Source organism: Sphingorhabdus sp., from assembly GCF_050921905.1.
Classification (GTDB): domain Bacteria; phylum Pseudomonadota; class Alphaproteobacteria; order Sphingomonadales; family Sphingomonadaceae; genus Sphingorhabdus_B.
Genome location: NZ_CP050888.1, coordinates 1,685,001 through 1,739,304 on the forward strand (window position 1 = coordinate 1,685,001; position 54,304 = coordinate 1,739,304).

General features: G+C 56.3%; 64 protein-coding genes and 3 pseudogenes (2 of these 67 only partly in view). 41 read left to right on the forward strand and 26 right to left on the reverse strand.

Features of this window, described 5'->3' with window-relative positions; all coding sequences use genetic code 11:
• Positions 1-356: the 5' portion of a PaaI family thioesterase gene (locus tag HEQ18_RS08150; protein WP_432814315.1), read on the reverse strand. Its footprint begins 67 nt before the window's first position; 356 of the gene's 423 nt are visible here — the first part of the coding sequence; its start codon is at positions 354-356; its stop codon lies off the left edge, out of view.
• Positions 357-430: 74 nt separating this feature from the next.
• Between HEQ18_RS08150 and HEQ18_RS08155 the strand changes: the two genes are divergently transcribed.
• Entirely contained in the window at positions 431-1,123 is a 693-nt protein-coding gene (locus HEQ18_RS08155) for a helix-turn-helix transcriptional regulator (RefSeq protein WP_432814316.1), read from the forward strand.
• Positions 1,124-1,279: 156 nt separating this feature from the next.
• The gene (locus tag HEQ18_RS08160; RefSeq protein ID WP_432814317.1) at positions 1,280-1,777 is read left to right on the forward strand and encodes a hypothetical protein; all 498 of its coding nucleotides are present in this window, start codon (positions 1,280-1,282) and stop codon (positions 1,775-1,777) included.
• Between the two features lie 452 nt (positions 1,778-2,229).
• On the opposite strand, the gene HEQ18_RS08165 is transcribed toward HEQ18_RS08160, so the two are convergent.
• A complete protein-coding gene (locus HEQ18_RS08165) occupies positions 2,230-3,165 on the reverse strand; it encodes an isopenicillin N synthase family dioxygenase (RefSeq protein ID WP_432815975.1) in 936 nt (311 codons plus the stop codon).
• A 47-nt stretch (positions 3,166-3,212) separates the two neighbouring features.
• On the opposite strand from HEQ18_RS08165, the gene HEQ18_RS08170 reads away from it, so the two are divergent.
• The 3 genes from HEQ18_RS08170 to HEQ18_RS08180 all read left to right on the forward strand — a co-directional run bounded on the left by HEQ18_RS08170 (position 3,213) and on the right by HEQ18_RS08180 (position 4,765).
• The gene (locus HEQ18_RS08170) at positions 3,213-3,626 is read left to right on the forward strand and encodes an EVE domain-containing protein (RefSeq protein ID WP_432814318.1); all 414 of its coding nucleotides are present in this window, start codon (positions 3,213-3,215) and stop codon (positions 3,624-3,626) included.
• Positions 3,623-4,483: an ATP-grasp domain-containing protein gene (locus tag HEQ18_RS08175; protein WP_432814319.1), complete on the forward strand. Its 861-nt coding sequence runs from the start codon at positions 3,623-3,625 to the stop codon at positions 4,481-4,483. Before HEQ18_RS08170 ends, HEQ18_RS08175 begins: the two co-directional genes overlap by 4 nt.
• A 99-nt stretch (positions 4,484-4,582) precedes the next feature.
• Entirely contained in the window at positions 4,583-4,765 is a 183-nt protein-coding gene (locus HEQ18_RS08180) for a CsbD family protein (RefSeq protein ID WP_432814320.1), read from the forward strand.
• 66 nt (positions 4,766-4,831) lie between these two features.
• Here the strand turns inward: HEQ18_RS08180 and HEQ18_RS08185 are convergent, their stop codons facing one another.
• The 9 genes from HEQ18_RS08185 to HEQ18_RS08225 are packed head-to-tail and all read right to left on the reverse strand — an operon-like array spanning position 4,832 to position 11,423.
• On the reverse strand, positions 4,832-5,518 hold the full coding sequence (locus HEQ18_RS08185) for a glutathione S-transferase family protein (RefSeq protein ID WP_432814321.1): 687 nt from the start codon (positions 5,516-5,518) through the stop codon (positions 4,832-4,834).
• Between the two features lie 39 nt (positions 5,519-5,557).
• Positions 5,558-6,790: a serine hydrolase domain-containing protein gene (locus HEQ18_RS08190; RefSeq protein ID WP_432814322.1), complete on the reverse strand. Its 1,233-nt coding sequence runs from the start codon at positions 6,788-6,790 to the stop codon at positions 5,558-5,560.
• An 8-nt stretch (positions 6,791-6,798) separates the two neighbouring features.
• Positions 6,799-7,440: a CoA transferase subunit B gene (locus HEQ18_RS08195; RefSeq protein ID WP_397605977.1), complete on the reverse strand. Its 642-nt coding sequence runs from the start codon at positions 7,438-7,440 to the stop codon at positions 6,799-6,801.
• Positions 7,437-7,763 (reverse strand): DUF5076 domain-containing protein, encoded by a 327-nt coding sequence (locus HEQ18_RS08200; RefSeq protein WP_432814323.1) that lies wholly within the window; start codon positions 7,761-7,763, stop codon positions 7,437-7,439. The genes HEQ18_RS08195 and HEQ18_RS08200 overlap by 4 nt, the downstream gene beginning before the upstream one ends.
• Positions 7,763-8,473 (reverse strand): CoA transferase subunit A, encoded by a 711-nt coding sequence (locus HEQ18_RS08205; protein WP_397605974.1) that lies wholly within the window; start codon positions 8,471-8,473, stop codon positions 7,763-7,765. Before HEQ18_RS08205 ends, HEQ18_RS08200 begins: the two co-directional genes overlap by 1 nt.
• 41 nt (positions 8,474-8,514) lie before the next feature.
• Complete coding sequence (locus HEQ18_RS08210; RefSeq protein ID WP_432814324.1) at positions 8,515-9,174, reverse strand: HAD-IA family hydrolase; 660 nt, start codon at positions 9,172-9,174, stop codon at positions 8,515-8,517.
• A gap of 8 nt (positions 9,175-9,182) precedes the next feature.
• Positions 9,183-9,878, reverse strand: a complete 696-nt coding sequence (locus tag HEQ18_RS08215; RefSeq protein WP_432814325.1) for a VIT1/CCC1 transporter family protein — start codon at positions 9,876-9,878, stop codon at positions 9,183-9,185.
• Between the two features lie 16 nt (positions 9,879-9,894).
• Positions 9,895-10,815, reverse strand: coding sequence for an SMP-30/gluconolactonase/LRE family protein (locus HEQ18_RS08220; RefSeq protein ID WP_432814326.1), 921 nt, complete (start codon positions 10,813-10,815; stop codon positions 9,895-9,897).
• A gap of 50 nt (positions 10,816-10,865) precedes the next feature.
• A complete protein-coding gene (locus tag HEQ18_RS08225) occupies positions 10,866-11,423 on the reverse strand; it encodes an N-acetyltransferase family protein (RefSeq protein WP_432814327.1) in 558 nt (185 codons plus the stop codon).
• Positions 11,424-11,565: 142 nt separating this feature from the next.
• Between HEQ18_RS08225 and HEQ18_RS08230 the strand changes: the two genes are divergently transcribed.
• The 7 genes and pseudogenes from HEQ18_RS08230 to HEQ18_RS08260 all read left to right on the forward strand — a co-directional run bounded on the left by HEQ18_RS08230 (position 11,566) and on the right by HEQ18_RS08260 (position 15,811).
• On the forward strand, positions 11,566-11,835 hold the full coding sequence (locus HEQ18_RS08230; RefSeq protein ID WP_432814328.1) for a hypothetical protein: 270 nt from the start codon (positions 11,566-11,568) through the stop codon (positions 11,833-11,835).
• Complete coding sequence (locus HEQ18_RS08235) at positions 11,828-12,370, forward strand: universal stress protein (protein ID WP_432814329.1); 543 nt, start codon at positions 11,828-11,830, stop codon at positions 12,368-12,370. Before HEQ18_RS08230 ends, HEQ18_RS08235 begins: the two co-directional genes overlap by 8 nt.
• Before the next feature lie 290 nt (positions 12,371-12,660).
• Positions 12,661-13,293 (forward strand): amino acid permease, encoded by a 633-nt coding sequence (locus HEQ18_RS08240; RefSeq protein WP_432814330.1) that lies wholly within the window; start codon positions 12,661-12,663, stop codon positions 13,291-13,293.
• Positions 13,265-13,675, forward strand: coding sequence for an amino acid permease (locus HEQ18_RS08245; RefSeq protein WP_432814331.1), 411 nt, complete (start codon positions 13,265-13,267; stop codon positions 13,673-13,675). The genes HEQ18_RS08240 and HEQ18_RS08245 overlap by 29 nt, the downstream gene beginning before the upstream one ends.
• Positions 13,676-13,717: 42 nt before the next feature.
• On the forward strand, positions 13,718-13,987 hold the full coding sequence (locus HEQ18_RS08250) for a hypothetical protein (RefSeq protein WP_432814332.1): 270 nt from the start codon (positions 13,718-13,720) through the stop codon (positions 13,985-13,987).
• A gap of 39 nt (positions 13,988-14,026) precedes the next feature.
• Positions 14,027-15,458 (forward strand): annotated as a pseudogene (locus HEQ18_RS08255) (NAD-dependent succinate-semialdehyde dehydrogenase).
• Positions 15,458-15,811, forward strand: a complete 354-nt coding sequence (locus HEQ18_RS08260; RefSeq protein WP_397605986.1) for a YbaN family protein — start codon at positions 15,458-15,460, stop codon at positions 15,809-15,811. Before HEQ18_RS08255 ends, HEQ18_RS08260 begins: the two are co-directional and overlap by 1 nt.
• 9 nt (positions 15,812-15,820) lie before the next feature.
• On the opposite strand, the gene HEQ18_RS08265 is transcribed toward HEQ18_RS08260, so the two are convergent.
• Positions 15,821-16,336, reverse strand: a complete 516-nt coding sequence (locus HEQ18_RS08265; protein WP_397605966.1) for a sterol desaturase family protein — start codon at positions 16,334-16,336, stop codon at positions 15,821-15,823.
• A 94-nt stretch (positions 16,337-16,430) separates the two neighbouring features.
• On the opposite strand from HEQ18_RS08265, the gene leuC reads away from it, so the two are divergent.
• From leuC to grxD, 7 genes are all read left to right on the forward strand, one after another.
• On the forward strand, positions 16,431-17,861 hold the full coding sequence (gene leuC, locus HEQ18_RS08270; RefSeq protein ID WP_432815976.1) for a 3-isopropylmalate dehydratase large subunit: 1,431 nt from the start codon (positions 16,431-16,433) through the stop codon (positions 17,859-17,861).
• A 112-nt stretch (positions 17,862-17,973) separates the two neighbouring features.
• A complete protein-coding gene (locus tag HEQ18_RS08275) occupies positions 17,974-18,180 on the forward strand; it encodes an isopropylmalate isomerase (protein ID WP_296195880.1) in 207 nt (68 codons plus the stop codon).
• Between the two features lie 4 nt (positions 18,181-18,184).
• Positions 18,185-18,778: a 3-isopropylmalate dehydratase small subunit gene (leuD, locus tag HEQ18_RS08280; protein ID WP_432814333.1), complete on the forward strand. Its 594-nt coding sequence runs from the start codon at positions 18,185-18,187 to the stop codon at positions 18,776-18,778.
• Between the two features lie 9 nt (positions 18,779-18,787).
• Positions 18,788-19,783 (forward strand): NADPH:quinone oxidoreductase family protein, encoded by a 996-nt coding sequence (locus tag HEQ18_RS08285; RefSeq protein WP_432814334.1) that lies wholly within the window; start codon positions 18,788-18,790, stop codon positions 19,781-19,783.
• A gap of 68 nt (positions 19,784-19,851) precedes the next feature.
• Positions 19,852-20,175, forward strand: coding sequence for a DUF1476 domain-containing protein (locus tag HEQ18_RS08290; RefSeq protein WP_296195885.1), 324 nt, complete (start codon positions 19,852-19,854; stop codon positions 20,173-20,175).
• Positions 20,175-20,411: a BolA/IbaG family iron-sulfur metabolism protein gene (locus HEQ18_RS08295; RefSeq protein WP_397603248.1), complete on the forward strand. Its 237-nt coding sequence runs from the start codon at positions 20,175-20,177 to the stop codon at positions 20,409-20,411. The genes HEQ18_RS08290 and HEQ18_RS08295 overlap by 1 nt, the downstream gene beginning before the upstream one ends.
• Positions 20,412-20,431: 20 nt before the next feature.
• Positions 20,432-20,758: a Grx4 family monothiol glutaredoxin gene (gene grxD, locus HEQ18_RS08300; protein WP_397605962.1), complete on the forward strand. Its 327-nt coding sequence runs from the start codon at positions 20,432-20,434 to the stop codon at positions 20,756-20,758.
• Between the two features lie 30 nt (positions 20,759-20,788).
• Here the strand turns inward: grxD and HEQ18_RS08305 are convergent, their stop codons facing one another.
• A complete protein-coding gene (locus HEQ18_RS08305; RefSeq protein ID WP_432814335.1) occupies positions 20,789-22,057 on the reverse strand; it encodes an MFS transporter in 1,269 nt (422 codons plus the stop codon).
• 95 nt (positions 22,058-22,152) lie between these two features.
• Between HEQ18_RS08305 and HEQ18_RS08310 the strand changes: the two genes are divergently transcribed.
• From HEQ18_RS08310 to HEQ18_RS08360, 11 genes and pseudogenes are all read left to right on the forward strand, one after another.
• Entirely contained in the window at positions 22,153-23,226 is a 1,074-nt protein-coding gene (locus HEQ18_RS08310; protein WP_432814336.1) for a YeiH family protein, read from the forward strand.
• Complete coding sequence (glpD, locus tag HEQ18_RS08315; RefSeq protein WP_432814337.1) at positions 23,223-24,725, forward strand: glycerol-3-phosphate dehydrogenase; 1,503 nt, start codon at positions 23,223-23,225, stop codon at positions 24,723-24,725. The genes HEQ18_RS08310 and glpD overlap by 4 nt, the downstream gene beginning before the upstream one ends.
• A gap of 136 nt (positions 24,726-24,861) precedes the next feature.
• A complete protein-coding gene (locus HEQ18_RS08320) occupies positions 24,862-25,275 on the forward strand; it encodes an SUF system Fe-S cluster assembly regulator (RefSeq protein ID WP_432814338.1) in 414 nt (137 codons plus the stop codon).
• A gap of 8 nt (positions 25,276-25,283) precedes the next feature.
• A complete protein-coding gene (sufB, locus tag HEQ18_RS08325; RefSeq protein ID WP_432815977.1) occupies positions 25,284-26,753 on the forward strand; it encodes a Fe-S cluster assembly protein SufB in 1,470 nt (489 codons plus the stop codon).
• Entirely contained in the window at positions 26,750-27,265 is a 516-nt protein-coding gene (locus HEQ18_RS08330) for an endonuclease domain-containing protein (protein WP_432814339.1), read from the forward strand. The genes sufB and HEQ18_RS08330 overlap by 4 nt, the downstream gene beginning before the upstream one ends.
• Positions 27,265-27,621, forward strand: a complete 357-nt coding sequence (locus HEQ18_RS08335; protein ID WP_432814340.1) for a hypothetical protein — start codon at positions 27,265-27,267, stop codon at positions 27,619-27,621. Before HEQ18_RS08330 ends, HEQ18_RS08335 begins: the two co-directional genes overlap by 1 nt.
• A gap of 87 nt (positions 27,622-27,708) precedes the next feature.
• Positions 27,709-28,569, forward strand: a pseudogene (sufC, locus tag HEQ18_RS08340) (Fe-S cluster assembly ATPase SufC).
• A gap of 103 nt (positions 28,570-28,672) precedes the next feature.
• Positions 28,673-29,401, forward strand: coding sequence for a SufD family Fe-S cluster assembly protein (locus HEQ18_RS08345; protein ID WP_432814341.1), 729 nt, complete (start codon positions 28,673-28,675; stop codon positions 29,399-29,401).
• Positions 29,398-30,711, forward strand: coding sequence for an aminotransferase class V-fold PLP-dependent enzyme (locus tag HEQ18_RS08350; RefSeq protein ID WP_432814342.1), 1,314 nt, complete (start codon positions 29,398-29,400; stop codon positions 30,709-30,711). The genes HEQ18_RS08345 and HEQ18_RS08350 overlap by 4 nt, the downstream gene beginning before the upstream one ends.
• Positions 30,708-31,163 carry an SUF system Fe-S cluster assembly protein gene (locus HEQ18_RS08355; RefSeq protein ID WP_432814343.1) on the forward strand — a complete coding sequence of 152 codons (456 nt, stop codon included), beginning with the start codon at positions 30,708-30,710 and terminating at the stop codon, positions 31,161-31,163. The genes HEQ18_RS08350 and HEQ18_RS08355 overlap by 4 nt, the downstream gene beginning before the upstream one ends.
• A complete protein-coding gene (locus HEQ18_RS08360) occupies positions 31,160-31,516 on the forward strand; it encodes a HesB/IscA family protein (protein ID WP_432814344.1) in 357 nt (118 codons plus the stop codon). Before HEQ18_RS08355 ends, HEQ18_RS08360 begins: the two co-directional genes overlap by 4 nt.
• On the opposite strand, the gene HEQ18_RS08365 is transcribed toward HEQ18_RS08360, so the two are convergent.
• Positions 31,513-33,894, reverse strand: a complete 2,382-nt coding sequence (locus HEQ18_RS08365) for a S8 family peptidase (RefSeq protein WP_432814345.1) — start codon at positions 33,892-33,894, stop codon at positions 31,513-31,515. The genes HEQ18_RS08360 and HEQ18_RS08365 overlap by 4 nt on opposite strands.
• A gap of 447 nt (positions 33,895-34,341) precedes the next feature.
• Between HEQ18_RS08365 and HEQ18_RS08370 the strand changes: the two genes are divergently transcribed.
• The 5 genes from HEQ18_RS08370 (at position 34,342) to HEQ18_RS08390 (ending at position 38,060) form a co-directional block, all read left to right on the forward strand.
• Entirely contained in the window at positions 34,342-34,938 is a 597-nt protein-coding gene (locus HEQ18_RS08370; protein WP_432814346.1) for a pyrimidine 5'-nucleotidase, read from the forward strand.
• Entirely contained in the window at positions 34,935-35,774 is an 840-nt protein-coding gene (dapD, locus tag HEQ18_RS08375) for a 2,3,4,5-tetrahydropyridine-2,6-dicarboxylate N-succinyltransferase (protein ID WP_432814347.1), read from the forward strand. Before HEQ18_RS08370 ends, dapD begins: the two co-directional genes overlap by 4 nt.
• A gap of 235 nt (positions 35,775-36,009) precedes the next feature.
• A complete protein-coding gene (locus HEQ18_RS08380) occupies positions 36,010-36,204 on the forward strand; it encodes a DUF465 domain-containing protein (RefSeq protein WP_397606374.1) in 195 nt (64 codons plus the stop codon).
• A 72-nt stretch (positions 36,205-36,276) separates the two neighbouring features.
• Positions 36,277-37,266 (forward strand): TerC family protein, encoded by a 990-nt coding sequence (locus tag HEQ18_RS08385; protein WP_432814348.1) that lies wholly within the window; start codon positions 36,277-36,279, stop codon positions 37,264-37,266.
• 11 nt (positions 37,267-37,277) lie between these two features.
• The gene (locus tag HEQ18_RS08390) at positions 37,278-38,060 is read left to right on the forward strand and encodes a universal stress protein (RefSeq protein ID WP_432814349.1); all 783 of its coding nucleotides are present in this window, start codon (positions 37,278-37,280) and stop codon (positions 38,058-38,060) included.
• Positions 38,061-38,087: 27 nt separating this feature from the next.
• Here HEQ18_RS08390 and HEQ18_RS08395 read toward each other — a convergent pair whose 3' ends face one another.
• The 5 genes from HEQ18_RS08395 to HEQ18_RS08415 are packed head-to-tail and all read right to left on the reverse strand — an operon-like array spanning position 38,088 to position 42,076.
• Positions 38,088-38,408: an HNH endonuclease gene (locus tag HEQ18_RS08395; RefSeq protein ID WP_432814350.1), complete on the reverse strand. Its 321-nt coding sequence runs from the start codon at positions 38,406-38,408 to the stop codon at positions 38,088-38,090.
• 33 nt (positions 38,409-38,441) lie between these two features.
• Entirely contained in the window at positions 38,442-39,776 is a 1,335-nt protein-coding gene (locus HEQ18_RS08400; RefSeq protein WP_432814351.1) for an amidohydrolase, read from the reverse strand.
• Positions 39,777-39,825: 49 nt separating this feature from the next.
• Complete coding sequence (locus tag HEQ18_RS08405) at positions 39,826-40,983, reverse strand: serine hydrolase (RefSeq protein ID WP_432814352.1); 1,158 nt, start codon at positions 40,981-40,983, stop codon at positions 39,826-39,828.
• Positions 40,980-41,537 (reverse strand): DUF3617 domain-containing protein, encoded by a 558-nt coding sequence (locus HEQ18_RS08410; RefSeq protein WP_432814353.1) that lies wholly within the window; start codon positions 41,535-41,537, stop codon positions 40,980-40,982. The genes HEQ18_RS08405 and HEQ18_RS08410 overlap by 4 nt, the downstream gene beginning before the upstream one ends.
• Positions 41,534-42,076, reverse strand: coding sequence for a DUF3617 domain-containing protein (locus HEQ18_RS08415; protein ID WP_432814354.1), 543 nt, complete (start codon positions 42,074-42,076; stop codon positions 41,534-41,536). Before HEQ18_RS08415 ends, HEQ18_RS08410 begins: the two co-directional genes overlap by 4 nt.
• A gap of 97 nt (positions 42,077-42,173) precedes the next feature.
• Between HEQ18_RS08415 and HEQ18_RS08420 the strand changes: the two are divergent.
• Positions 42,174-42,760 (forward strand): annotated as a pseudogene (locus HEQ18_RS08420) (IS5 family transposase); the annotation flags it as partial.
• A 208-nt stretch (positions 42,761-42,968) separates the two neighbouring features.
• On the forward strand, positions 42,969-45,155 hold the full coding sequence (gene uvrB, locus HEQ18_RS08425; RefSeq protein WP_432815978.1) for an excinuclease ABC subunit UvrB: 2,187 nt from the start codon (positions 42,969-42,971) through the stop codon (positions 45,153-45,155).
• Between the two features lie 21 nt (positions 45,156-45,176).
• Here uvrB and HEQ18_RS08430 read toward each other — a convergent pair whose 3' ends face one another.
• Genes HEQ18_RS08430 through thrS form a run of 3 tightly spaced genes read right to left on the reverse strand, consistent with a single transcriptional unit; the run spans position 45,177 to position 48,372 of the window.
• Positions 45,177-45,932 carry a sulfite exporter TauE/SafE family protein gene (locus tag HEQ18_RS08430; protein WP_432814355.1) on the reverse strand — a complete coding sequence of 252 codons (756 nt, stop codon included), beginning with the start codon at positions 45,930-45,932 and terminating at the stop codon, positions 45,177-45,179.
• Complete coding sequence (gene copM / locus HEQ18_RS08435) at positions 45,929-46,345, reverse strand: CopM family metallochaperone (RefSeq protein ID WP_432814356.1); 417 nt, start codon at positions 46,343-46,345, stop codon at positions 45,929-45,931. The genes HEQ18_RS08430 and copM overlap by 4 nt, the downstream gene beginning before the upstream one ends.
• Positions 46,346-46,374: 29 nt before the next feature.
• On the reverse strand, positions 46,375-48,372 hold the full coding sequence (gene thrS, locus HEQ18_RS08440; RefSeq protein ID WP_432814357.1) for a threonine--tRNA ligase: 1,998 nt from the start codon (positions 48,370-48,372) through the stop codon (positions 46,375-46,377).
• Between the two features lie 249 nt (positions 48,373-48,621).
• Between thrS and HEQ18_RS08445 the strand changes: the two genes are divergently transcribed.
• From HEQ18_RS08445 to HEQ18_RS08455, 3 genes are read left to right on the forward strand one after another with little or no spacing between them, the layout of a single operon-like run.
• A complete protein-coding gene (locus tag HEQ18_RS08445) occupies positions 48,622-48,963 on the forward strand; it encodes a hypothetical protein (RefSeq protein ID WP_432814358.1) in 342 nt (113 codons plus the stop codon).
• Positions 48,960-49,151: a helix-turn-helix transcriptional regulator gene (locus tag HEQ18_RS08450; protein WP_397602280.1), complete on the forward strand. Its 192-nt coding sequence runs from the start codon at positions 48,960-48,962 to the stop codon at positions 49,149-49,151. Before HEQ18_RS08445 ends, HEQ18_RS08450 begins: the two co-directional genes overlap by 4 nt.
• A 26-nt stretch (positions 49,152-49,177) precedes the next feature.
• A complete protein-coding gene (locus HEQ18_RS08455) occupies positions 49,178-50,125 on the forward strand; it encodes an alpha/beta fold hydrolase (protein ID WP_432814359.1) in 948 nt (315 codons plus the stop codon).
• Here HEQ18_RS08455 and HEQ18_RS08460 read toward each other — a convergent pair.
• Positions 50,122-50,547, reverse strand: coding sequence for a hypothetical protein (locus HEQ18_RS08460; protein WP_432814360.1), 426 nt, complete (start codon positions 50,545-50,547; stop codon positions 50,122-50,124). The two genes, HEQ18_RS08455 and HEQ18_RS08460, sit on opposite strands and share 4 nt — an antisense overlap.
• A gap of 61 nt (positions 50,548-50,608) precedes the next feature.
• Positions 50,609-52,099, reverse strand: coding sequence for a hypothetical protein (locus HEQ18_RS08465; protein ID WP_432814361.1), 1,491 nt, complete (start codon positions 52,097-52,099; stop codon positions 50,609-50,611).
• A 76-nt stretch (positions 52,100-52,175) separates the two neighbouring features.
• On the opposite strand from HEQ18_RS08465, the gene HEQ18_RS08470 reads away from it, so the two are divergent.
• Positions 52,176-53,369, forward strand: a complete 1,194-nt coding sequence (locus HEQ18_RS08470) for a CaiB/BaiF CoA transferase family protein (protein ID WP_432814362.1) — start codon at positions 52,176-52,178, stop codon at positions 53,367-53,369.
• A 28-nt stretch (positions 53,370-53,397) separates the two neighbouring features.
• On the opposite strand, the gene HEQ18_RS08475 is transcribed toward HEQ18_RS08470, so the two are convergent.
• Complete coding sequence (locus HEQ18_RS08475) at positions 53,398-54,015, reverse strand: TetR family transcriptional regulator (protein ID WP_397606158.1); 618 nt, start codon at positions 54,013-54,015, stop codon at positions 53,398-53,400.
• 48 nt (positions 54,016-54,063) lie between these two features.
• Positions 54,064-54,304 carry the end of a crotonase/enoyl-CoA hydratase family protein gene (locus tag HEQ18_RS08480; protein ID WP_432814363.1) on the reverse strand. 632 nt of this gene lie beyond the right edge of the window, so the window shows 241 of its 873 coding nt (coding positions 633-873); its start codon lies off the right edge, out of view; its stop codon occupies positions 54,064-54,066.

The window sequence follows — 54,304 nt, forward strand, 5'->3', positions numbered from 1 at the left end:
TTCGCATCTTCCAATTCCGCTTCAACAAAGCCGATGGTTTTGCCGATCTTCACAACCCGTCCTTTCCCGATGATCTGCCCGGGCTTGGCCGGGGTGAGAAACTGCGCATTGAGGTTTATGGTCGATGGAAAGGACTGTGCATTGGTCGCAACCAAAATTGCAGGCCCCATGCAATCATCGAGCATCGCTGTCAGAAAGCCGCCCTGTACATTGCCAAGAGCGTTACAGAATTCAGGCTTGGCCGTGAAAGCGATTTTGACACGACCATTTTCATGGTCGGCTTCCAATATGTCGAGGTTTAATAAAGTCGCGCATGGCGGCGTGGGAAAGCGGTCGAGCACGGTTGGAATAGACATTAAATTCTCCTGTCTAGGTTATCGGCCTTATTATGGAATGGCGCTCCTGACAGCGTTGTGTCAGTAGTGCGACAATGCGCCGCGCCGAACGCCTGTTCCGATTGGTCAATGAGCTTCGCTCGCGTGGTGTCTGCCGCGCTGAAGACCTTGCAACATATTTCGAGATCAGCGTGCGAACGGTCTATCGGGACACCGCACATTTACAGGGATCAGGATTACCGATCGAGGGCGAGGCGGGTGTCGGCTATTTGCTGAGACCGGGGTTTGACCTTCCAGCGATGACCTTCACATTCGAACAGCTTGATGCGCTGGCGCTCGGATTGTCTTTTGTTGAAGCAGCAGGAGACACTTCGCTTGCTGACGCAGCCGTCGAGGTTCGAGCGAAGATCCAGGCAGCGCTGCCCGAGCCAGACAAGCGTAATCTCGAAAATGCCCCATTGTTTGCAAGCAGACGTGATGGTTCAGCAGCGCCATCAGCGAAAATGATCCGCCGTGCTATCCGCAATCGTAACGTTCTGCGGCTGGTTTACGAAGACGCCGCCGGACGCCCTACCGACCGTCGGGTTTGGCCGCTTGCCATTTGGGCGTTCACGGATGGTTGGCTATTTGTTGGCTGGTGCGAAATGCGCAAAGGGTTCCGAGCGTTTCGTCTTGATCGCATAACTTCAATTGAAGAAACGGCTGGCCAATTCCCGGATGACCCAAGCCGAAATTTGCAGGCTTACCTCAAAACCAAGATGTTTACGGTTGAAACCCGCAATCAGTGAGCGTGATGTGGATTCCCGACCTTGCGGAATGGCTGCTTTCTCCTTCAGCCAACAAATATCCGACATTCCGCTCCCACAACAAAGCTACCGTTCGGCAATAGCACCGACATCATCACCCCCCTTTCCTACATGTTCTATTTATGTTCCAATACATAAATGACCGACTCATCCTCCCCAACTCCGCCCGCCCTGCTCCTCGCTGACGAGGGCCTGCTCGCCTTCACCCCTGTTCCGCTTGACCGGCGGCGTGCCAATGGCTGGACGGCGGCGCAGCAGGAACGGTTCATTCTCGCGCTGCATGTCATGGGCTCTGTGGGGCAGGCGGCGAAGGCGGTGGGGATGAGTCGGCAGTCCGCCTATAATTTACGCGAGCGCGCGGGCGCGGAGAGCTTTGCCAAAAGCTGGGACGCGGCAATCGACATGGGGCGGGCGCGGCAGTTCGACCTTGCAATGGAGCGCGCGATCCACGGCGTCACCACCGTCCGCGTGCTGCGCGGTGGGTCGGTGACGGTGAATGGCGGGCCGGATATGCGGATATTGCGCAGTGCGCTGCGGAGCGAGGATGAACGCTGGTCCCGTGATGCGCGTGAATCCTCCCCATCGACTTGCGATGGGGAGGTGGCGGGCGTTGCGTCTAGGGTCAGGACCACTTAAATCCACCTTCGCGGCGTCAAAATGGCAAAGATATCGAAGGAAAATGGCCGCCGCAGGCAATCATTCTGCCTGCAAGGGCATTTTGCTTTGAGATCGAAGCCATTTTGGCGTCCTTCGGATTTGACCCATACTGTCCATTGCTACGTTGGCAAAGCTAGACTTAGAACCACTAAGCCTGCGCTTTGCCGCCTTGCACTGAACAGTATGGCCTCAAACCGCGAAGGTGGATTTAAGTGGTCCTGACCCTAGCAACGACTGACGGAGGGGCATGAAACGTTGATGGCCCCTCCGTCTCGCCCGTGCTATCGCCCGGCCGATCCACCTCCCCATCGCAAGTCGATGGGGAGGATTGATGCGGGACTGCTAAATTGACAAACTGGACAGATACACCCCTGCTTTTGCGTCAATCTTGTCAATGTAACGCAGGGCGGTGGCAAGCTTCGGCACCGCCCTTATGCCTTCAGCAAACCAATCTCTATCAACCGCTCACGCAGATAGTCATCGGCCAGAATCGGCTCGGGGTAAAGATTGGGGTTTTGCGCGCTCACACATTGCGGCAGTGTCGCAATTGGAAAGTCCGACCGCAAATGTAAGAAGAAGGGCATGGAGTAGCGACTAAACCGCGACCGCGTTCCCGTCGGGTTCACCACACGATGCGTGGTCGATGGCAGCCTATGGTTGGTCAACCGCTGCAACATATCGCCGACATTGACCGCCAAGCCCCCCGGCGGCGGAGAGACGTCCATCCAGCTACCATCGGGGCGCAAAATCTGCAGACCCGCCTCCTCTGCCCCCAGCAGCAGCGTGATGAGGTTGATGTCCTCATGCGCGCCTGCCCGGATGCAGCCTTCGGCATCGCCAGCTATGGGGGGATAATGCAAAAGGCGTAGAATCGAGTTCCCGTCCGCAATCGCCGGATCAAACCAGTTCGCGGGCAGATCAAGATAGCGGGCGATCGAGGACAATATCCGTGCGCCGACCTTATCCATCTCTGCAAAGAGCAGTTGAAACGTCTCCTTAAACTCAGGAACGTCCGGCCAGATGTTGGGCAGCATGGATCCTGCAAGTGGGCTGTCCGGTGCGACGTCGCGACCGACATGCCAGAATTCCTTCAGGTCATGAAAGTCCGCGCCCTTGGCAATTTCGGTTTTAAACGGCGTGTACCCACGCTGACCAGCAATGGCGGCGTCAAAACCCGCCCGCTTTTGCGATTCAGCTTGTTCGAACAGCTCCTTGGTCAGCGCCCATGCCTTCGCAACCAAAGCGGGATCAAGGCCATGATCCACAACAGTTGCGAAACCATAAGTTTGGAACGAGCTACCAAGCTGTTGTCCAAGGGCATCGGCATCGCCGATGAGTGAAATTACGGGCATAACTGTCATAGACAGGGCATTACTGCCTGCCTTAAAGGCTTGCCAGCGAAAAGGAGTGACAGGTGGCAAAACAATTTTGGCTGATGAAGTCGGAACCGGACGTTTACAGCTATGACGATCTGGTGGCGGAGGGCGAAGGCACATGGGACGGCGTGCGCAATTACAGCGCCGCGAATAACTTACGTGCGATGAAGATCGGCGATGAAGCCTTTTTCTACCACAGCAATATCGGGCTTGAGATTGTTGCCATCATCACGATCAGCCAAGAGCATTTCATTGACCCCAGCGATGAAAAGGCACGCTTTGTTGCGGTGAAGGTCAAACCATCGCGCAAATTGAAGCAGCCCGTGACGTTGAAAGCGATTAAAGCGAACCCCAGCCTAGCCGAGATGGAAATGCTGCGGCAGTCACGGCTATCGGTTGCGCCGGTTCGTGCGACCGAGTGGAAAGAAATATTGCAGATGGCCGGCGAATGAGCGGTCTTCGAATCGCAATATTAAGCCCAACGCCAGAATATGAAGAAGATTGGTCGCATATACAGGCGGACTATACCCGGCTGCTCGGCGACAGTGCGACATTCATCGATTGGACCAAGGCGCACGACTTGAGCGCGTTTGACCTCGTCACGCCCTTGCTCGCCTGGGGCTATCCGCGCGACTGCCCGCGTTGGTTTGCTTTGCTGGACCGGTTGGAAACGGAAAAGATCCGGGTAAGCAATCCGGTCAGCATATTGAGATGGAACAGCGACAAGGCCTATCTGGCCGAATTGGACGCGGCTGGTATTGCTTCTGTCCCCACTATATTAAGTCCCCTACTCGACAGGGTCGCACTTGAAGACGCCCGGAAAACCTTCAATGTCGAAACGCTAGTCGTCAAGCCACCGATATCGGGCGGAGCAGACGGAACTTTCCGATTGGAACGCGACGATATTGTGCCTGCGTCGGTTGCTGGCCAGCGGATGATGATCCAACCTTATCTTTCCAATATTGCCGAAGAGGGCGAATATTCGCTCTTCTATTTCGCAGGGGTCTTCAGCCATTCCATCCTCAAGCGTCCCGCCAAAGGCGACTTTCGCGTTCAGGAACAATATGGCGGTCAGGAAGAGGCCGTCACTGCGCCTGAAGACGCGCTGACACTTGCCCAGCGCGCACTTACGGCCACGTCCGAGATTACCAAGACCAGAACGCTGGCTTATGCGCGTGTCGATATATTGCGCGATGGGGACGGGGTTTTCCGTCTGATGGAACTGGAACTTATAGAGCCGTCTTTGTTCCTGCGCTTTGCGCCCGATGCGGGCACGGCCTTTGCCAAAGCGTTAGCTACAGGCGTTTAACCGCTGCATCAGCCGGAACCAACGGCCACCCGCGTGGTTCACTTGTCGTACCAGCCCGCAGTTCACGCGAGGCCGGATGACACAGAAAGGACGTGCTATATGGGCGAACTAAATGACAAGGCAAAAGGCCTGGGCAACGAAATCGTAGGAAACATCAAGCAAGCTGCGGGCAAGGTATCGGGCAATGAACGTCTGCAAGCTGAAGGCATTGTGCAAGAACGCAAAGGCGAGGGTCAGAATCTTAAAGGCAAAATGAAGGGCATGATCGGCGACAAGGTCTAGGTCAGAACCTGTTCATTCCCAAGAAAAGGCCGCCCATGAGGCGGCCTTTTTCATGTCTGGCCTGCTTCAGACCTGGCGATAATCGGCGGTTATCAGGCCACAGTGGAGCAGCTCGGCCTCATGGCCGACTTCACGCCAGCTTTCCGTCAAGGCGTCTTTTTCCCACGCCAGCATCGGTGCAAGCCCAAGCATGTGGTGTACCCATTCTTTGCCCGCATGCCCCACATCCAATCCATATGTGCGCACCCGAAACGCCACAGGAGCGAAAAAGGCATCCACCGCGGTAAAGTGAGGCCCGGCTAGAAATGGTCCGCCGAAACTGTCGAGCCCTTGCGCCCATAATTCGGTCAGACGCGCCACGTCGCGCTTCAGCGCAGCAGACATGGGCTTGGGCTGAACACGAACCCCGACATTCATCGTGCAGTCGTTTCGCAAGGCGGAAAAACTGCCATGCATTTCCGTAACTGCGCATTGCGCCCACGCCCGTGCAGCCGGATCCGACGGCCAGACACCTTCGTGCCGGTCGGCCAGATATAATGTGATGCCAAGCGAATCCCACACCGTCCATGCGTCGTCCAGAAGCACGGGCACTTGGCCAGTCGGTGAAAATGCCCGGAATGCATCATAATTGCTTGCCGCAGCAAAGGGCTCCAAGCGGTCCTCAAACGGGATGCCAAGCATTGTCATCAGCACCCAAGGCCGCAAGCTCCAGCTCGAATAATTGCGATTCGCGGTAATCAGCGTGTAGCCCATGACAGTCTTCCTTTCGGATTCCGAATTAAAACCAAACGCTTACCGGTTTTGTGAGTCCATTTCCAACCAGCGCGAGTCTGTCCGTTGATGGTAACTGTCAAACACGGCAAATGGAATGCGAAAGGGCGTACCCCAGTTGCTGTTCCACATGGCGACAACACCAACATGCGTGGCTGGATCAAAAATCATGGTTGCACGATAGCCGTCAACCGCGCCGGAGTGCCCCAATAATAAATGGCCGTCATATTTGAAGCTGCGCCAGCCAAGGCCATAACGCGCCTCCGAATTCGCCTGCCGCAATGCGCCGCCATAAATCGGCGCTGTATTCACGCGCGGCGATTGCGCAATCCGCAGCGTCGATTCGGGCAGCACATCGGGGCGATCGCCCATTGTCGCCTGCATCCAACGGGCAAAATCGACGATATTACTTTCCACACCCGCAGCCGCCGGGACTCGCCAATAGGTTTCTTTCACGGTACGGACCATGCGGCCATTATGTGGGCGCGCCCAATCTTTCGCTTTGGTGAGGCCAGCCATGCCGAAATTGGCGCTGTTCATGCCCAAGGGCAGAAAGAAGCGCTCGCTCACCGCAGCGGGGTAAGATCGCTTAGCTGCCTGCTCCAATATCTCGGTCACAGCGTCAAAGGCAACATTCTGATAGGTGTGACACGAACCCGGCTGACACTGCAACGGCGCGCTGGCCAGACTGGCACGCAGCGCGCGCGGATCCTGCCCATCCTCCAACCGTTCGTCATAGGCGTTTTTGGTGAGGCCGGTTTGCTGGGCAAGCAATTGTTCGACGCTCAAACGCGATTCGGCACCATCGGGTAAGCGCAACGTCGTATGATAACGCGATACTGGCCGCTCTAAGTCAAGGAGCCCTTCGTTCGAAAGCGTCGCGGCCATGGTACCCGCGACGGTCTTGGACACCGAAGCCCATCGGAAAACCGTTCCCAGCGTCACCGGCACGTTCGTATCCCGGTCAATCACGCCATATGTGCGGACAAAACGCAGTTCGCCATCTTCGACAATAGCAATGGCAAGCCCCGCCATTTCCGATCTTTGCGCCATGGCCGCAAATTGTTGATCCAGTTGGGCATAATGGATTCGTCCGCGCCATTCGCCCGGCTGGTCCGGCAAATTCGTCCGGGGTTTGATAAATTTACGCAATACGGCCGCGACCTGATTATCATCAGGTGCGGATCGCATGGCGAATAAGCCAGCCAGTCCCAACACTAAAACCGCAATCAAGGCTGCTAAAGTCCGCCGCATGTTACTGGTCAGATCGCAACCTCAAAATACGCCGTTGTCTTTGCCCGCACATCGTCAACGCTGACGCCGGGCGCGACCTCAATCAGCTTGAACGCCGATGCTTTGTCCGCCCGCTGAAACACGGCAAGGTCGGTTATGATCATGTCGACGACGTTTTTGCCCGTTAGCGGTAACGTGCAAGCCGGAATGAATTTTGGCGATCCGTCCTTGGCGTTATGCTCCATCACCACGATGATCTTCTTGACGCCAGCAACTAGGTCCATCGCCCCGCCCATGCCCTTGATCATCTTGCCAGGGATCATCCAATTGGCGATGTCACCATTTTCCGCCACTTCCATCGCGCCCAAGACGGTCAGATCAATATGCCCGCCACGGATCATGGCAAAGCTGGCCGCGCTGTCGAAATAAGCGGTCTGCGGAAGCTCGCTAATCGTCTGCTTACCCGCGTTGATTAGGTCGGCGTCTTCTTCGCCAGCAAAAGGAAACGGCCCGATACCCAACATGCCATTTTCCGATTGTAGCGTCACTTCGACCCCCGGAGGGATATGGTTGGCGACCAAAGTCGGAATGCCGATGCCAAGGTTCACATAATATCCGTCGCGCAGTTCCTGTGCCGCGCGGGCGGCCATATCATCACGGGTCCAGCTCAATGTATCAATCCATCTTCATCGGTGGTTGGGTGCTCGGTTGGCAAATCGGTCGGGTTGGCACGCTCGGCATCCACCCCTTCCCAAATGCGCGATAGGGCCTCGGCCTCGGATATACCCGTCGCACGCGCCCATGTTTTTGCGCCGTGGCGAATGCAGTCGACAAGGGCAATGCCAAACCCCATGGGGTCGCCGCCCACGGGCACAGGATTGATAAAGCAAGTTACAGGCCCGCCCTCCTTTGCCCAGACGCGCAGAAATTCCCGGCTGTCGCCGAGCATTTCGGAATAAGGCACAAGGTCGATAGGAACGGGTTTGTTAGCCATCACGCATCCTCCCTTTCGCGTACGGTGCGGAACTCAATCTTTTTGTCATAAGGCGCGCCGATAATCATGCGCTGCACATAGACGCCGGGCAAATGGATGCAGTCGGGGTCGAGGCTGCCGACTGGCACCAATTCTTCGACCTCAACCACACAAATCTTGCCGCACGTCGCGGCAGGCAGGTTAAAATTGCGGGCCGTCTTGCGGAAAACCAGGTTGCCGCTTTCATCGGCCTTCCACGCTTTGATAATCGAAAGGTCGGCGAATATCCCATGTTCAAGGATATATTCCGCACCACCAAACTCCTTCACTTCCTTCCCCTCGGCAACCAAAGTGCCAACGCCGGTTTTGGTGTAAAAGCCGGGAATGCCCGCACCGCCAGCGCGCATGCGTTCGGCCAAAGTGCCTTGAGGGCAGAATTCGACCTCAAGCTCTCCGGCAAGATATTGGCGTTCGAATTCCTTGTTTTCGCCGACATAGGACGAGATCATTTTTTTGACTTGCTTCGTCCGCAGCAACTTGCCGATGCCTTCATTATCAATGCCGGCATTGTTCGACACGAAGGTCAAGCCAGTGACCCCGCTGTCGCGCACAGCATCCAACAAGCGTTCGGGAAGCCCGCAAAGGCCAAAGCCGCCGCTTGCAATTAACATGTCGTTTTTCAATACGCCTTGAAGCGCCGATTTTGCGTCGGGGAAAAGTTTTTTCGCCATGAAATGCTCCAAATAATGGGAGAGACGGAACAGACCTTTGCCTAGACCCCAAGTGGCGTAAAGGTCAACGCCAATAGCGCGCCTAAATCCTGCAAAGCTTGATCACCGGTTGTGACTTTAATTGCCGCCATCCCCATTTCGGCAGCCGGTTTGCAGTTGATGCCAAGGTCATCCAGATAGATGCATTGCGATGGCTGGGCCGCAAGGGCCGCACACATCATCGCATAAATGCGCGGGTCTGGTTTACGCACCCCTGCTTTGCTCGATTCAATGATATGGTCGAACCGTTCCATGACCGCACAGATCGCCGCGGCTTTCTCATCACTCCCGGCCTTGCCAGCGCCTTTGCCAGACGGCACATTGTTGGTGATGCACCCAAGCGCAAAGCCCTTGGACTTTAACACATCCAGCGCGGCCACCATATCGGGGCGGATGTCACCGGATAGGCAGGCAATCACCGACGCGCCATCAAGCTTTTGCCCCAATGCTAACGCTTCGGCGGCGAATAACACGTCAAACTCCGCTGCATTGCACTCTGCCCGTTCAAACTTCGCCCATGCATTATCATTGGGGTTGCGCGCATTCACGCTGCGGACGAAATCCTTAGGCAGACCGCGCTTTGCCTCCATGCGGTTGAATGCCTCAAATGGCGATGTCGTAATGACGCCGCCAAAATCGAAAAGAACAGTATTGAACGTCATGTTTTTCCTTAGGCGACCGTGGTGCCGAACAACGCGCCAATAGCAGCGGTAGCCGCCATCGCAATCGCACCCCAGAAGGTAACGCGCATCACAGCCCTGCCAATGGCTGCTCCCCCCGCCTTTGCGCCGACGGCGCCAAGGACAGCCAGGAACAACAAGGCGGCAATGGACACAGTCCACGTGAGATACGGCGCTGGAGACAGCGGAACCATCGCCAAGGGCAAGGATGCGCCGATGGCAAAGGCCGCAGCCGACGCCAAAGCCGCCTGCACTGGTCGTGCGGCGGTGTGTGCGGCCATACCCAATTCGTCGCGCAAATGCGTCGTCAGCGCATCGTGCGCCGTGAGCTTGTCCGCCACCTGCTCTGCGAGCGCGCGATCAAGACCCCGCGCTTCATAAATGCCCACTAGCTCCTCGCGTTCCTTTTCAGGAATCGTCGCCAGCTCATTCTCCTCCCGCACTCGGTCCGCACTTTCGGTATCCGCTTGCGAGCTGACCGACACATATTCGCCGGCCGCCATCGACATTGCACCGGCAACCAGTCCCGCAATCCCCGTCAGCAATATTGTTGCTGGCGTCGCTTGCGCGGCGGCCACGCCGACAATCAGGCTTGCCGTCGACACAATGCCGTCATTCGCCCCAAGGACCGATGCCCGCAACCAGCCGATGCGGTCAATGAGGTGCGCTTCCTTGTGTCGTGGCATATACCGGTTCCCAGTTCTAATATTGAAGCTTCAGTCCAGGCCGCGCCCATCGTGTTTTCACGAGGCGTCCGCTGCCCGACAGACAGATGTAGGCGTCCATCATATCATCGCCGCCAAAGGCAATGTTGGTTGTAAAAATATCATCGGTGCCTACAAATTCGACCAGATCGCCTGTCGGTGAAATGACGCTGATCCCGCATTCGCCAATGGTCGCGACGCAGATATTGCCATTGGCCTCCATGCCAAGGCTGTCAAAGAATTTATATCCCGCAGGGCGGTAAACCGGAATGCCTGGGCCACCGGGGCCGGCGTCGCCAGCGACCTTACCGGGCGCGGTGATGTTGAACTTCATCAATCGGCAGGTGTAGGTTTCGGCGGCGTAGAGCGTGCCGCCATCAGGGGACAAGCCAACGCCATTGGGGTTGTTTGACGGGAAGATGACTTCTTCCAAATGGCTGCCATCGGCCTTGGCATAGAAAATGCCGACGACATCATGACTGCGTTTTGCATAATCAATCTTGCCATGATCGGTGAACCAGAACCCGCCATGTGCGTCGAACACGATGTCGTTCGGCCCACGCAGGCTGCATCCGAAGTCGCCCGATTTATACAATATTTCGACCTTGCCGGTTTCGATATCGATGCGTTCAATCCGGCCTCCTGAATAATCCTTCGCGATGCCGTGCGGCGCAAGAAAGCCATTGGCTTCGATATATTCGAACCCACCATTGTTGCAGCAATAGAGCTTACCATCCGGCCCCATCGCCAGGCCATTTGGTCCACCGCCGGGCTTGGCGATGACGGATTTGCTGCCATCGGGGCGCACGCGCGTGATTTGTCCTTGCGCGATCTCCACCAATATGACGCTGCCGTCGGGCATGACCACGGGTCCTTCGGGGAAACGAAGCCCATCGGCGACCAATGCAAACTCAGCCATATTTTCTCTCTCCTTTAGGCACGACACGCGCGCACACATCGTTTAATCGATTAGGCAGGCTCTCGCGCTGGCGCTGATCGGTCTCCCTCACCCAATTCCGCTTGCATGTAGACTGTGTCAAGCCAGCGACCGAATTTGCGCCCCACGTTACGCATACGTCCGGCATCGGTGAACCCCATCTTACGGTGCAAAGCAACCGAGGCGGGTTCGCCGCCGCCAATGACAGCGATCATCTGCCGAAAGCCGCAATCGCTTGCTCGCGCCATTAAAGCGCGCATCAATTGTACGCCCACGCCCTGCCCCACACAATCAGGATCGACATAGATCGAATCTTCGCAGGTGTAGCCATACGCCGGCCGGTCCCGAAACGCGGTCACATAGGCATAGCCCATGATCGTTTGAGCACGCTCCGCCACGATGAACGGCCATCGCTTGGACAATATGTCGCGGATCTTCTCTTCGGTTTGCAATGGTGTGCGCGCAATAGCATCAAAGCTGGCGGTGCCATGCTGCACATGATGCGCATAGATGCGGGCAATAGCTTCTGCATCCGCAGCGCGCGCAGACCGCACCGCCAAATTCGTTAAAGCCGGTCTTCCATCATTCATAGTTCATGGCTGACATAATATCCCATGCTTTGAAAGTTTTTTGCTATATTTGATGTCCATCAATTACTTTTCAGCGTTTAGGTTCAGAATAACTCCTGTGAGACCGGCGCAGCAATACCGGCCGTGAGATAAGGAAATGACGATGAAATCTATCATGGTACATGCAGGTGGGGACGACGCCTTTGAAAGCAGATTACAGGCGGGACTTGACCTTGCACGGCGTTCCCATGGGCATATGTCGCTCATATTGCCGCGGCCGACGCAGGATTATGTCGCGTTCGACATGTTCGGCGGCGCGCATTTCGTCGCCGAGGCCTTTGAAGCAGCAGAAAACGAACGCGAAAAGTTGTGCACGCGGATCGAATGCGCGGTTGAAGGCAGAGGATGTGCCTTGGGACTGGCAAATGTTTGATGGCACGACGTCAGACGCGCTAATCAACGCTGGGCGATTGGCGGATGTCTTGGTCATGTCGCTGGATGCGGCTGGCGCGGCAAGCGCTACCCGCGCTTTGATTAGCGATGTGGTGACGGCATCGCGCACCCCGGTTCTGGCAATCCCTACAAAAGCCGCGCCTCTTTCCTTCGACCGTGTTATGGTCGCCTATGATGGCGGTTTTGAAGCCGCCAACGCATTGCGTGCAGCATTGCCATTGCTGCAAGCTGCATCGGTTGTCCGCATATCGGAGATCGAAATGGTGCCGGAGCAATTCCCAGTCACCGACGCGGCGACATATTTGTCGCGCCACGGCATCAATGCCGAAATCGCAGTTGCCGCAAAAGGCGATAAGAGCGTCGAGGAAAGGCTTTTGGCAGAGACGAAGGCATGGGCACCCGACCTCCTCGTCATGGGCGCTTATGGACATGGACGGTGGCGTGAGACCTTGTTTGGCGGCGTGACGCGGTTCATGCTTGGCGAGCTTGGCATCCCGGTACTGCTCGCCCATTAGGTCGCGGCCAAGGGTCCTGACCTAGGGTCAGGACCACTTAAATCCACCTTCGCGGCGTCAAAATGGCAAAGATATCGAAGCCATTTTGACGTCCTTCGGATTTGACCCATACTGTCCATTGCTGCGTTGGCAAAGCTTGACTTAGAACCACTAAGCCTGCGCTTTGCCGCCTGGCACTGAACAGTATGGCCTCAAACCGCGAAGGTGGATTTAAGTGGTCCTGACCCTAAAACAAAGCGTGGCTTTTGCCCCCGTTCCATGCCAGCGTGCATGAAACAAGGGGGACTTAAGTGACGCAAGACACAGCCGCAACGACACGACCCATGGGGTTCTGGATGGCGCTCGCTTTGGTCATGGGCAGCATGATCGGGTCGGGCGTATTCCTGCTTCCGACAAGCCTTGCACCCTTGGGGTGGAATTCCGTTATTGGTTGGACGATTACCGTTTCGGGCGCATTATGCGTCGCATCGGTCTTTGGCGCGCTGAGCAAGGCATTGCCCAAGGCTGGCGGGCCTTATGTTTATACAAAGGCCGCTTTCGGTGATGGGGCGGGCTTTGCGATTGCATGGGCCTATTGGATTTCGATGTGGGTCGGCAATGCCGCCATAGCCACAGCGGCGGTCAGCTATCTTGGCCAGTTGTTCCCCGTCGTCGGCACCCACGGCGTGTCCGCCGCCGTTACCATAGCCATCGTATGGGCTTTCACGCTGATCAACATTCGCGGCACCAAATTGGCAGGACAAGTTCAGGTCGTCTGGACGATTGCGAAGCTGCTCCCGCTCATCGCGGTTATTGGCCTTGCGGCTTACATATTGACGATTCAGGGCACCGGCCGTTGTCCGCAGCTTCGAAGTGGCAGACATTTCGACGGCAAGCATTTCGTCGGCCACCATTTTGACCCTATGGGCAATGCTTGGCCTTGAACTGGCCACGGTACCCGCAGACAAGGTGCAAGACCCTGAACGCACCATCAACCGTGCCACTTTATTCGGAACCGCTGGTGCCGGTGGCATTTACATATTGGTCTGCTCAGCCGTCGTCCTGATGTTGCCTGTGGCGATCACCAGCGCCTCTGCTGCGCCATTTGCCGATTTTGTGAGCGTCTATGCGGGTACCAACGCTGGCACCGCTATCGCTGCCATTGGCGCAATCAGCGCGCTTGGCGCATTGAACGGATGGATCATGTGTCAAGGCAGAATTACCCGCCGCTTTAGCGCGCGATGGCTTGTTTCCAGCAGTTCATGGGCAAGGCGACCGCCAATGGCACGCCGCGCAACGCGCATCTGTTCTCCACCAGCCTGTTGACGCTCGTCATCCTGATGAACAGCAGCCGGACGATGGCATCCGATGTTTGAATTTCTCATATTGCTGACCACGGCCATTGTGCTGGTCATGTATTTCGGTTGTGCAGCGGCTGCGGTCCGACTCATCCAGACGGGTGTGTTGAAGGTTAGCGCCGCATTTAAGCTTATCCTCGCACTTGCCGCTATATATTCCTGCTGGACGATATATGGCGCAGGCTCCGAAGCATTGCTCTGGGGCATTGCCTTATTGCTCGCAGGTTTTCCGGTTTTCTGGCTATTGCGGCTTGCAAGGGGTTCCAAAGCCGTCACCTGACGCCTACAAGCAAAGCAGAATAAATTTGCAGGAAGACCGATGAGCTATTCGACTGATTTGGGTATATATATTGACGGTAGCTGGCGCGCAGGCGAAGGCCGCGATACGCATTCGGTCATCAATCCGGCCACGGGTGAGGACGCTGGCAGAATTACCGTTGGCGACGGCTGCGGACCTTGATGAGGCACTTGCCGCCACGGCAAAGGGCTTTGCGCATTGGCGAAGGCGTGGACGTGAATAGCCCGCGCGGCGATCTTGCATAAGGTCGCTGACCATATTCGCGAACGTGCAGAACCCATCGCGGTCATGCTAACGACCGAACAGGGCAAGCCGCTGGCCGAAGCGCGCACTGAGGTGCTGTCTTGTGCCGCGCAATTCGACTATTTCGCCGAGGAAGCCAAACGCAGCTATGGACGCATACTTGTGCGACCAACGGGGCAGCGGGCGCTAGTTTTGAAACAACCCGTCGGGCCAGTGGCCGCATTTTCACCATGGAACTTCCCGGTGAACCTGATGTGCAAGAAAATGGCGGCTGCGTTGGCCGCAGGATGCTCGATCATCGCCAAGCCGCCCGAAGAAACACCCGCAAGCACCAGCGCGATCATGCAATGCGTCATCGATGGCGGCGTGCCCGGTAATGTCGCGCAATTGGTCTATGGCGTACCCGACATGGTCAGTCCGCCATTTGATTGCTTCCCCTATCATCCGCAAGTTCAGCTTCACGGGATCAGTCCCCGTCGGCAAACATCTGCTGAAGCTTGCGGCAGATGGCGTGAAGCGCAGCACGATGGAGTTAGGCGGCCATGCGCCAGTGCTCATTTTCGACGATTGCGACCTTGAAAAAGCCATCACCTTGTCCGCCACCACCAAGTTTCGGAACGCGGGCCAAGTGTGCATTTCGCCCACACGTTTTTATGTGCAAGAGGGCGTCTATGATCGCTTCGTAGCTGGCTTTGCCGCGCATACAAAAAAGGTTCAGGTCGGCAATGGCCTCGATGCTGGAACGGTCATGGGACCATTGGCCAACGAGCGGCGGCCATCGGCAATCGCGGCGTTGGTTGAGGATGCGACGTCAAAGGGTGCAAAGCTGCTGACCGGCGGATCACGAGGCAACCAAGGCTTTTTCTTCGCGCCAACGGTGTTGTCCGACGTGCCAATGTCGGCAAAGGTCATGGACGATGAACCCTTCGGCCCCGTTGCATTAATGCGGCCATTCAAGACCTTTGACGAAGCGGTAGAGCAGGCAAACCGCCTGCCCTTTGGCCTTGCCGCTTATGCTTTCACCGAAAATGCACGCCAAGCGAACCTCGTCGCCGACGCGCTGGATACAGGGATGGTTGGCCTCAACAGCTTTATGATCTCGATGCCCGACGCGCCCTTTGGCGGCGTGAAAGAATCGGGCTTTGGCAGCGAGGGCGGTCCCGAAGGGCTTGATAGCTATTATGTGACCAAAGCAGTTCACCAATATTGATAAAGCAGCAGCTTTATCTGTACGCTGGCTTGCTAGCCGTGGCCCTTGGCACGGTCGGCATTGTCCTGCCGTTGCTACCGACGGTGCCATTCATGATCTTGGCGGCATTTTGTTTCGCGCGCAGTAGCCCGGCGCTGGAGGCGCGGCTGTTGAACCACCCGAAATTTGGACCTCATCTTGTGGCGTGGCGGGAAAAGGGCGCCATTAGCCGACGCGGAAAATGGTCGGCGACCATCGCATTTGGTGTCAGTATCGCCATCGGCTTTGCGGCTTTGGCGTTGCCATGGTCGCTTGTGCCTATTGGAACAGCCTTGCTTTGCCTTGGTTGGATTTGGCTTAAGCCAGAGGCTTAAGGTCAGAACCTAAATGGCGGCGTCGCGGACAATCGCGGTCCCGGCCGCGCGCTGTTTTTTCAGATCAGCCTTCAGCTTGGCGGGGTCGCGCGCGAAGACGAAGCCAAAGCTCACCCCGCCTTCCTTACCAATGGTGGCATGGTGCAGCTTATGCGCCTGCACCAAGCGTTTCGCATAGCCGCTGCGCGGGACATATCTGAAATAGCGTTGATGCACGAGGCCATCGTGGACGACCGTATAAATGATGCCATAAAACATGACGCCAAGGCCGATCCATGTCGCCGGTTCCCATGCGTCGTTGCCAAGCACCAAAGGGCTGCCGATTGCAAACAGCGACACGCTGGTGACCGCGCCCACGATGCCATACAAATCATTCTTCTCCAGCGCATGATCGTGCGGCTCATGATGGTCACGGTGCCAGCCCCAACCCCAGCCATGCATGATATATTTATGGCTGGACCAAGCCACCCATTCCATGACGAAGACGGTCGTAAGCACGATAAGGATGATGCTAAAAATGCTCATAGCGTCCTTAGTAGACGCAAAGTTTTCAATTTTGAAGTGCAAGCAGCGCTGCCTCACTTGATTTCGCTGCAATCGCTTCTATTGCATTTTTATGATGTCCACACCGCAAACCCTGTACGAAAAAATCTGGAATGCCCATGTCGTGGAGCAACGCGACGACGGGACCTGTCTTATCTTTATCGACCGTCACCTTGTCCACGAAGTCACTAGCCCGCAGGCCTTTGAAGGCCTTCGCGTTGCCGGTCGCCGTGTGCGGCGGCCAGACCTGACTTTGGCAGTGCCGGATCACAATCTGCCGACTACGGCGCGCTTGGACGCCAACGGAAACAATATCCCGATTGCTGACCCCGAAAGCGCGCAGCAATTGGAAGCACTGGAACGTAACGCGCCGGAGTTCGGCATCGCTTATATTGACGCCACCGATGTTAAGCAGGGTATCGTCCACGTCGTCGGTCCGGAACAAGGTTTTTCCTTGCCCGGAACGACAATTGTCTGCGGCGATAGCCATACCGCGTGCCATGGCGGGCTGGGGGCTTTGGCCTTTGGCATTGGCACGTCAGAGGTTGAGCATGTATTGGCCACCCAAACACTTCAGCTCAGCCAGTCCAAGTCGATGGAAGTCCGCGTTGAGGGCGAACTTGGCCCTGGCGTCTCGGCAAAGGACGTTGTCTTGCATATCACAGGCGTGCTGGGCGCGTCGGGCGGGACGGGCCATGTCATTGAATATACAGGATCCGTCATTCGCGCGCTGAGCATTGAGGGCCGCTTGACCATTTCGAATATGGCAATCGAACATGGCGCGCGCGCTGGCTTGGTCGCGCCTGACGATGTAACTTTTGCTTATCTCAAGGGTCGCCCGATGGCCCCCAAGGGCGCCAATTGGGTTGCAGCTGTGGCCTATTGGCGCTCACTCGCCACCGATGCAGGCGCAACCTATGACAAGGTCGTAACCATCAACGCCGCCGACATCGCGCCCAGCGTCACTTGGGGCACGAGCCCAGAGGACGTGTTGCCAATCACGGGCATCGTGCCCGATCCGTCGACCTTTGCCGATCCATCCAAGCAAGAGGCTGCCAAAAAGTCGCTGGAATATATGGGCCTGACACCCGGCACGCCGATGACCCACATATCGGTGGAAAATATCTTCATCGGCAGTTGCACCAACAGCCGCATTGAAGATCTGCGCGCTGCTGCCGCCGTGCTTAAAGGCCGCAAAAAGGCGGATAACATCAAATGGGCAATTGTCGTGCCCGGCAGCGGCCTTGTGAAGCAAATGGCAGAAGCCGAAGGGCTTGACCGAATCTTTACAGATGCGGGCCTCGAATGGCGTGAGCCGGGTTGTTCGGCCTGCTTGGGCATGAACCCGGACAAGGTACCTGCCGGAGAGCGTTGTGCATCCACCAGCAACCGCAATTTTGTCGGACGGCAGGGTCCGGGTGCCCGCACGCATTTGGTCAGCCCCGCTATGGCTGCTGCGGCTGCGGTCACAGGAAAGCTTTCCGATGTGCGCACGTTGATGGACTGACATATAACGCCGCCATGTGCAGTTGCAGGTTCAACCTTGCGCAAAGATAAGCTATTCTCTTTACTTGCCACAGAAGCCAAAGCTAAGGTTTGGCCCATCCAGGAAGAGACATATGACTGATAAAAAATCCGATGGCGACGACAAATGGTCGACCACAGCAAAAGTTGGCGCAGCCGTAGGATCAGCTGCGTTGATGGCCGCATTATTATATGCCGGACGACGCAGCCTGACCCAGAAAAAGGGGAAGCTTGAACCTATGTCCCCGGAACCCGAAGTCGAACCAATCAGTCAAAATCAACCAAAAACGGAAACGGATTAAACGCATGCAGCCTGTCAGCAGCGTTAAGGGCAAGGCCTATCCGCTTGGACTGAAAAATGTCGACACCGACATTATCATTCCGGCCATATGGCTCAAAACCATAAGCCGGTCTGGGCTTGGTGAAGGCGCGTTTCAAACTTTGCGCGGCGTGGCCGGCAATGTGTTTGATGATCCGGCGTATGCAGGCGCGCCAATATTGATTGCCGGTGACAATTTCGGTTGCGGGTCAAGCCGCGAACATGCCGCTTGGGCTATGGCTGATCTCGGCATCTCGGCGGTCATTGCGCCCAGCTTCTCCGACATATTTTCCGGAAATGCGTTTAAAAACGGCCTGCTGGCCATCGTCCTGCCGCAGGACGCCATTGATCGCCTCATGGAAGTGGCAAAAACCGATGATATCCACATTGATCTCGAAACCCAGACCGTAACGACGCCGTTTCAAGACCGATTTGCATTTGAAATTGACCCCTTCCGCAAACATTGCCTGATAAACGGCGTCGATGAAATCGGCCTTACGCTCAAAAGCAGCGACGCCATCTCGGCTTATGAAAACAAGATATCGGCAAGCCAGCCCTGGCTATCGCCCAGCCAAGCCTAGGAGACAGAAATGCGCGCTTTATTATCAACCGCCAGCGGCGGCCCCGACACGCTCGTTATGGGCGAATTGCCTGAGCCGGTTGCTGGCCCCGGCCAAGTCGTCGTTGCGGTAAAGGCGTGTTCGATCAACTTCCCCGACACGTTGATGATTGTCGACCTGTATCAGTTCAAACCAGAACGCCCCTTTGCGCCCGGCGGCGAAATCGCCGGTGTCGTCGAAGCGATTGGCGATGGCGTCAGCGGATTTGCCATTGGCGACCGCGTGATAGGCCTTTGCGGCAATGGCGGGCTGACCGAAAAGGTCGCAGTCGCAGCGTTCAACTGCTTCAAAATGCCGGACGCCATGTCCTTTGACGATGGTGCGTCGTTGCTGATGACATATGGCACATCGATTCATGCGCTCAAGGATCGCGGTCATATGAAGGCTGGCGATAATGTCTTAGTCCTTGGCGGGGCTGGCGGTATCGGCATTTCGGCAATTGAGTTGGCCAAGGCTTATGGCGGCCGGGTGGTTGCAGGTGTTTCCAGCGAAGCGAAGGCGGACATCGCGCGTGAGGCTGGTGCCGATGAAGTTGTGGTTTACCCGCATCAGCCGTTCGATAAGGCCCAATCCAAGGCCGTGGCCGAAATGTTCAAGGCCGCAGCCGGCCGCGATGGCTTCAACATCATCTATGACACTGTCGGCGGAGATTATAGCGAGCCTGCGGTGCGCGCCATTGCATGGGAAGGCAAGTTTCTGGTCGTTGGCTTCCCCGCCGGCATCGCCAAGCTACCGTTGAACCTGACATTGCTGAAAAGCTGCGACGTTTGCGGCGTCTTTTGGGGTGCCTTTGCCGCACGCACGCCACAAAAGAACCACGCCAACATTTCGGAATTGTTCGATCTCTATGCCGCGGGCAAAATCAAGCCACGTATTTCGGAGACGTTCGCACTGGCCGATGCCGGGACCGCGATCGCCCGACTTGGTGACCGCGCAGCAGTGGGGAAGCTGGTAGTGCACATTTGACGTGCATCAGCCTTGTTGATTGAACGCAAAGCCATTATCTTAGGCAGGCAACAGATAGGAACTGCAACATGACAAGTTTCGACAACCGCGAGACCGCTTTTGAAAACAAGTTTGCGCATGACGCAGAGACGCAATTCAAAATAGCCGCCCGCCGGAACAAGCTGCTTGGGCAGTGGGCCGCCGAAAAAATGGGTCTTACGCCAGAAGAAACAACGGCTTACGCCACTTCCGTGGTGCAAGCGGACTTTGAAGAAGCTGGCGACGAAGATGTGGTGCGCAAACTGCTGGGTGATTTGACGTCGGCAGGCGTTGAAATTGACGATGCCATGATTCGCACCGCGCTTGAAGACAAGATGGTCGAAGCGCGCCGCCAGTTTATCGAGTCCGCATAATGGCAATGCAGGCAGACGAAATTGAAGGCATGATTAAGGCCGCTTTGCCTGATGCATTGGTGGAAATTACTGACCTTGCAGGTGACGGCAACCATTATGCTGCGCGCGTAGTGAGCGAGAGCTTTCGTGGGCTACCCCGCGTAAAACAGCATAAGGCGGTTTATGACGCGCTGGACGGACGGATGGGCGGCGTTTTGCATGCCTTGCAGCTCACGACAGCCATTCCTCAGAATTGAAAATTTTTGGAGTATTTTAGATGAGCGTTCACGAGCGGATCGAAGAGATCGTCAAAGGCAATAATGTTGTTCTGTTTATGAAGGGCAGCCCGCTGTTTCCGCAATGCGGCTTTTCGAGCAAGGCGATAGCCATTCTAGACCATCTCAACGTCGCTTATGAAAGCGTAGATGTGCTGCAAGACATGGAAATTCGTGCTGCTATTAAGGACTATAGCGATTGGCCAACAATCCCGCAGCTTTACGTTAAGGGCGAGTTTCTGGGCGGTTCCGACATCATGATGGAAATGTACGACGCTGGCGAACTGCAGGAATTGGTTGAGACCGAAGGTTTGGCAAAGCCGGTATAAGCTATAGACTTCTTGTGGCGCGCCAGTGCGTCACAAGAAGGGTGTTGCTCTATTTGGCAGATACGGCGCGCCTGCCTCGGCACGCTGAATGGTCGGCAGCAACCAATGCAACCAAGCCAGAGCGAGCATGTAGGACACCGCAGCAAAGATAAACACGGGCGTGAAACCCAACCCCGCCGCCAAGACTGCGCCTGTCACTAGCTGGATCAAGGCGCCGCCCATATTGCCCATAAATGCGCCAAAAGCGGTAACGCGCCCAACATTGCCGCGCGGCACGACGTCGGTGATGATCGAGAATATCGACAACGAAAAACCCTGATGCCCCGCCATGACCAAGCCCATCATGATCGCCACGGGCCAGAATGAGTCCAACGTGAGAACGAAGGGCAAGGGTACCACAATCGCAGCCGACCCGAACATGATCGTCTTGCGCACGCGGTTGACGCTCCATCCCGCCTCCAAAAGCCGTGTTGATAACCAGCCTGCGAACAATGCGCCTGCCCCCGACCCAAAAAAGGCAATCGCCAGCGGAATTGCCAACTCGCTTGTCGTCAGGCCAAATTCCTTTCGATAGAAATCCGGCAGCCAGAAATTGATAAGCCACCAAGTCGCGTCGGACAACATTTTGGCAATCACGATTGCCCAGGTACGCCGTTCCATCAATATCGGGCCATAAGGCGCACCATCATCGGCAAAGTCACGATTGGCGTCTTCGGCCTTATCGTCAAACTTCACCCCGCGCGCAAACCACAACCACAGCGCCAGCGTTATAAAACCGCCGACCCCGCCAAAAATGAGCGCGCCGCGCCATCCCCAGATGGCCGCGATCACGGGAATGAAAAACGGCATGGTGATCGTGCCAAGCCCCGCAATCGCGGTACCTACACCAAACGCGAACGAGCGCTTGTCGGGTGAGAAAAGCGTGACGACAGTTTTTATCGTCAGCGGCGTCTGCACCGCTTCTGTCGCACCAAGGCCAATGCGCGCAGCCACTACTTGCCAGCCAGCAATTGCCCAGCCATGCGCCATCGCCGCAAGGCTCCACGTCGTTACGCCAGCTATCATTGAACGCAGCACGCCAATTCTATCAACCAGCCATCCAGTGAACAGGAAAGACAGCGCTGCTGCGACCTGCGTTACAAAGGCGAGATTGGCAAAATCGGTATCAGTCCAACCAAGGTCAACCGAAATGTCGGGCTTCAGGATCGCGATGACTGGCCGGTCCATGGCATTGAAAATGCCGGCGACACACAGCAGCCCAAACAATGTCCAGCGTAGCGTCGGCGTGATTGGCTTCATGTCGCTTCACCAAACTGCATCATTGTCTCCGCTCGGTCGATAGCGCATCCCGCTTTATGCTGGAACTCCTCGCCGACTTGCCTATAGAAGGCGATATGACACCGCAAGACATAAACGCGAATTACATCGCTGACCTCTATGGCGAAACCTACCTCGCAGAGGATAATCCAGCGCGCGCCAAACGTTTGTTGATCAGCGCCCTGTTTCCGGGACTTGCGGTCGTCGGCGTTGCCTCAGTCGCCGCAACTTGGTTTTCCGAACATTACGGCATGCCCGTCATCCTGGCGGGCTTGTTGCTTGGCCTTGCGCTCAATTTTGTGTCGGCAGAACAAAAGGTGCATCCCGGGCTTGATTTCTGCGGCACGTCCTGCCTGCGCTGGGGCATCGTATTGTTGGGCACACAAGTCACCGCAATGCAAATTGGCGGACTTGGTGTGCTCGCATTTTTGGGACTGATTGGCATCATGTCTTTGGTCATGGGAGCTGGACTTTTAGGCGCGCGGATTGGCGGGCAAAGCCGCTACGCAGGCTGGTTAGCTGGCGGCGCGACCGCCATTTGCGGCGCGTCCGCAGCCTTGGCGATTTACGCGGTAATTGGACGCGAGCGCCTGAACCAGTCGCAGTTTACGCTTATGCTCGTTGGCGTAGCCTTGGCAAGCGCGGTCGCCATGTCATTCTACCCACTCATTGCCGCGCAGCTCGATTTCACGGATAAGCAAGCTGGCTTCTTGATGGGTGCTGCGGTGCATGACGTCGCGCAATCCTTGGGTGGCGGCTATAGCTTCTCCCAATCGGCAGGTGAGACAGCAACTATCGTGAAATTGTCCCGCGTCGCGCTTCTCGCGCCCGCCGTGGCGCTTGTCGGGCTTGCCATCGGATCAAGCGATGGACGCTCCAAAAGCCTGGCTTCCAAACTCAAATTGCCGTGGTTCATCATCGCCTTCTTTGTCGCCGTTGCCGTAAATTCCGTCGTTGACGCGCCCGACTGGGTGGCGGAATATGGCTTGATTGCGTCAAAGGCGATGCTGTTGTTTGCGGTAACGGCCACCGCTATGCGGTCTCGGCTTGATCTGTTGCTTACCCAAGGATGGAGGGCGCTGCTGCCGGTGATGCTGGCGACCTTTACCGCCTTTGTGGCCGCGGCTGCATTTGCATGGGCGTTTTTATGAACCAGACAATCTATGACTTGGCCGTCATAGGCGGCGGCATCAATGGTGCAGGCATCGCACGGGACGCCGCTGGTAGGGGCGCAAAAGTCATCCTGCTTGAACGCGGGGATTTGGCGCGGGGCACATCGTCAGCCTCGACAAAGCTCATCCATGGCGGGCTGCGCTATCTGGAACATTATGAATTTGCGTTGGTGCGCGAATCCTTAATTGAGCGAGAGCGGTTGTGGGCGATTGCGCCCCATATCATATGGCCGCTGCGCTTCATTTTGCCGCATCAAAAAGGGATTCGCCCTGCATGGCTCGTGCGGCTTGGCTTGTTTTTGTACGACCATATTGGTGGCCGGAAATTGCTGCCCGCAACCCGGACAGTCAATTTGAAAACCGAGCCTGCGGGCAAACCGCTTAGGCCCGAATTTGTGAAGGCGTTTGAATATTCGGACTGCTGGGTCGATGACGCACGCTTGGTCGTGCTAAACGCGATGGACGCGGCTGAACATAAGGCAGATATTCGCACCCGTTCCGAAGTTACGCATCTCGAGCGTCACGACGGATTGTGGCATATACAAATTGCGGGGCAAGAACGCGTCCTTGCCCGTGCGGTTGCCAACGCCGCGGGGCCAGCGGTGCTGGACTTGCTGGCACGCACGACAGGGCATGACCGGCCATCAGGTGGTACGATCCGCTTGGTCAGAGGATCGCATATCGTGGTCCGCAAGATGTTCGACACACCGCAAGCCTATTTCTGTCAAAACCCCGATGGCCGCATATTTTTCGCTATCCCCTATGAGGATGACTTCACCCTCATAGGGACAACGGATGCAGATCATCAGGGTTCGCTGGATGACATTCACGCGACGGCAGAAGAGATTGCGTATATCTGCGCGTCTGCTGGCGCTTATTTTAAGCAAGCCATCACGGCTGCGGACGTGCTGTACAGCTTTGCAGGTGTCCGGCCCTTGGTCGATGATGGCTCAGGCAAACCTGAAACAGCATCGCGCGGATATCATTTCGAACTGGATGTCGATGCGTATGAAACGGCGCCTATTCTCTCAGTCTTCGGTGGCAAGATAACCACCTATCGACATCTGGCCGAGAGCGCGGTCGATCGGCTTTCAAGCTACTTGGCTGTACTTAAAGGCGAAAGCTGGACATTGCGCCAGCCCTTGCCAGGCGGGGACTTTCCAATTGATGGCGCCCATCACCTCGCTTTGGATATTCAGCGGGAGCACGCCTATTTGCCCGCCGCACTCGTTCACCGTTGGGTGCGGAGCTATGGAACAAAGACCCGTTCTTTCTTATCAAACGTCAGCGCTTTTGCCGATTTGGGCACGGATTTTGGACATGGCCTTTATGCGGTTGAGGCGGACTATCTCGTCGAGCACGAATGGGCACAATCCGCCGAGGATATATTGTGGCGGCGCAGTAAGCTGGGTTTGCGTTTCAATACCGAAGAGGCCCAGACGTTAGAGGATTATGTCGTCAGCCGCCGATGCAATTAGGGTCAGGACCACTTAAATCCACCTTCGCGGTTTGAGGCCATTTTCGCAATATTGAATCCTTTCTGGCTTGATTTCCACCTATAAAGCGACCATCTGCCCCTAATCGGAGTAAATTTATCTGATTAGGGGACGCAACATGCGTTTGTCGAATATGGCCGATTATGCAGTGGTGATCATGAGCGCAGCTTCGCGCCATTGCGGCTCTGTGCGCGTGTCGGCGACCGACCTTGCTGCTGAGACCGGGTTAGCCTTGCCGACAGCACAAAAGCTGGTGAGCATATTGACAAAGGCAGGCCTGTTGCGGTCGGCCCGTGGCACGGGCGGCGGCATCACGCTTGCCCGTCCCGCAGCCGCGATCACCCTTGCCGACATCATTGAAGCTGTCGAAGGCCCGATTGCGCTGACCATATGTTGCGATTCGCACAAACATGCGATGGGCCAGCATTGTGCCAAGGAAGGCAGTTGCAACGTCCAGGCGCACTGGCCAGTGGTCAATAATGCGGTGCGCGGTGCCTTAGCACAAATCAATTTGGCGGGATTAACGCGATGAGCGATGACATGGACTTCAAGGATAAGGCCGCTTGGGATGCCGCAGATCGCGTCGCGGATTATGAGCATGGCTGGTCATCGGACATCGAAACCGACTTTGCGCCCAAGGGCCTGACCGAGGATACCGTCCGCTTTATCTCCGCCAAAAAGAATGAGCCCGAATGGATGCTCGAATGGCGGTTGAAGGCGTTTGCCAACTGGAAAACCATGACGCCGCCCGATTGGGCCAAGCTCAACGTGCCACCCATCGATTATCAGGATGCATATTATTACGCCGAACCAAAGGCCAAGCCAAAGCTTGGTTCGCTGGATGAGGTCGACCCTGAAATTCTGCGCATATATGAAAAGCTGGGCATTCCGATTGCAGAGCAAGAAGTGCTGGCGGGCGTCGAAGGTGCGCGCCGCGTCGCGGTAGACGCCGTTTTCGACAGCGTCTCGGTCGCCACCACTTTCCGCGCCGAACTGGAACGCGCTGGCGTCATCTTCCGCAGCATATCGGAGGCGATTAAGGAATATCCGGAGCTGGTGAAGAAATGGCTCGGCAAGATTGTGCCGATGCACGACAATTATTTCGCAACATTGAACTGCGCGGTCTTTTCCGATGGGACATTTGTCTACATCCCCGAAGGCGTGCGTTGCCCGATGGAGCTGAGCACCTATTTCCGGATTAATGCGGAGAATACCGGCCAGTTTGAACGCACGTTGATTATCGCCGACAAGGGTAGCTATGTCAGCTATCTCGAAGGCTGCACCGCGCCGATGCGCGACGAAAACCAATTGCACGCCGCTGTTGTCGAACTCGTCGCGCTCGACGATGCCGAGATTAAATATTCGACGGTGCAAAACTGGTACCCCGGCGACGCCAAGGGCAAGGGCGGCATCTATAATTTCGTCACCAAGCGGGCGTTGTGCCAAGGCCGCAACAGCAAGGTGAGCTGGACTCAGGTCGAAACCGGAAGCGCGGTGACGTGGAAATATCCAAGCTGCGTTTTGAATGGCGAGAATTCAGTGGGCGAATTTTACTCGGTCGCGGTGACGAACAATTATCAGCAAGCCGACACCGGCACAAAGATGATCCACAATGGCAAGGGCAGCCGCTCGACGATTGTCAGCAAGGGCATCAGCGCCGGACATAGCAACAACACCTATCGCGGCTTGGTCCGCGTCGCACCCAATGCCGAAGGCGTGCGCAACTTCACGCAATGCGATTCACTGCTGTTGGGGTCTTTGAGCGGCGCACACACCGTGCCCTATATCGAAGTGCGCAACCCAAGCGCACAGATCGAGCATGAGGCGACGACGAGCAAAATTTCGGACGACCAAATGTTCTACGCGATGGCCCGCGGCCTGAACGCCGAGGAAGCGGTGGCGCTGATCGTCAACGGCTTTGCCAAGGAAGTGCTGCAGCAACTGCCGATGGAATTTGCGGTGGAGGCGCAGAAGTTGTTGGGGATTAGCCTTGAGGGATCAGTTGGATGACGCAACTGACACTCAACGATTATGCAAAACAGAACCAAGCCCCTCCCCTTCAGGGGAGGGGTAAGGGGTGGGGCCTGTCAGCCGATCGCCTCGCCGAATTGCATAAACATGCGCTAAGCATGCGCCGCAACCCCACCGAACCGGAAAAGCGGTTGTGGCGTTATCTATCGAACTGCCAGTTGGAAGGGTTCAAATTCCGGCGTCAAGATGTCGTTGGGCATTATATCGCCGACTTTGCCTGTCCGTCGGCGAAGCTGATCGTTGAAATTGATGGCGACACGCATGACGCGGCCAAAGACCGCATCCGTGATGACACGTTGGCCGAATTTGGATTCCGCGTTGTTCGCGTGACCAACGCCGACGTCTTGCACAATATGGAAGGCGTTTTGACATGTATCTCCGAAGCATTGCGTCAGGCGTCAAAGCCCCACCCCAACCCCTCCCCTGAAGGGGAGGGGCTTGAGGAAGTGCAGGAGTTGATTGGGATTAGTTTGGAAGGGAGTGCGGGGTGATGAAGGACTGCATGCAATGCGGCGCTGCGGCGTCGGACGAAATCAAATTTTGCGGTGAGTGCGGCCTTCAGTTTTCGTTCGTAGGACCGCCAGAGCTTGCTCAAACCTTAGAAAACTCTCAGGAAGCGCCTCTAAATACTAGCTGGTGGATAAAGCTTGGAACGGTTTCTGTCGCTATCTTAGCTACCTTTTTCGCTTACAATCAACTTTACAGCTTTATGGTTTCTGGTTGCCAAGCGACTGCGCTTTCCGGTCGGACGACAGTTTACATTGTTGAAAATGTAAAATGGACACCACTCGGCTGTAGATATTTGACGCGCTGGAAATCGCTTCCCTGGTGGTGGCTCGATAAATGATGATGCTGAATGGCGGACAGAAGACGACGTCTTCATCTCAGATGAGATTATGTCCAAGGTTCTAAATGAAAATGAGAACTGAAACCAATGCTCCAAATAACTAACCTCCACGCCAATGTTGGCGACAAGCCTATTCTTAAGGGCCTCACACTGTCGATTAACGCGGGCGAAATCCATGCGATTCATGGGGCCGAACTGGCGCTGGCAAATCGACGCTGGGTTATGTGCTGTCGGGGAAGGCCCGGTTATGAGGTGACTGCGGGTAGTGTGATTTTTACGCCCCCACCTCGTCATTCCCGCGAAGGCGGGAACCCAACTCCTGACGGTGACGTTTCGACAGCGCCGGAGTTGGCCCCCCGCCTTCGCGGGGGTGACGAAGAAGGGGGCAGCGAGCCAATCAACCTCCTCGACCTCGAACCGCATGAGCGCGCCGCCGCTGGCTTGTTTTTGGGTTTCCAATATCCCGTCGAAATCCCCGGCGTGTCGAACGTCCAATTCTTACGTGAGGCATTGAACGCGCAGCGTAAGAACCGTGGTGAAGCACCTTTATCCGGCGCAGAATTCCTGAAAGTTGCGCGCGAGCAAGCGGGCGCGCTCGGCATGGATATGGACATGCTCAAACGCCCCGTAAATGTTGGCTTTTCGGGCGGCGAGAAGAAGCGCAACGAGATGGTACAGATGGGCATCATCGACCCGGCGCTCGCGATCCTCGATGAAACCGACAGCGGCCTCGACATCGACGCATTGCGCATCGTCGGCGACGGCATCAACCGCATCATGCGCAAGCCCGACAAAGCCGTGTTGCTGATTACGCATTATCAGCGGCTGCTTGATTATGTGAAGCCGGACTTCGTCCACGTCCTCGCCGATGGGCGTATCACGCGGAGCGGCGGACCTGAACTCGCGCTGGAACTGGAGCGCGACGGGTATAAGGAACTGGCGGCATGAGCGCCGCAGGCATTACTCTTTTTCTTCTTCGTGCCTTCGTGTCTTCGTGCGAGTCTAATTTTGTTCGCACGAAGGCACAAAGGCACCAAGAGGTTTTGCGCCGATGACCGTTGCGCTCCCAACGCGCGGCGATGAGGCTTGGCGCTACAGCGACATTGCCGCTGTTGAGGCGGCATGGCCATTGCCTGCGCCTGAAAGCATCATTGTTCCAGCGAACGGCCATTTTGCAAGGACGATTGTTCAGGATAGCGGCACTATTCACCAACTGGACATCGCCATCGGTAAAGGCGCAACAGCGGCTATCCATGTCCTCAATATCGGCGGCGATTATGGCCGCGTCGAGTTGAATGTGACGTTGCATGAAAAAGCGGATTTCAAGCTTGGCGCAGTGCAAATTGGTGGCAACACACAAACGCTCGAAATCATTACAACCGTTACCCATGCCGAACCCAAAGCGACGTCGTCGCAGATCGTGCGCTCTGTTCTCGCTGGCACAGCGACAGGAACCTATCTTGGCAAGGTCGCCGTCGCGCGCGATGCGCAACTGACCGACAGCGTGCAGTCGGTGAAGGCCATGTTGCTTGACCGCAGCGCGACCGCAAATGCGAAGCCCGAACTCGAAATCTACGCCGACGACGTTAAATGCGCGCATGGCTGTGCGATTGGTGAGTTGGACCCGATGGGGCTGTTCTATCTGCAAGCGCGCGGCATTGCGCCAGCGGATGCAAAGAAGTTGATGCTGCAGGCCTTTGTCGCTGGCGTGTTTGAAGGTGCGGCGGATGAAGAGATGCTGACCGAAGCGGCGTTGAAGAAATTGGGGGATTTGGTGTGAGTGAAATCACCGCCATGTCTCCCCTCCCGCAGGCGGGAGGGGCTGGGGGTGGGCATCCGACTTCAGCGTCAGAAAGTTCGCCTGCGGCTCACCCCACCCCTAACCCCTCCCGCCTGCGGGAGGGGAATGTTCGCGACCAATTCCCCGGCCTTGCCAACAACTGGCATTATCTCGACACCGCCGCGACCGCCCAAAAACCGCAGGTCGTGCTTGACGCGATGATGCGGGCTGGCGGCGTTGATTACGCAACCGTGCATCGCGGTGTGTATGCGCGGTCGGCGAATATGACTGTGGCATTCGAAGCGGCACGGACCCGTGTGGCGCGCTTCATGGGCGCGGCTTCGGCCGATGAAATTGTGTTTGTGCGCGGTGCCACCGAGGGCATTAATCTTGTCGCGCAAAGCTGGGGCCCAGCGAACTTGACAGCGGGCGACCGCATCATGCTCAGCCAGTTGGAGCATCACAGCAACATCGTGCCATGGCAGATGGTTGCCGAGAAGGTTGGCGCGCATATCGATGTCTGTCCGTTGACCGCGGACGGTCAAATCGACCTCGACTGGCTAGAGACGCATTTGACGCCAGCGCATAAGATGGTCGCGTTGGCGCATGTGTCGAACGTGCTTGGATCCGTGCTCGACGCGAGACGCGCAGCAGATGCCGCGCATGCGGTTGGTGCAAAATTCTTGCTCGACGGCTGCCAGGCGGCACCGCGGATGCATTTGAACATGGCGGACCTCGCCTGCGATTTCTACGTCATGTCCGGGCATAAATTGTACGGCCCGACGGGTATTGGCGTGCTGTGGGCGCATGCCGATATGCTTGAAGCGATGCCTCCATGGCAAGGCGGCGGCGCGATGATTGACCGGGTGACGTTTGAAAAGACGACCTACGCCCCTGCGCCTTCACGGTTTGAGGCGGGAACGCCGATGATCATTGAAGTCATTGGATTGCACGCCGCTATCGACTTCATCGACAGCTTTGGCCCGGAAGCCATTTTCGCGCATGAAAGCGCGCTGGCCGCGCAGACGCGCGATGCTTTGCGTGCCATCAATTCGATCACTTTATACGGTCCTGAACAATCGGCGGGGATAGTCTCCTTCTCGATGGAGGGCGTGCATCCGCATGACATCGGGACAATATTGGACGAAGAAAATGTCGCCATTCGCGCTGGCCACCATTGTGCTCAGCCGTTGATGGACCATTTGGGCGTGCCTGCCACCGCACGGGCGAGTTTTGGAATTTATAATGATGAAGATGATGTCGCGGCGTTGGTGCGCGGCCTTGCACGGGTGAAGAGGATTTTTGGATGAACGAGAACATCCGCATACAAGAAGTCGATAGCGTAGAAAAACCTCCAAAGGCGCGGGTCGAAAGCGCAACCGATGCGTCCGAACGCAAGAAGGATTATCTGGAAGGCTTCCTCGCGCAAAAGCCTGCCGCGCCCGCACCAAGTGAGCCCGATGGTGATTTGTACGAAGCGGTGATTGCGGCGCTTAAGGAAATATATGACCCCGAAATTCCGGTGAACATTTATGACCTTGGCCTGATTTACAATGTCGAGATCAATGATGGCCATGCCGTCGTTTCGATGACACTGACGACGCCGAATTGCCCTGTTGCAGAATCGATGCCTGGCGAAGTTGAACTGCGCGTTGGCGCGGTGCCCGGCATTGGCGATGCCGAAGTGAATTTGGTGTGGGAGCCAGCATGGAGCCCGGCCAATATGACCGAAGAAGCCCGTTTGGAGCTTGGAATGTTATGACCGATGTGAAAACACGCGCCCGTCCTGCGGCAGTTATGCTCACCCCTGCATCCGAAGCGCGCATTGCCGAACTGATGTCCAAGGCACCCGAAGGCGCGATCGGCGTGAAGCTGTCCACCCCGCGCCGTGGCTGTTCAGGTCTCGCTTACTCGGTCGATTATGTCGCTGAGGCCGTCGCGTTCGACGAGAAGATCGAAACACCGGGCGGCGTGCTGTATATCGACGGCGGATCCGTGCTGTATCTCGTTGGTTCAATCATGGACTGGGTCGAGGATGAATTTGCAGCAGGCTTTGTGTTCACCAACCCCAATGCGACGGGAAGTTGCGGCTGCGGCGAGAGTTTTACCGTTTAGAAATCGAACTGAAGCCGAAAGGCGATGCCGACATCATCGGGGGCACTTTCAAAATGCCCCGGTTCATGCCGCCAGAACAGATTTGACGAGAAATGGCCGCCATATATCGGCACGCCCCATACAAGCTCGCTGGCAATCTCCTGCCCCTTTGGTGCCAGCGAAATCTGGCGGACAGCAAATGTCGTCCCAAGCGTCGCATAATCATACGCCACGGGCACGTTGAGCGCGAGTCCGCCGCGTGTGACGCGCAAGGGCTGCGCAATCCGGAACGCAATGCGGTCACCGCGCGTCAAGACATGAGCGCCCGACAGGTCTAGCGAAAAGGCGTTGCTTTGCAGCGAGCTTCGAGCTGTTAGCGACGCGCCGGCATTGGCGTTGGTCCATCCCTGCCGCCAGCTTGCGCCAAGCGACCAAGCACCAATCAATGTGACATCAGCCCGGCCATCGACAAACAGGCTGCGTGCACCATTTTGGCCAATGAAATTGGCGAACCGCGCGCCAAGCACGTTTGCGTCTTCGCGCATCCAATTTGCACCAAAGGCGAATGACGCTGGACCAATCTTCCGATCCAGCGAGACACCGACAGAGGCATAAGGATAACGATTGTCTGTGTGGCGCAACAACGCCGCGCCGCCGCGTTCGAACACACGTGCATGGCCTGCCTCAACGCTGCCTATCAGGCCAAAGCGTCCAAGTTGATGACGCAAAGCGAAAGATTGATCCGGTGCACGTTCGAACCCGCCGTCTATCTGCGCATCGGTGGCGGTTAGAAACGCAGCCCCCGAGTTGCCCTGCAATGCCGCAACCTGTCCAGCAGCCGCTTGGCGGATGCCAAGGCTAAACCGTGTGTCGCGTGCAATGGCGGCACTGACGCGACCCGCCAAAATACGCGCTTGGCTCTGCTGCCCATATGACAAAAGCAATGGCGAAAGGCCCACGCTTCCGGCGTTGCTGGCGCTAATGGAAAAGGCAAGGTCGGTTGTTCCGTGTGATATGCTGACGGATCGTCCCTGATCCACCAGAGCAGGCGCCAGCCGAAGACGCGCCGCGCTTGCGCTTATCCCTTCGGCGATGTTGATGTCATATGCACGGCCATAGCTGTCCAACACCACCGCATTTGCGGACATGGGGGACAACGCAGCATCACCCATGGCCGCTGATGTTGTGCCGCCATTTCCGATAAGCGGAACTGCCATAGTTGTGCCTGCAAGCGACGTTGTTCCCGCTGGCGCAAAGGCGCGACCAATATCCAATATGCCGCGTCCGTAAATCGTATCCGTGCCAGCAGCACCTGCATCGCGCGCCGACGTCAGCAGCAGGTTCACAATCTGTGCGCCCGTGAGATTGGGGAAGGCTTGCGCCAGCAAAGCTGCGGCACCGGATATCTGTGGCGCGGAATAAGACGTGCCATTGAACACCCGCACAGAGGTCCCATCATTCGCAACTAAGCGGTAAATAGTGTCGTTGCGATATTCGCAGCAAATGCCTTGGCCCAGCGCGGACAACACCGCGTTCTGGGCAGCCCCCGCCTTGTTGCTGAATTTTGTTATGATACCATTGTCATCAACGGCGGTGGCAATGATGACAAGCCCGTTGCCGTTGGCCACTAATGATTGTGCAAAGGGGCTTGGGCTATTCGGGTCAAATGCGGGATCTAATTTATCCCCCTCATTTCCTGCTGACACAACCACCACAACGCCAGCCGATGTCGCACGATCTATTGCGGTGCGCAGCGCGCTACTCGCGCCGCCCGCGCTACCGAGCGAAATGTTAATGACGCGCGCTTTATTGTCCACGGCACGGTCAACGCCAGTGGCAATGGCAGAATCGAAGAACGAACACCCAGCTTCGTCAACACTCTGGGCCGTCGGCGCGCAGCTTCCCGCTTGATCGGCCCGCAATGCCAATATTGTGGCGTCAAACGCCATACCTTGGATGTCGCGATCATCTTTAGCGGCAGCCAAAACGCGCGAAACGCTTGTACCATGACCATCATCGTCGCCAAGCGGCCGACCCGCGCCCGTTACATCCCCCGACTGCGCGTGGATTCGGCCCGCAAATTCGTGACTATTTGGGTCAAGCCCTGAATCAATTATACCAACGGTGACACCGCGGCCACTGGCACCCGCTTGATAGGCGGTGATCGCCCGATGAAAATCTGGGCCATCCGAGCGGAGATATTCCGGGGTTGCAAAACTTGTCGTTGGCGGAGGCGGAGGCGCAGGGGGTGGTGCTGGAGGTGCTGGCGGTACGTCCGCTGTGGGGGGCAGCGGCACGGGTGTCGAGCCTACACCCCCTCCGCCGCAAGCAGACAGCGCGAGTGCAAAAATGACAGAACTGCCGATCGCAAGTTTACGACCAATGCGTGGTTCATGCATAAAAATGCGACTTTCAGCGATTGAATTCATATTTAGGGTCAGGACCACTTAAATCCACCTTCGCGGTTTGAGGCCATTTTGTTCAGTGCAAGGCGGTAAGCGCAGGACTTAGTGGTTCTAAGTCCAAGCTTGCCAACGTGGCAATGGACAAAATGGGTCAAATCCGAAGGACGTCAAAATGGCTTCGATCTCGAAACAAAATGCCCTTGCAGGCAGAACGACTGCCTGCGGCGGACATTTTCCTTCGATATCTTTGCCATTTTGACGCCGCGAAGGTGGATTTAAGTGGTCCTGACCCTAAGCTCGTTTCGCTTTCGCTAATCTTAACGTCCCCGTTGAGTATAGATGGGTTTCTGGCTAGGTGGCTGGATGCATTTATCTTTCAGTAATATCGACAATTGGATTTTTGATCTAGACCTTACCCTTTATGGGCCAGAGGCGAATATTATGGCGCAAGTTCGGGACCGAATTGCGTTGTATGTTGAACGGTTTTTCAACATCGATTCTGATGCTGCGCATCAAATTCGTCACACTTATTGGAAGAAATATGGAACCACGCTGGGCGGATTGATGGCCGAACATGCGGTCGACCCGCATGGGTATCTTGATTTCGTCCATGATGTGGACATGACTCTATTGCAGCCTGCCGCCGATTTGCGCGACCAGATCGAGGCTTTACCGGGGCGCAAGTTGATTTTCACGAACGCAGATGCGCCTTATGCGCAGCGGGTTCTGACCGCGCGCGGCCTTGATGGCGTGTTTGAGGATATATTCGACATTCACCGGATGCAGCATCTGCCAAAGCCTGCGTCAGCGAGTTATGATAGGCTGTGCACTGAGCTACATATCGATCCGACCCGCGCACTTTTTGTCGAGGATTCGGCCCATAATCTTGGTCCGGCCAAGGCCTTGGGCATGACAACTATTTGGGTGAATCATGACGTCGAAGCTGATAGCGGTGGCGAAGAGCCATTTATTGATCATGAGATTGCCGACTTGAGCGGGTGGCTTTGCGCACTCCATGCCATTGAAAGAACTATATGACTGACCAACTTGCCACGATCATTGACGCTGCATGGGATGCACGCGACGGCATTTCCAGCTTTACCCAAGGCGAAGTGCGCGACGCGGTGCAGACGGCCTTGGCTGGCCTAGATGACGGGTCGTTCCGCGTGGCTGAGAAGCTTTCGGGTAGTTGGCAGGTCCACCAGTATTTGAAAAAAGCTGTGCTTTTGTCGTTCCGCCTGAATGACAATGATGTGGTCGATGGGGGGGCGTCCGGTGCGCCTGCTTATGACAAGGTTCCGTCTAAATTCGGCGGTTGGGATGCCGACCGTTTCCGCAATGCAGGTTTCCGCGTCGTGCCAGGGGCCGTGGCCCGACATGGCAGCTATATCGGCAAAAACGTCATCCTGATGCCAAGCTTTGTCAACATTGGCGCGCGCGTGGATGATGGGACGATGGTCGACACATGGGCTACCGTCGGCAGTTGCGCGCAAATCGGCAAGAATGTGCATTTGTCCGGTGGCGTTGGCATTGGGGGCGTTTTGGAACCACTTCAGGCCGGGCCAGTAATCATAGAAGACAATTGCTTCATTGGTGCGCGGTCGGAGGTTGTCGAAGGCGTGATCGTCGAAGAAGGCGCAGTGCTGTCCATGGGCGTGTTCATCAGTTCCACCAGCAAGATTATTGATCGCACAACAGGCGAGATTTTCGTTGGCCGTGTTCCCGCTTACTCGGTCGTGGTGCCAGGCTCGATCCCCGGAAAGGCCTTGCCTGACGGCAGCCCTGGACCCAATTTGTCTTGTGCCGTCATCGTCAAACGCGTCGATGCGCAGACCCGCGCAAAGACCGCAATCAACGACCTGTTGAGGGATTAACTCGACGAGCCGAGTTTCTTGTGTGGCAATCGTCTTGCAATTCTGACTGAATCGCTCCATAGCATGCGGGCGGACCGGGCCCCTCTGACGCTCGCTTCTTCGGAAGGAACGTGATGTCGGCCGCATCGGATGTTTCCGGTGCAGTGGTCAGGCGGTCTCAAATACCCCCGAAATACGCTCAGCCATGCCCGGAACATCCGATTGAACTTAAACTTATGTTCAAAGAGGATGAGCTATGACTTTTTCGTCATTTCGATTGATGCAATATCACCAGAAGATTGACCGCGAATTGCGCGCCGAAATCACCCGGCGTTGGCCAGATATTTTTCGCGTTCAAAGGCTGAAGCGGCTTAAGCTGGCAATCAAGGATAGGCTCGAGAGTCACACAAAAGTGCCGTTGCGGCGGCCATTGCGTCTTGACAATATCTAATATTTGAAACTTACGCACCACGCAGGCTTTCGTCTGCGTGGTGCATGATATTACGTAAAACAGGGAATATTTATGGAATTTTTGACGATGGACTGGTTGGGCACACCAGTTTGGTTTTGGCTCGCTTTTCTAAGCATTGTTGTCGCGTTGACAGCCTTTGACCTTGGCATCCTGCATAAGGAGGACAAGGAAATGGGCATCTCCGAAAGCCTGAAGCTGTCCGCTTTTTATATCAGCATTGCCCTGCTGTTTGGCCTATGGGTCTGGTTCCAAAAAGGTGCCGACTTAGGCATGAAATATTATACAGGCTTTTTCATCGAAAAGGCGCTGTCGATTGACAATGTCTTCGTCATCAGCCTGATTTTCACCTTTTTTGCAATACCGCGCAAATATCAATATCGCGCGCTTTTGTGGGGCATTATCGCGGTCATTGTGTTGCGCGGTATAATGATCGCGGCTGGCGCGGCTATTGTGCAGGAATATTATTGGACGCTGTATATCTTCGCGGCCTTCCTCATCGGAACCGGCATCAAGATGCTGTTCACTGGTGATCAGGAAATGGACGTCGCCAAAAACCCGGTCGTCAAATATATCTCGACGCATATGCGGGTGACCAAAGAGCTTCATGACGAGAAGTTTTTCGTCAAGGTGCCGGACGAGAAAACCGGCAAGATGGTCCGCGCAGCGACGCCCTTGTTTCTTGCGCTGGTCGTCATCAACCTTGCCGACTTGGTGTTTGCGGTAGACTCGGTGCCAGCGATCTTTGCGATCACCACCGATACCTTCATTGTCTACACGTCGAACATCATGGCCATATTGGGCCTACGTGCCCTGTATTTCGCATTGGCGGCGATGGTTCATCGTTTCCATTATCTGAAATATGCGCTGGCGCTGGTTTTGGTCTTCATTGGGTCCAAGATTTTCGTGTCGGACTTCCTGATGGATGGCGACAAATTCCCGCCGGTGTTGAGCCTTGGCGTTACCTTCGGCCTTATCTTGGGCGGCATCCTGTTTTCCCTCTGGAAAACCAAGGATGACGTCCATTCACAAGCATCCCATTAAGGAGAAAACAGATGGCGATGAAATCAATATTTCTCTTTGCACCTGCCGAAACAGCTCTGGGAAAGAAAGGGCCAGTGGGTTTTGCCATTAGCCTCGCTAAGGCGTACGGCGCACAGCTGACGATTTTCACAGTTGCGCTCGATGTTACGACGCCTGAACGCCACACAGATACACAGGCGGTGGCATTGGATTTGCGTTCTGCTGCTCAAGCGGCGGGTGTAGAATGTACGTTAATCACCGAACATTCGCATGTCTTGGGCGTCCACGAAGTTGTGGCGGAACATGCGCGATTGCATGACATAAGCGTTATTGGCAGCCAAGGATCGGGGCTTTTGAACGAGCGGATGGTTGCCGAATATCTTATGTTCGAAAGCGGCCGACCAGTCATAGTCGTTCCGCAAACCCACGCGACGCCTTACACTCTTGGGGCACTTGCAGTGGCTTGGGACAATACCCCGGCAGCCGGGCGGGCGTTGGGTGATGCCATTGCCTTGCTAGCGCCCGAGCACGTCCATTTCCTCACGATCGTGGGTGAAAAGGAGTTTCCAACCGACTTGGACAGCGCCGCGTTGGTGACGGCCACAGGCAAGCGCGGTATAAAAGCGGATTATGTGAAAGCCGCGCTCTTTGGACGCAGCATTGCGTCGGCTCTGCAAGAAGAGGCGGCAGCGACCGGTTCCGAAATGCTGGTCATGGGTGCCTATGGCCATTCACGATTGCGTCGCTTCATGATGGGAAGTGCAACAGCGGACATTCTGCAAAGCAGCACGATGCCCACCCTGTTGTCTCACTGAACGCACAAACAGCAGTGGATTAGAAGGCTAACGCCGGTCTTTGGTCGGTGCGTTAAAGTCGGGCGGTTTGTTGGCTATCCAGTCGACAAACCGCCCGATTTCGTCATGCGCCAATAAAGCGCCGACAGTGGCGAAGCGCTTTTCGAGATCGCTGTTAGTGAAATTGGCGTGGATGGTCCGGTGGCAGATCGGGTGCACCGGTTGCCGTTCCTTCCCGCCCCGGCTTTTCGGCACAGGATGATGCCATTCGGTCACATTACCCATTGGGCGCGCGCAGAGCCAGCAGCTCAATTCTGGATCTGCTGACACTTCGTCCGCTTCGTAATGATCGCGAATTTTGCGCGCCATAATGGCTTTTCCTATACTCTGCTTGGCCAGCGATTAGTTTTTGCTTGGCCCAAGCAAATCGAGCACCGCAGCAGTCGTTGCCTCAATCCCCAGCCGTACAGATGGTTCCGGATCAATTTTGAACAAAGGCGAATGGTGGCCAGCTACTGGCGATCCGCCATTCTTTGCGGCAGAGATCCATTCAGGCTTCGTCCCGCCAACAGCGAAATAATAGCCTGGAATGCCATGTTTCTGATCCACGAAGAAGGCAAAGTCTTCCGCGCCCATTGCCGTCTGACGGAATGGTGTCACCACATCCTTACCCAAGGCATCGGCAATAGCCCCGTTCAAGCGGCGGGCAAGCGCGCCATCATTGACCGTGACCGGCGTGCTTTCCGTCACTGTAACAATCGGCAACTTGTCTGAAGGCAAGCCATGTGCCGCGCCAATGCCCTTGGCAACGCGCTCAATGGAGGCAATCAACTGGTCGCGCACCGCCTGATTGTTGGAACGCACCGTTACCTGCAAGTCCGCATATTCGGATATGATATTATGCTTTGTTCCGGCGTGGAAAGCGCCAACGGTAATCACGCCGGGGTCCAATGGTCCCTTTTCGCGGCTGATGATCGATTGAAGGCCGACAACGATCTGCGAGGCAATATAGACCGGGTCGCGGCCCAAATGGGGCGCTGCGCCATGGGTGGCAATGCCGGGAACGCGAATATCAACGCTGTCGGCCGACGAATATTGAATGCCTTCTGACGCGGAGATTTTACCGGTCTCAAGCTCTGCTGCGACATGGAAGGCCAATGCATAATCCGGCTTTGGAAAACGGGTGTAGAGCCCGTCTGCTATCATCGCCTTTGCGCCGCCGACGCGTTCTTCGGCAGGCTGGACGATGAACAATACTGTCCCCTTCCAACGATCCTTCATCCGCGCCAACTGGCGCGCTGTGCCCACCAATGAGGTGATATGCACATCATGGCCGCACGCGTGCATCACGGGCATTTCAAGGCCATCGACCCCGACCTGTTTCACCGTCGATGCATTGGCAAGACCGGAGCGTTCTTGCACAGGCAGGCCGTCCATATCCGCACGGACAAGGACGACTGGTCCATCACCGTTTTTCAACATGCCAACGACGCCGGTGCCGCCGACTTTCTCGGTGACGACCATGCCGGGCACGGCGCGCAGTTCCTGCGCCATACGCGCGGCGGTTTTAAATTCGCGGAACGACAATTCGGGGTTGCGATGGAAATGGTCCCACAGGCTCGCCAGCGACTTGTCATAATCCGCCTTAATCGAGTCTGCGTAATCTGGCTGCGCGACTGCTGGCGTTACGACCAACGCGCTAGCCAAGAATGCGCCCAAAATAGACCTTTTAATCATCTTACTTCCCCCTGTTATATCAGTTTTCCGTTATCTATCGCCGACGCTATCATGGACACCGGTCAAAGCAATGCCCAACGGCGGAAAATTCATCGACCATAGTCACGTAGCGGTAAAAGCCCCTGCGTTCGGCAGGGTTGATCCAAAAGCCCGCACGCAGCGAATACGCCTCTCCCACATGGCCGAACCAGCGATGGCCAGCCTTGTCGGTCAACCAATGCACGCCAAGGCCATAGCCGGTAAAATAGCCCTTATCATCATCACCATTTTTGCCGTCAAAGGTCCAGACAGGGCCAATCATCTGCGCGAAACTTTTGCGCGACAATAAAGGTGCGCCATCGCGCAACAGCAATTGACCGATTTTTGCCAGATCGCCCGCCGAAATACGTAAGCCGCCCTGCGGGCTGAAAGCCGACCCGTTGCGACCAAGCACATAGAGCTTATCAACGTCACAGCTTCCGTCGCTGGCGGGGTAAACCGCGCATGGGTCAGGCCCGTTCATCGGGGCATCGCGCGCTAGGTCTTTATTGGGTCGCAGCAATGTAACCGCCTGCGCACGCCGCCCGTCGCTGCACCCGGCACCCCAATTATAGCAGGCATCCAGCCCAAGCGGCGTCAACACCAGCCGTGCCATCAGCCGGTCAAAGCGTTCGCCTGTTGCCCCCTCCATCACCGCCGCGATCAACGGCGAATTGATATTGGCATAAGCGAAATAAGTGCCCGGTGCATGGTTCAGTTCCCATGCCTTTGGGTTTACTAAAACGGCCTCAAGACTGCCATCAAGCGGCACGATATAATCCACAGAGTCACGTAAACCGCTTTGATGCGATAGCAAAACGCGCAAGGTAATTGGTGCATCGGGAAAGGCCGGATTGCGGACACGCCAACCCAGATAGTCATTCACGTCGCGATCGAGATCAAGAGTGCCTTGTTCCCATAGCCGCATGACGCCAATGGCTACCACCAGTTTTGAAATGGACGCGACCCGCGCCGGATCATCTATGGTCACTGGCCGCCCGGCAACGCCGGCATCGCCCTCGACTATCGCGGGGGTGATGCTGTCCGATGTGAAATCGACTTTGACCACTGCGGGCCGGATATTGGCCTGGCCAGACAGCGTTTCCGCACCGCCGGTCGTTGCACATCCGGAGGCTATCACCGCGGCCAGCGTTGCGCAGACCAACCTTAAACGACGCAGATACATCATGACGCGGGGCAGGCAGCTATATACTTGCCCCTTACCGTGCCCTGCATGGCGACCTTTCCGACCATCGGCAGGCGGACATCTAATGTGCTGTCATAGTTGAATTCGGTTTCGCCCATTACGCCGGCAAGTTCCATGTCCACGCTGCCCATGTTATCCATGCCGCAAGACAATTTCATGCGCACATTTTGTCCGGAAATATCAAACGCCTTGTAAACGCATTTTTCAGCGCCGGTGCCGCCAAAGAAATCCGCACTTGGTTTTTTCGCTTCGGCATCGGTCAGGCAACTTTGGCTGGAGGCGTTTTTCGCCAGTTCGTCCATGATCCGCTGCTTTTCGACTTTACCCAGTGTCGGAACATTGATGTCCGCAAAAACGAAATTGGTTTCCCAAAGCCCGGGCTTCATCGGAATGAACGCATCATAGTCCATTTCGGCCGCGCGCTCTTGGCTGTCGATGATGCCGTTACCGTCCTTATCCGCGCTGTTGTCGGCGCAAGATGCCAAACCCAGCACGGCCATTGCGGGCAACACCGCCTGTGTCATAATCATCTTCATGCGGGGCAGTCTCCGACGCGCTTTCCTTCGATCTTACCGGTCATCTTGACTGCACCCATCGGCGTGCCGTCAGTGTTCTGTTCAATGCTCATAATGTAGGTTTCAGCGCTGAATTTGCCATCCATTTTGCTCTTCACAATTATTGGGCCCGCAGGTTTACAGGTCATAGCCATCTTCACACCGGCAGTAGAACGGTCGAGCGCTTCAAAGGTGCAATTGGCCTCCGGCTGCGCACCAAAAAACTCCATACCGGGCTTGTCGACTTGCGCTTGCGTCAGGCAACTGCGCTGGGTCACGCCTTGGCCCATTTGCGTCTTGAGGGTTTCCTGCATTGCGGCGGAGGCACCGGGCGCTTCAATTTTGTCAAAGCCAATTTTTACCTCCCATAGGCCGGGTTTCATCGCCATCGCGCCACCATCTGCCATTTCGGTCGCAGCTTCGGCGTCGCTGATTTTGCCGTCGCCATTGGTGTCGGCACCCTTGTCCGCACAGGCGGATAACGCCAGTGCGGCTACACTCAGTAGGAAGAATTTATGCATTGAACCATCCTCTCATCTATCTCTATCATATTAGTGTCGCCGCCCGCCTCAAAAGGCAACAGCGATAAAAAAAGCCGTTGAAAGGTCACACTATGTGAACCGGTTCAACCGCTGGCGCAGAGCCGGTGTGTGGAAGCATATATTGGATGCAGTTTCCGTGGCTTACGAAGGCGATATCCAGATGATCGACTCGTCTTCGATCCGGGTTCATCAACATGGAGCCAATGGTAAAAAAAAGACCAGCGATCCCGTTGCATGGGTCACTCGCGTGGCGGCCTGACCACCAAGATACATGCACTGGTCGATGCGATGGGCATGCCGATCATGCTCAAGCTGACCGAAGGGCAAGCCGCCGATGGTCGCAGTGCAGTAGACATGTTCGATACCGTCGGCAAAGGGGATATCCTGCTCGCCGACCGGGCTTATGACTCCGATGCGTTGCGCGCCGAAATGGAGGCGCGCGGTGCCAGGGCCAATATCCGCGCCATGCCGCAACGCGTGATCAAACCGGTATTTAGTCACCTCCTCTATAAGCAACGCAACCTCGTCGAGCGCTTCTTTAATAAACTCAAGCACTTCAGAGCAGTTGCCACGCGATACGATCAAAGAGACGATAATTATCTCGCATCTGTCCAACTCGCATCAATCCGGATCTGGTTGAGACATAATGAGTCTGTGACCTAAGGTCTCACCTAAAACGCCTGCTTTTGCCGCGAATAACGCCCGTATAAACCTCCGTTGCGTCTGTATTCATCGCAACCCCGTTACGTTCCTCCTTCATGGCGAAGTATAAAACAAATATCTGCCGTGTAGGAAAGTAAATTTGGTGCATCGGGCCGCAATCCTGCGCACGCCTCTTGCCCTTGCTGCGTGCAAAGCACATATAGCGAACATGGCAGAGCTCATCATCCGCCGTGGGCTGGAAGAACCGGACACGGTTGGCACCTTCACCCCGCACCGCCCGGAACGCCCGTCCAAGCTGGAGGGGGGCAGGCCGTTTAAGATCGTGTCGGATTATGCGCCGGCCGGCGACCAGCCGACGGCCATTCGCGAACTTGTCGAAACGGCACTGACGGGGGAAAAAAATCAGGTTCTGTTGGGCGTCACTGGATCGGGTAAGACCTTTACCGTGGCACAAGTCATTGAAAAATTGCAACGTCCGGCGCTTATCCTTGCGCCAAATAAGATACTGGCGGCGCAGCTATATGGCGAGTTTAAAAGCTTCTTCCCCGACAACGCAGTGGAATATTTCGTCTCTTATTATGACTATTACCAGCCCGAGGCCTATGTCCCGCGCAGCGACACCTATATCGAAAAGGAATCGAGCGTAAACGAAGCGATTGATCGGATGCGCCATTCGGCGACTCGGTCTTTGCTGGAACGCGACGACGTGATCATTGTCGCTTCGGTGTCATGTATTTACGGCATCGGCTCCGTCGAAACATATTCTGCGATGATTTTCGACCTGAAAAAGGGCGAAAGCGTTGATCAGCGTGAATTGATCCGCAAGCTTGTCGCGCTTCAATATAAGCGCAACGACATGGCCTTTGGCCGTGGTAATTTCCGCGTGCGCGGCGACAATCTCGAAATATTCCCATCGCATTACGAAGATACCGCGTGGCGCGTCAGTTTCTTTGGCGACGAGATTGAGGAGATTGCGGAGTTCGACCCGCTGACCGGCAATACAGGCGCGAAGTTGAACAGCGTGCGCGTTTACGCCAACAGCCATTATGTCACCCCCGGTCCAACGATGAAGCAAGCCAGCGAAGCAATCCGCTTTGAGCTGACTGAGCGGTTGAAGGAGCTTGTTTCCGAGGGCAAATTGCTGGAAGCGCAGCGGTTAGAGGAGCGGACCAATTTCGATCTTGAGATGATTGCCGCAACGGGTTCATGTGCCGGCATCGAAAATTATTCGCGCTTTCTAACGGGCCGCTTGCCAGGTGAGCCACCGCCAACCTTGTTTGAATATCTGCCCGACAATGCGCTTTTGTTCGTTGACGAAAGCCACCAGACGGTGCCGCAAATCGGTGCAATGGCCAAGGGCGACCATCGGCGCAAGCTGACCTTGGCCGAATATGGTTTCCGCCTGCCGTCATGCATCGATAACCGGCCACTGCGTTTCAACGAATGGGACATCATGCGCCCTCAAACGGTGTGCGTTTCGGCAACGCCGGGCGGGTGGGAAATGGAGCAATCGGGCGGCGTCTTTGCCGAACAGGTCATTCGTCCAACGGGACTGATCGACCCGCCGGTTGAGATCAAGCCTGTCGAAGACCAAGTGCAGGATTGCATAAACGAATGCCGCAAAACGGCGCAAGCGGGATTCCGCACGTTGGTCACCACGCTGACCAAGCGCATGGCGGAGGACCTTACCGAGTTCATGCACGAAGCGGGGCTGCGCGTGCGATATATGCACAGCGATGTCGAGACTTTGGAGCGCATTGAGCTGATCCGCGACCTGCGGCGCGGGGTGTATGACGTGTTGGTGGGTATCAACTTGCTGCGGGAAGGTCTCGATATTCCCGAATGCGCGCTAGTCGCGATATTGGATGCCGACAAAGAAGGTTTCCTGCGCAGCGAAACGTCCTTAATCCAGACGATCGGTCGCGCGGCGCGCAACATTGAAGGCCGCGTGATCCTATATGCCGACCGAATGACCGGCAGCATGGAACGCGCCATTCGCGAAACCGACCGCCGCCGTGAAAAGCAGCATGCTTACAATATCGCACATGGGATCACCCCGGCCACGATCAAGCGCGACATTCACGACATCGTCGCCGACACGGCCAGCCGCGATTCGGTGCTTGTCGAGATTGACGCCGACGGTGCCAACAACCTCGTCGGGCATAATTTGCGGGCCTATATTGATGATCTGGAAAAGAAGATGCGCGCTGCAGCCGCCGATTTGGAGTTCGAAGAGGCTGGCCGCCTGCGCGACGAAATCCGTTCACTGGAGGCAAGTGAACTTGGCCTGCCGCACCCGCAGCATGTTGCTGCCCCCAAGGGCCGCGCCACCGAAGGCCAGCCCGGCACGCGCAAAATGCGTTATGGCAAAACGCAGCGCAAGTTCGGGAAATAAGCTTTAGGCCGTGAACGCGGCCTAATTCAGTAACCGCAAAACAGCCGAAAGCCCGGCAAGACCAAGAATGCCAGCGACAAAACTGCGCCACAAAGTCGGTGCTACCCTGCCAAAGGATTTCGCGCCAAGCCAGTTGCCCAGCAGCACCGACGGGAACAGCAACAACGATAACCACAACAGGCGCGCGTTCGCCAATCCAAGGACATAAGCCGATATCGTGCCCGCAATCGCGGTGGCGAAAAACACCAGCATCATCGATGCCCGCGCTTCCTTGGGCGGGATTGGCTGGCGCAGATAAAAGGGCACGACGGGCGGGCCCGGCATTGCGGCAAAACCGGTCAATATGCCCGAGGCGATTCCCGTAAGTGCCGTTTCCTTCGGCCCGGGACGCAGCTCCCCGCGTTGCGGCAGCAGCACGAGCACAAACGCCCCAATCGCGATGGCAGCAATCATCAACCGCGCAACATTTGGACTGGTATGCATCAGCAACCAAATCCCCAGCGGCGTTGTCAAAATGGCAAAAGCCGCAATCGTCAGCGCACTTTGCCGGTGGGCGTCGGCGTAAATGACTTTCAACCCAACAGGCCCAATCAGCACCTGAAGCAATATGGCAATAACCACCGCCTCACCCGGTTTCACAATCAACCCGAACAAAGGCACAAGAATGATCGCCATGCCAAAGCCAGTCAGCCCGCGAATATAGGCCGCACCAAAAGTCATCCCCGCCAACAGCGACAATTGCGCTGTGGTAACTCCAATCAGGTCTTGAATGTTCAATGCCCCATGGCGGCATGGTCAGCGGCGGTCAGCGGCTTTTCCGCAGCCACGCCCTTTTTGTCGAGCCATGCCTGCATGTCCTTTATCTCGGCTTCTTGCGCGGCGATGACCTTTTGCGCAAGCGCGCGCACTTCGGGGTCCTTGCCATGCTCCAGCGCAACCTTCGCCATGTCAACCGCGCCCCTATGGTGCGGGATCATGCCTTGCATGAAGGCAATATCGGCGTCGGCATGGATATTGCCCATGCCGACATGCATCTTGTCATTGGCCGCAGCATAAGCCTTTTGCGCGGCATTGTAGCTGGCGGTCGCATCTGCCTTTGCCGCTGGGGTTTCGGCGGCTTGCTCCGCCGCTGGTTGCTGGCAGGCGGCCAAGAAAAATACGGCTGCAAGCGTCAATGATAGTGTTTTCATCACATTCTCCTTGAAAAACGTATATGGGTTCAACGCAAATCGGGCGGCGTTGCTTCATGCTTGAGCATATCAATCGCCTCTTCGAGCGTCATGATATGCTGGCCATCGGAGCCAAGGCTGCGGATTGCGACCTTGCCCTCTTCTGCCTCACGCATGCCGACCACCAACAAATGCGGCACCTTGGCAACGCTATGTTCGCGCACCTTGTAATTGATTTTTTCGTTGCGTGTATCGGCCTCAACACGAATGCCCGCCGCCTTCAACTTCGCGGTGACATCATGGGCATAGCCATCGGCCTCCGACGTAATCGTTGCGACCACGGCCTGCACGGGCGCGAGCCAGACCGGGAATCGGCCCGCATAATGTTCGATCAAGATGCCGATAAAGCGTTCGTAGCTGCCGAATATCGCGCGGTGCAGCATGACCGGCCGGTGGCGAGCGCCATCCTCACCAACATAGCTTGCGTCGAGACGCTCGGGCAATACGCGGTCGGATTGAATCGTGCCAACCTGCCACGTCCGGCCAATCGCGTCGGTTAAATGCCATTCCAGCTTTGGCGCGTAGAAAGCACCTTCGCCGGGCAGTTCTTCCCAACCAAATTCGGACGTCGCAAGGCCAGCGCGGACCACGGCATCGCGCAGTTCGTTTTCCGCTTTGTCCCAATCCGCATCGGACCCGAACCGTTGTTCAGGACGCAGAGCGAGCTTGATCGAATAGGTAAAACCAAATTCCTTGTAGACCCGATCGGCCAGCGCGCAGAACGCCTGCACCTCTTCGACAATCTGGTCTTCGCGGCAAAAGATGTGCGCGTCATCCTGCGTAAACTGGCGCACGCGCATCAGGCCATGCAACGCACCATGCGGTTCGTTGCGGTGGCAACAGCCATTTTCGTAAATGCGCAAGGGTAAGTCGCGATAGGACTTAATACCCTGGCGGAAAATCAGAACATGCGCGGGGCAGTTCATCGGCTTCAACGCCATCCAGTCGGCATCGCCCGAAATCACCGGGCCTTCATCGTCGACATTGGGCACTTCATCAGGGATCACAAACATATTGGCGCGATATTTGCCCCAATGCCCCGATTGCTCCCATTGCCGTGCATCCATGACTTGCGGCGTTTTGACTTCTTTATAACCAGCGCCGTCAATCGCGCGGCGCATATAACCCTCAAGTTCGCGCCAGATCAGATAGCCATTGGGATGCCAGAACACCGAACCATGCGCCTCTTGCTGCAAATGGAACAGGTCCATCTCTTGGCCCAGACGGCGATGGTCGCGCTTGGCGGCCTCCTCCAGCCGGAGAAGATGCGCGTCCAATTGCTTTTTATTTAGCCAGCCCGTGCCGTATATCCGGCTTAATTGCGGATTATTCTGGTCGCCGCGCCAATAGGCACCCGCCACCCGCGTCAGCTTGAACGCCGCAGGATCCAACTTACCCGTTGAGGCCAAATGCGGACCACGACACATGTCCATCCAGTCATTGCCGGACCAATAGACGGACAATTCCTCGCCCTCCGGCAATTCCGCCGCCCACTCAGCCTTGAAGCTCTCACCGGCATTCTGCCAACTCGCAATCAAGGCGTCACGCGCCATGACTTCGCGGCGCAGCGGCTTATCGGCGCGGATGATCGCGCGCATGTGTTCTTCAATCGCCGGCAGATCATCCATTGTGAACGGCCCGCGTGTGGCAGGTGCCATGACGTCATAATAAAAACCGTCATCGGTCGATGGGCCAAAAGTGATTTGCGTGCCCGGATACAGCGCCTGCACCGCCTCTGCCAATATATGCGCGAAATCGTGCCGGGCGAGCTCCAGCGCGTCCGCCTCGTCGCGGCTGGTCACCAACGCCAACTGGGCATCGGCCTCAATCGGGCGCATGATATCGCGCAATTCTCCATCGACGCGCGCCGCAATCGCTGCCTTGGCTAAACCCGGGCCAATCGCGGCGGCAATGTCCGCAGGGGTAGTCCCGCGCGCGACTTCACGGGCAGTGCCATCGGGAAGGGTAATGCGGATCATCTCGGACATGGAGTATCTTGCTTTCATCTGCGGTTTGGAAGCGTCCCTTTGCCAGCCCAGAGGCGAAGTCGCAAGTGCGCTAGATGGCAGACCAAGTAGCCGATGTGCAGGATATTGATGTGAATTGGAAAGGACGCTTGACAAAATCGAATCTGCAAGTAAAGTGTCCTTGTCTATTTTATAAGGTCACTTGATATGAAATTCACAAACAAGCTTCCCCCATATATGCGGCGATATACGATCAGGATCATATTTTTCATGACCGCTTATCTCCTGATCCTGATCGGCGGCCTGACTTTTGCGCGTGGCGGTGCCGAACATGGGCAGGCGACGCTGATTGGGCTTGCGGTCATCAGCGCCTTTCCCATCATTGGGGTCTTTTGGACGATATTCCGCCTGTTTGTGGAAATTGACGATGAATATCAACGGCTCCTTTTGGCGAAACAGACGCTGCTCGCGACGGGCATTACCCTGACCATCGTTACCGTCTGGCAGTTTCTGAATGTGTATGATGTTGTGGCCACCGGACCCCAATGGATGGGGGTCATCTGGCTCGCGATGCTTGGTATCGCCGCCCCGATTGTGCGTTGGAAGGCATGAAAAACCGCCTCAAAGTCCTGCGTGCGGAACGCGATTGGAATCAGCAAGACTTGGCCGATGCATTGGGCGTTTCGCGTCAGTCGGTGAACGCCATTGAAACGGGTAAATATGACCCGTCGCTGCCCTTGGCCTTTCGCATAGCTGACCTTTTTTCGCTTCAAATCGAAGAGATATTCCTGCGCGATTAATGCGCGTTTTTTAATCAGGGAGCCAAATGATGCGCCGTATTGCTTTTCCGATTTTTCTTGCACTCTCTGTTGCCCTCAACGCGACCAATGCCTCGGCAACACCCATAGCTCTGCAACCAGCGAGCCGAGCGTCCGAAAATGCGTTGATTGAGAGAATTCGCTTCACGGTCGACGTGGAAGGCGAAGGGCGTGATATCATCCTGATCCCGGGGATCGCATCTCCACGCAGCGTGTGGGATAGCACACGAGACGCCCTTAAAGGAAATTACCGGCTTCATCTTGTCCAAATTCGGGGCTTTGGCGATGCAGCTGGCATGAATGCCGAAGGTCCGGTGCTTGCGCCATTTGTTGCTGAGCTCAGCCAATATATCCGAACCAAAATTCTGGACAAAGGTCGTCCTGCGCCAGTCATCATTGGCCATTCTCTGGGCGGACTATCGGCACTGATGATCGGCATCGATCACGCCGAATCCGCATCGAAGTTGATCATCGTCGATGCCCTGCCATTTATCGGGCCTATCTTTCGCATAAATACGGTAGACGCCATCAGGCCGCAGGCCCAAGCGATCGCAGCAGCGACCAGAGCGCAAACCCCGCAGGCCGATCAGGCCCAAGATGTCGATCCCGGCGCATATAGTCAGGCCGGATTTCTGTCCAAATCCGCTGCCGGCCGGACAAAGGTTGCGCGATGGACGCGACAGTCGGACTCGCGCGTCGTGGCGCAAGCGCTATATGATGATATGGTGACCGACGTTCGGCCCGAACTTGGCAAAATCAAGGTAGCTGTAAGCGTGATTTATGCCGAGGATGCTGCAGTCATGCCCGCTGGGACTACCGATGCCTTATATGCCGTGGAATATAAAAATTTCCCCAACCCAAAAATGGTGAAAATCAGCGACAGCCGACATTTCATCATGCTTGACCAGCCAGAGAATTTCCACGTCGCTGTGCTGCAGGAATTGCAGCGCGATTAATCGGTCGTCTTTTCGCTTCGATAAGGCACGAATTCGCCAAGGCTGCAAACGCCGCCGGTCATGCCGCTGGTCCGGTCCACAAGGCGGATGATGTCGCCTTTGCATTTTTGGCTGCCAAATTGTTCGGACACAATGATGTCATTGTCCCGCGCAAGTCCGCTGCAAGCGGATCGTAAGTTGTTTTGATACACCAAGCGGCCGGATACGCGGTAGAGCAGGATATTGTCGCTAACACGGATAGTGTTGGTGGCGTTAAAGTCGCTGATACAATTTACCGGCTTGCCCGCGACCTTGCCGTTCAGTTCTTTCATCAAGACTGCGCTCTGTTTCTCGGTCAGCGGTTTTGGCGTGCTGTCCACTTGTCCGCACGCAGCTACCAGTGTCAAAGGAAAGGCAAAGACGGCCAATTTGAGAATGTGCATCGATTTTCTCCGGATCACGCGAGCAGCATAACATATACCCAGCAGGATGAACCACAGATTATCAGACAAATGCCGCAATATGGCGTTTTTCGCCCGGGGTGACGTGAACGACCGCGTTGCCAAGGTCGGCATCCACCGGACAATCGATCACCGCCATCGCCCGCGCGCCACATTCGGTTTCCAGCAGAACCGTCGCCGGACCAAAACCGTCCTTAACTGCCGGGCGCACAAAGCTGCGCACCCGCGCCTTGCCCTGCGGCGCATCATCGAGCGCGCGCGGTGTAGGGGCATAGCCCTTTGCCACGTCGCCGGACCACGGAACGCTGGGCTGCGTTGCGGTGTAAAAACCGACCGCTTGCTTTGACATCACGCCGCCATTGGCCGTTATCATGGCGGGCTTGGCCCCATCACGGCGCAGCGCGTCGACCATCGCGGCGATATTATACACGCCATAGCCATTGCCCGGGCCGCCGAAGAAAGTGAGCCCGCCGGTGAGCGTATAATCACCGAGCGCCCGGCCTGCATCCTGCATGCTGTCCACTGCCGCGAAGACCGCGCAGGGAAAGCAGCTATAAATATCCACTGGACCAAGGTCGGTCACGGCAAGGCCAGCTTGACCCAGCGCCGCAGGAATGGCGAAATCGAGCGCGGCGGAACGATGGATAACGGCCCGTTCGGACAAGGGTGGCTCTGCGGCCTCGGCAGCGCCCGCCAGCCACACCCATTTGTCTTGCGGAACGCCCAAATCGCGCGCCTTGCCTGCGCTAGTCAGGATGACCGCGCCACCCAGATCAACCGCATCCTGCGCCACATGCCAGCGGCGGTAGATGTCGGTCAGCGGGTAATTGGCATTGTCGTCGCTTTGCAGCGCTTCGGGGGATCGAAAACCGGGGAATTGTGCATGGAGCCGTGTTTCGGCCTTAATGGAGAGAGCGGACCATAAGGCCGCCATCTCGCGGGCATAAGCGGCACCGTCAAGGCCGAGCGCCATCCGCCGCGCATTTTCAATGAGGCTATACGCCAGCGGCATGGAAATGATGCCATGGCGTATTTCGGTGCGGCTTAGAATTGGGAAGCTGGACAGCCGATTGTCGAACGGGGTTTCCGAAGGAAGGCTCCAGTCCAATGATATGCCCGCCTTGCGTGCGCGCTTGGCAGTGCCCGTCGCTTCAGCCGCGACCAACACCGCCATGTCGCAAGTACCGCGTCTTATGTCACCGGCCAGTTCGTTCAACATCGCCTGCGGGCTTTGTCCGCCAAGATCGGCATAGATCAGGCGGTTTGCCGTAATCCCGCCCGCAGCGCCAAAGGCCTCTGGCGCGTTATCGGGAGAGCCTGTGCCAAGGCTGACGCCGCTATCCTCAAACGTCCGGATGGCGGCGATGGTGTGAATCACGGCGGCAACGGCTTGCGACTGCCCAGTATCGGCGAGTGCCACTTTGATGGCGGCTCCCGCCAAGTCACGTGGGGCAGGCCATTCGCCAGCGACGGTTTTCCGGCTGGCCTCACCTACGCCAATGATCACTGGCGCGCGCGCGTCAAAATTGCCCATGTTGCTCTCCCGATTATCTCTTAACTGCACGCTTAAATATGCTAGCAGTTGATGCAAGGACTTTGGGAGAGCGCACATGGCGAAATGGCCGAAATTGAAATGGGACACAGAACCAACCGGGCCGTTGAAGGGCATTAAGGTCGTGGACATGGCCACGGTCGTGCTTGGGCCTTATGCCACGGTGCAATTGGCCGATCTGGGCGCCGAGGTTATCAAGATCGAAAATAGCCAGGGCAATACGCCGGGCGACATGATGCGCCATGGCGGCGATTCGCCTACCAAGCAGCATGGGCCGATTTTCACCGCGCTCAACCGCAACAAAAAAGCGATCAACCTCAACATCAAAAAGCCCGAAGACAAAGCCGTTCTTGAGGCATTGTTGGAAGAGGCCGACGTCTTCATCCACAATGTCCGTATGGCTGGCGTCGAGCGACTTGGCTTTGGCTATGAGGCGGTGAAGGCGATCAACCCCAATATCGTCTATGTGCATTGCGCGGGCTTTGGCGCGGGCGGTGCCTATGGCGAGCGGCAGGCATATGACGACCTCATTCAGGCCGCTTCGGGCTTTGCCGCCTTAAGCGAACAGCGCGATGGCGGACGGCCAACTTATTCCCCCAGCCTTGTCGCCGATAAGGTCAGCGGGCTGTTTGCCGCCAACGCCACGATGGCAGCATTGCTTGGCCGCGCCGGCGGACAGGGCGGGCAGTTTGTCCAAGTACCGATGTTTGAATGCTTCACCTGGTTCAACATGGTGGAAAATCTGTGGGGCGAAACCTTCATCCCCGGCAATGGCCGCATGGGCTACACGCGCTCGGTCAACCCGCGCCGGCGGCCTTATCCGACCAAGGACAGCTTTATTGCTATCGTCCCTTATAATGACCGGCAATGGGCGACATTTTTTGAACTGGGCGGGCGGCCCAATGTCTTCGACGACCCGCGCTTTTCCACCTATCAGGAGCGCACCAAGCACACCGGCGAATTATATGCGTTGATTGAGGAAGTCAGCGCGACGCGGACCACCGCCGAATGGCTTGACCTATTGGCGCAGCATGACATTCCGGCGATGAAATATAACCGCATGGCCGATGTGCTGGCCGATCCGCATTTGGCCGATGTCGGGTTTTTTGAAGAACGAGAATCGCCGGACATCGGCAAATATCGGTCGATGAAGCATCCCGTGCATTATGCCGGGACGCCCGTATCCAATTACGCCCATCCGCCAATGCTGGATGCCGATGGAGATGAGATTAAGGCCGCATTGGGGATGTAATTCCCTCTCCCATAGGGAGAGGATAAACCTAAACCAACAACCCGCGCATGATCAGGTCAATGGTATGCTCGCGATAGGCATCGCGCATATTCTCGTCGAAATCGTCTTGGTTGTAACAATGGCGCAGCACCAACCGTGATGAATAGAAACGGTCGGCTGCGCCTGTTACCGTGAAGTAAAAAAATTGCGGATCGGTTTTGCGAAACTTACCCGCCTTTACGCCCTGCGTAATCAGCACTTCATAGACGTTAGAAATCGGCTTGAGATACAGTTCCGCAATGCGCGCAGCTTCGGCAGGGGCGCTGTCGCGGACCATGCGCATCAACAGGCGGTTGAGGTAAGGAAAGGCGTGATAGGTGTCGATCACCGCGCCAATATGGACACGCAATTTGTCGGCAGGCGGCATGTCTTTGGCCACCAAAGCACCAAGCCTTTGCACGATATTGCCCATGTCGCGATCAAGCAACGCCAGCATCAGGCCATTTTTATTGCCGAAATAATATTTGACCAGAGCACTGTTCAGTCCAGCACGAAACGACAATTCAGATAGCGAGAGGTCAATCGTATCCCCTTCGCGCATGATCTGGCTGGCGGCCTCGATCAATTGATCGCGCGCCGTGTTGCCATCGGATGAATCGCTTGCCATTCTCGGTCCTGTTGTCGCCATTGGTGCCCGCTCCCCATTAAACAATGGTTACTTATAAACAGGTTCGTCCCACCATGGGAAGAAGTCAGGCAAGTCTGTGGAAACTTTATCGGGGTAGACCGGACTGCGTTTCTCCAGAAAGCTGGCGATGCCCTCTTTTGCATCGCCGGACCGCGAACGGCGGTAAATTGCCCGGCTGTCAATGGCATGCGCGGCCATCGGGTGGTCCGCAGCAGACAGCCGCCACAACATGGCGCGCGTCAGGGCAATGGATACCGGCGCAGTATTA

Bases quoted from the DNA above. Each gene is read 5' to 3' on its own strand.
- HEQ18_RS08155 (WP_432814316.1), top strand. From the start codon at position 431: ATGCGCCGCGCCGAACGCCTGTTCCGATTGGTCAATGAGCTTCGCTCG.
- HEQ18_RS08160 (WP_432814317.1), top strand. From the start codon at position 1,280: ATGACCGACTCATCCTCCCCAACTCCGCCCGCCCTGCTCCTCGCTGAC.
- HEQ18_RS08175 (WP_432814319.1), top strand. From the start codon at position 3,623: ATGAGCGGTCTTCGAATCGCAATATTAAGCCCAACGCCAGAATATGAA.
- HEQ18_RS08180 (WP_432814320.1), top strand. From the start codon at position 4,583: ATGGGCGAACTAAATGACAAGGCAAAAGGCCTGGGCAACGAAATCGTA.
- HEQ18_RS08185 (WP_432814321.1), bottom strand. From the start codon at position 5,518: ATGGGCTACACGCTGATTACCGCGAATCGCAATTATTCGAGCTGGAGC.
- HEQ18_RS08190 (WP_432814322.1), bottom strand. From the start codon at position 6,790: ATGCGGCGGACTTTAGCAGCCTTGATTGCGGTTTTAGTGTTGGGACTG.
- HEQ18_RS08200 (WP_432814323.1), bottom strand. From the start codon at position 7,763: ATGGCTAACAAACCCGTTCCTATCGACCTTGTGCCTTATTCCGAAATG.
- HEQ18_RS08205 (WP_397605974.1), bottom strand. From the start codon at position 8,473: ATGGCGAAAAAACTTTTCCCCGACGCAAAATCGGCGCTTCAAGGCGTA.
- HEQ18_RS08210 (WP_432814324.1), bottom strand. From the start codon at position 9,174: ATGACGTTCAATACTGTTCTTTTCGATTTTGGCGGCGTCATTACGACA.
- HEQ18_RS08215 (WP_432814325.1), bottom strand. From the start codon at position 9,878: ATGCCACGACACAAGGAAGCGCACCTCATTGACCGCATCGGCTGGTTG.
- HEQ18_RS08220 (WP_432814326.1), bottom strand. From the start codon at position 10,815: ATGGCTGAGTTTGCATTGGTCGCCGATGGGCTTCGTTTCCCCGAAGGA.
- HEQ18_RS08225 (WP_432814327.1), bottom strand. From the start codon at position 11,423: ATGAATGATGGAAGACCGGCTTTAACGAATTTGGCGGTGCGGTCTGCG.
- HEQ18_RS08230 (WP_432814328.1), top strand. From the start codon at position 11,566: ATGAAATCTATCATGGTACATGCAGGTGGGGACGACGCCTTTGAAAGC.
- HEQ18_RS08235 (WP_432814329.1), top strand. From the start codon at position 11,828: ATGTTTGATGGCACGACGTCAGACGCGCTAATCAACGCTGGGCGATTG.
- HEQ18_RS08250 (WP_432814332.1), top strand. From the start codon at position 13,718: ATGTTTGAATTTCTCATATTGCTGACCACGGCCATTGTGCTGGTCATG.
- HEQ18_RS08265 (WP_397605966.1), bottom strand. From the start codon at position 16,336: ATGAGCATTTTTAGCATCATCCTTATCGTGCTTACGACCGTCTTCGTC.
- leuC (WP_432815976.1), top strand. From the start codon at position 16,431: ATGTCCACACCGCAAACCCTGTACGAAAAAATCTGGAATGCCCATGTC.
- HEQ18_RS08275 (WP_296195880.1), top strand. From the start codon at position 17,974: ATGACTGATAAAAAATCCGATGGCGACGACAAATGGTCGACCACAGCA.
- leuD (WP_432814333.1), top strand. From the start codon at position 18,185: ATGCAGCCTGTCAGCAGCGTTAAGGGCAAGGCCTATCCGCTTGGACTG.
- HEQ18_RS08285 (WP_432814334.1), top strand. From the start codon at position 18,788: ATGCGCGCTTTATTATCAACCGCCAGCGGCGGCCCCGACACGCTCGTT.
- HEQ18_RS08290 (WP_296195885.1), top strand. From the start codon at position 19,852: ATGACAAGTTTCGACAACCGCGAGACCGCTTTTGAAAACAAGTTTGCG.
- HEQ18_RS08295 (WP_397603248.1), top strand. From the start codon at position 20,175: ATGGCAATGCAGGCAGACGAAATTGAAGGCATGATTAAGGCCGCTTTG.
- grxD (WP_397605962.1), top strand. From the start codon at position 20,432: ATGAGCGTTCACGAGCGGATCGAAGAGATCGTCAAAGGCAATAATGTT.
- HEQ18_RS08305 (WP_432814335.1), bottom strand. From the start codon at position 22,057: ATGAAGCCAATCACGCCGACGCTACGCTGGACATTGTTTGGGCTGCTG.
- HEQ18_RS08310 (WP_432814336.1), top strand. From the start codon at position 22,153: ATGACACCGCAAGACATAAACGCGAATTACATCGCTGACCTCTATGGC.
- glpD (WP_432814337.1), top strand. From the start codon at position 23,223: ATGAACCAGACAATCTATGACTTGGCCGTCATAGGCGGCGGCATCAAT.
- HEQ18_RS08320 (WP_432814338.1), top strand. From the start codon at position 24,862: ATGCGTTTGTCGAATATGGCCGATTATGCAGTGGTGATCATGAGCGCA.
- sufB (WP_432815977.1), top strand. From the start codon at position 25,284: ATGGACTTCAAGGATAAGGCCGCTTGGGATGCCGCAGATCGCGTCGCG.
- HEQ18_RS08330 (WP_432814339.1), top strand. From the start codon at position 26,750: ATGACGCAACTGACACTCAACGATTATGCAAAACAGAACCAAGCCCCT.
- HEQ18_RS08335 (WP_432814340.1), top strand. From the start codon at position 27,265: ATGAAGGACTGCATGCAATGCGGCGCTGCGGCGTCGGACGAAATCAAA.
- HEQ18_RS08345 (WP_432814341.1), top strand. From the start codon at position 28,673: ATGACCGTTGCGCTCCCAACGCGCGGCGATGAGGCTTGGCGCTACAGC.
- HEQ18_RS08355 (WP_432814343.1), top strand. From the start codon at position 30,708: ATGAACGAGAACATCCGCATACAAGAAGTCGATAGCGTAGAAAAACCT.
- HEQ18_RS08360 (WP_432814344.1), top strand. From the start codon at position 31,160: ATGACCGATGTGAAAACACGCGCCCGTCCTGCGGCAGTTATGCTCACC.
- HEQ18_RS08365 (WP_432814345.1), bottom strand. From the start codon at position 33,894: ATGCATGAACCACGCATTGGTCGTAAACTTGCGATCGGCAGTTCTGTC.
- HEQ18_RS08370 (WP_432814346.1), top strand. From the start codon at position 34,342: ATGGCGCAAGTTCGGGACCGAATTGCGTTGTATGTTGAACGGTTTTTC.
- dapD (WP_432814347.1), top strand. From the start codon at position 34,935: ATGACTGACCAACTTGCCACGATCATTGACGCTGCATGGGATGCACGC.
- HEQ18_RS08380 (WP_397606374.1), top strand. From the start codon at position 36,010: ATGACTTTTTCGTCATTTCGATTGATGCAATATCACCAGAAGATTGAC.
- HEQ18_RS08385 (WP_432814348.1), top strand. From the start codon at position 36,277: ATGGAATTTTTGACGATGGACTGGTTGGGCACACCAGTTTGGTTTTGG.
- HEQ18_RS08390 (WP_432814349.1), top strand. From the start codon at position 37,278: ATGGCGATGAAATCAATATTTCTCTTTGCACCTGCCGAAACAGCTCTG.
- HEQ18_RS08395 (WP_432814350.1), bottom strand. From the start codon at position 38,408: ATGGCGCGCAAAATTCGCGATCATTACGAAGCGGACGAAGTGTCAGCA.
- HEQ18_RS08400 (WP_432814351.1), bottom strand. From the start codon at position 39,776: ATGATTAAAAGGTCTATTTTGGGCGCATTCTTGGCTAGCGCGTTGGTC.
- HEQ18_RS08405 (WP_432814352.1), bottom strand. From the start codon at position 40,983: ATGATGTATCTGCGTCGTTTAAGGTTGGTCTGCGCAACGCTGGCCGCG.
- HEQ18_RS08410 (WP_432814353.1), bottom strand. From the start codon at position 41,537: ATGAAGATGATTATGACACAGGCGGTGTTGCCCGCAATGGCCGTGCTG.
- HEQ18_RS08415 (WP_432814354.1), bottom strand. From the start codon at position 42,076: ATGCATAAATTCTTCCTACTGAGTGTAGCCGCACTGGCGTTATCCGCC.
- uvrB (WP_432815978.1), top strand. From the start codon at position 42,969: ATGGCAGAGCTCATCATCCGCCGTGGGCTGGAAGAACCGGACACGGTT.
- copM (WP_432814356.1), bottom strand. From the start codon at position 46,345: ATGAAAACACTATCATTGACGCTTGCAGCCGTATTTTTCTTGGCCGCC.
- thrS (WP_432814357.1), bottom strand. From the start codon at position 48,372: ATGTCCGAGATGATCCGCATTACCCTTCCCGATGGCACTGCCCGTGAA.
- HEQ18_RS08445 (WP_432814358.1), top strand. From the start codon at position 48,622: ATGACCGCTTATCTCCTGATCCTGATCGGCGGCCTGACTTTTGCGCGT.
- HEQ18_RS08450 (WP_397602280.1), top strand. From the start codon at position 48,960: ATGAAAAACCGCCTCAAAGTCCTGCGTGCGGAACGCGATTGGAATCAG.
- HEQ18_RS08455 (WP_432814359.1), top strand. From the start codon at position 49,178: ATGATGCGCCGTATTGCTTTTCCGATTTTTCTTGCACTCTCTGTTGCC.
- HEQ18_RS08460 (WP_432814360.1), bottom strand. From the start codon at position 50,547: ATGCACATTCTCAAATTGGCCGTCTTTGCCTTTCCTTTGACACTGGTA.
- HEQ18_RS08465 (WP_432814361.1), bottom strand. From the start codon at position 52,099: ATGGGCAATTTTGACGCGCGCGCGCCAGTGATCATTGGCGTAGGTGAG.
- HEQ18_RS08470 (WP_432814362.1), top strand. From the start codon at position 52,176: ATGGCGAAATGGCCGAAATTGAAATGGGACACAGAACCAACCGGGCCG.
- HEQ18_RS08475 (WP_397606158.1), bottom strand. From the start codon at position 54,015: ATGGCAAGCGATTCATCCGATGGCAACACGGCGCGCGATCAATTGATC.